This is a genomic window from Streptomyces sp. NBC_00523 (assembly GCF_036346615.1).
In the GTDB taxonomy this organism is placed as follows: domain Bacteria; phylum Actinomycetota; class Actinomycetes; order Streptomycetales; family Streptomycetaceae; genus Streptomyces.
This window is the reverse complement of the sequence record NZ_CP107836.1, coordinates 3,472,749-3,528,044: the sequence shown is the minus strand read 5'-3', so window position 1 is coordinate 3,528,044 and position 55,296 is coordinate 3,472,749. Positions and strand designations below refer to the sequence as shown.

Here is a 55,296-nt window from a genome sequence, read left to right as displayed (position 1 = left end):
GCCCGTACCGCCTCCTCCGCGTCCACGATCACCACCGCCACCGGCAGGTCCTCGCTCAGGGACAGCAGCCGCTGGGTGTGGATCATCGAGTGGGCGCCGAAGCCCTCGATGCCCCGGAAGACGCTGGCGCCGGACAGCCCGGCGGCATGCGCCCGGTGCACGATCTCCGTGTAGACGGGCCGGTGGTGCCAGCTGTCGGACTCGCCGACCAGCACGGTCAGCCGCAGGCCCGGTTCGGTCATGGATGTCGTCATGCCTGCCTCCACGCCAGTGCGCGGCGCGTCAGCCACACCGCGCTCCACACCGCCGCGAGGGCCGCGAGCAGTGTTACTCCGAGATAGACCAGTCCGGTGCCGGCCCGGTCCTTGGACACGAGCTGTTCGATGTCGACCGCGTACGTCGAGAAGGTGGTGAACCCGCCGAGGACCCCGGTCCCGAAGAACGGTCTCACCAGCCGGTGCGCCGCCCACACCTCGCTGATCACCACCATGAACACGCCGATGACCGCGCAGCCGACGACGTTGACCACGAGGGTCGTCCAGGGGAAGCCGCCGGCCGCGGTGGGCCAAAGGAGCCCGGCGCCGTAGCGGGCGCAGGCGCCGGTCGCGCCGCCGAGCGCGACCACGGCGACGACGGCGGTCTGCGGGTTCTTCGTGAGGGTGCCGGGCATACGTCTCCTACCTGCCGGGGCGCCCGCAAGGTTACGGGCGCGCGTCTGCGCAAGTAGGGACCGTTGGCGGCGCATGAGCGCTCGCGGTTCGGGTACGGCGGGCCCCACCGCCGCGCGGCGGCCGTCACCGGCCCGCTGCTGCCCCCAGGATATCGCCGCCCGGCGGGTGCCCGGACGCGGCCCGGAGGTATTCCCCGTCCGGGGCGATTTCACCCGATCGGCCACCTCATCTGCGGGCCCGGCGGGATAGCCGCAGGGTGGAGCCATGTGGCCCCACCGAATATGGCTGGGTGCCGCGGTCCTCCCGCTGGCTCTGCTGGTGCCGCGGGACGCCCCGGTGCCCCACATCCTGGCCGAGCCGCCCGCCGCCCCCCGTAGTACCCGGGCGGTGGCCGCGGCGCAGCCCGTGATCGTCAGCCGGACGGCCTGGCACGCGGACGAGTCCATCGTCCGGGAACGCGCCGCCTACACGGGCGCCGTCCGCGCGGTCTTCGTCCACCACACGGGCGAGACCAACGACTACGACTGCGCCGAGGCGCCCGAGCTGATCCGGAACGTCGAGGAGGCCCACATCAAGGGCCGGGGCTGGGACGACATCGGCTACAACTTCCTGGTCGACCGGTGCGGCACGATCTACGAGGGCCGGGCCGGAGGCATCACGCGCTCGGTGCGCGGCGCCCACACCACCGGCTTCAACGCGGACAGCGTGGGCATCGCGGTGCTGGGCGACTACCGCGACGGCGAGAAGGTCCCGGCCCCGGTCGTGCGGGCCCTGGCGACCCTCGCGGCGTGGAAGCTGCGCCCCGGCGAGGACCCGCGCGGCAAGGTGAGGCTGCGCTCGACCAACGACGCGAGCCGCTACCCCAAGGGCGACGTGGCCGTGCTGAACGTCATCTCCGGCCACCGCGACACCTACCAGACGAGCTGCCCCGGCCAGGCGCTGTACGACGAGCTGCCCGAGATCCGGTCGATGGCGGCGGCCATGCGCGCGGCGGCCGGGCGCGAGGGTGAGGCGGACACGGAGGATGCGGGAAATACGCACTAGTGCATAAGTAGTTTGCCGCTAGTACGTACGAGGGTAGGGTGGCGGGTATGGCCGCCACGCACCCCCTCCCCGTGACCCTGACCGGTCGCCATGTCCGCGTCGAACCGCTCGCCCCGGCCCACCTGGACGACCTCTTCGCCGCGGGCGGGGGCGACGAGGAGGTCTGGCGCTGGCTCGGCGGCCCGGTGCCCCGCACCCGGGAGGACATGGAGGCCGCGCTCGCCGCGATGCTCGCCAACACCTCGTACGTCCCCTTCGCCGTCGTCCACCTGGCCACCGGACGGGCCATCGGCTGGACGTCCTTCCTGGACATCGACGCGGCGCACGAGCGCCTGGAGATCGGCTCGACCTGGTACGGCCGCGCGTACTGGCGCTCCGCGGTGAACACGGAGACCAAGCTGCTCCTGCTCGGCCACGCCTTCGAGGATCTGGGCATGGGCCGCGTCCAGTTGAAGACCGACCACCTCAACGAGCGCTCCCAGAAGGCGATCGCCCGCCTCGGCGCCCGCCATGAGGGCGTCCTGCGCCGCCACCGCCGCCGCCCGGACGGGAGTTGGCGCGACACGGTGTACTTCTCGCTGCTCGCGGACGAGTGGCCGGAGGCGAAGGCCCGCCTCGCGGCGCGGCTCTGACGGGTCAGGCGGGCCGCGGCGCCGGGGCCGGGCGCGCCCGGCCGGTCTCGCGCAGCGTCAGCAGTCCGGTGACCGCGATGAACGCGCTGGTCAGACCGTGGATGCCGAACGCGGCGGAGAGCGGTCCGTCATGGGCCAGCACGTTGACCATGTCGCCGAACGGGGCGACGGCCTCCATCAGCAGCACCAGGCCCAGGGCGCGGCGGTGGCCCGTGACCAGCAGGACACCGATAACCAGGCCCATGGCCCGTGGCCATCGACCCCGGACTGCCCGGCCTGCCCCTCGAACCGCACGACGAGATCGGCCGCACGCTGGTGCGCCACTTCCTCACCCTCTGGGAGGAGAACGGAGAGCTCACCGCACTGCTGCGGGTCGGCTCCACCGATCCGGCCGCCGCCGACCGCATGCAGACCGTGCTGCGCGACCAGCTCATCCCGCTGGCCCGCCGCCTGGGCCACGCAGCCGAACAGGCGTCGACGCGGGCGGCGTTCTGCGCCTCGGCGGTGCTGGGCCTCGCGCTGACGCGTTACGTACTGCGCTTCCCGGCGAGCGTGGCGCTCGACCCGGAGGAGATCGTGGACTGGCTCGGGGCCACCGTTCAGCGGTATCTCACCGCGCCTGAGCCGTAGTTCGTGTCCACCGACCGGTGGACCCCCGGTTCCACCGGTCGAGGCTGCCGGGCGCACCCCCCTCCGCAACAGCATGGAGGGCATGAGACTTCGACCCGTACACCTGGCCCGGTGGAGCGCCCGGCACCCCTGGCGCGCGATCACCGGATGGTTCCTCTTCGTCCTCCTCTGCCTCGGGACCGGCATCGCGGCGGGCTCCCACGCGGCCACCACCGAGGACTTCTGGGTCGGCGAGGCCGGTCGCGCCGAGTCGACGGCCACCGACGCCGGCCTCCAGCGCCGCCCCACCGAACACATCCTGATCCGGTCCGCCTCCGGCCCCCTGGACACCGCACGGGCGCAGGCGGCCGCCCGCGAACTCACCTCCCGCATGCGGGCCTTGGACGAGGTGCGGGACGTGGAGGCGCCGGTCCCCTCGGCGGACGGCACCGCCCTGCGGGTGAGCGTCGTCATGGAGGGCGCCGAGCTGGACGGCCGGAAGAACGTCGTCCCGCTCCTCGCCGAGACCGCAGGGGTGGCCGCTGCCCACCCGGAGCTCGTCGTCGAGGAGACCGGCTCACCGGCCATCAGCAAGGGCGTCAACGACCAGCGCGGCGACGACCTCGCGCTCTCCGAACGGCTCTCCCTGCCGGTCACCCTCGTCATCCTGCTGGCCGTGTTCGGCTCGGTGGTCATGGCCGGGGTGCCGCTGCTGCTCGCGCTCTCCTCCATCGCCGCGACGATGGGCCTGTCGATGCTGGCCTCGCACCTGCTGCCCGACCCGGGCGTCGGCACCAACATGATCCTGCTCATGGGCCTCGCGGTCGGCGTCGACTACACGCTCTTCTACCTGAAGCGCGAACGCGAGGAGCGAGCCCGCGCGGGCGGCCGGCTCACCCCCGAGGCGCTGGTGGAGCTCGCGGCGGCCACGGCCGGCCGGGCCGTCGTGGTCTCCGGCCTCGCGGTGATCGTCTGCACCGCGACCCTCTACCTCTCCACGGACGTCATCTTCTCCTCGCTGGCCACCGGCACCATCCTCGTCGTCGCCGTGGCCGTGCTCAGCTCGCTCACCGTGCTCCCCGCCCTGCTGGTCAAGCTGGGCCACCGCGCCGAGCGGCGCGCCGCTCGGAAGTCCGCACGGAAGGCCGCCCGGCGGTCCGGCCGCGGGGCACCGGCCGCCGCGAAGCCCGAGAACGGCCGGATCTTCACCGCCCTCCTGCGCCCCGCGCAGCGCCACCCCGTGGCCACCCTGTGCGCCTCGGTCCTGGTCATGCTCGCCGTCGCCGCGCCCGCCCTCGGCCTCAAGCTCGTCGACCCCGGCAAGGACACCTTCTCCCGCTCGATCCCGGCCATGCGGGTGTACGACCGGCTGACCGCGGCCTACCCCGAACTCCTCGTAAAACACGAGGTGGTGACCCGTACGAGCCCCGGCCGCGCGCCCGAGACCAGGGCGGCGCTGACCGAACTCGGGCGGCGCGCCCAGGCCGACCCGCTCTTCGCCCGCACCGGGAAGCCCGTCCTGCGCACCTCCGCCGACGGCCGGGTCACCGTGCTCGAACTGGCCGTCCCGCACCCCGCGCCCTCGGACGAGGCCATCGCGTCCCTGGAGCACCTCCGCGACCGCTACATCCCGGCCACGGTCGGCAAGTTGCCCGGCACCGACACGGCGGTCAGCGGTGACGTGGCACGCGGGCAGGACTACGTGCACCACGAGCGCGGCAAACTGCCGCTGGTGATCGGCTTCCTGCTGCTGTTCACCTTCGTGACGACCGCGGTCGCCTTCCGCTCGGCCGTCATCGGCCTGATCGGCGTCGTGCTCAACCTGCTCTCGGCGGCCGCCGCGCTCGGCGCGCTCGTCCTGGTCTTCCAGGGCACCTGGGCCGAAGGACTGCTCGACTTCGACTCGCTCGGCGCCATCGCCTCGCGCGTACCGCTCTTCCTCTTCGTGCTGCTCTTCGGCCTCTCGATGGACTACCAGGTCTTCGTCGTCAGCCGGATCAAGGAGGCCATGGACCACGGCATGACGGCCCGGGAGGCCGTCCTCGAAGGCATCGCCCGCTCGGCGAAGGTCGTCACGAGCGCCGCCCTCGTCATGGTCACGATCTTCGCGGCCTTCGTCTTCCTGCACCTCACGGAGATGAAGCAGATGGGCTTCTGCCTCGCGGTCGCGGTCCTGCTGGACGCCGTGGTGATCCGGATGATGATCCTGCCGTCGCTCCTGCTGCTCCTCGGCGAGCGCGCCTGGCCCGGTAAGCGCCCGGCCCCGGCTGCCGCCGAACCCCTCCCCACAGGGGGTGTCTCGTCGGCCAGGGCCGGGTCCGCGGCGCCTGGCACGGCACCTCGCCGCGTTGCCGGAACGCCCGAATGGCTCCGCCATGAGGACGTCCCGGCGCCTTGCGATGCACCGCACCAGACGCCACGGCCTATCCGACCCTGACCGACGAGACACCCCCTAGGCTGACCGGCATGCTTCAACGGCCCCGGCGCGGCGACCCGCTCTGGATCTGGGTGCTCCACGGCTGGGAGGCCCTGTCCTGGGGCATCGTCGCCCTGGTCACCCTGATCACGATGGCGGGCGGGACCCCCGGGGCCCGGAAGCTCGGCATCCTCGGCCTGACGGCCGTCATCGCCGCCTGCTACGCGCGGGTGCGGCTGCGCCCCGGAAGCCGGGTGCCGGGACCGTACGGCTATCTGTCGGTGCTCACCGCGGGGCTCGGGCTCCTCGCCTACCTGGGCGACGGGTTCGGCGCCCTCTACACCGTGATGCTCGCCCAGTTCATCGTCTTCGTGGACGGCCCCCGGGGCGCCGTCCTCTTCACGGGGCTCGGGGCGGTGGGCATCACGGTCGGCGGGAGCCTGCGGGAGGGCGGGGCGCCGGAGGTCTTCCTCCACAACACCCTCTCCTCGCTCCCCGTCTGGGCGGTCGCCGCCCTGATGGCCGTGCTCACCCCCAGGGCCCTGGCCCAGCGCGACGAACGGGCCGCCCTGCGAGCCGAGTTGCAGAGCACCCAGCTCGAACTGGCCGAGAGCCAGCGGCGCCAGGGCGCGGCCGAGGAGCGCGAACGCCTCGCCCGGGAGATCCACGACACCCTCGCCCAGGGCTTCGCGTCGATCATCGTGCTCGCCGAAGCGGCGAGGTCCCAGCTCGCCGCGGATCCGGCGCGCAGTGCCCAGCAGTTGCAGTCCATCGAGCAGACGGCCCGGGAGAACCTGGCCGAGGCGCGGGTCCTGGTCGGGTCCGCCCCCAGCAGCGGGGTCGCCGCGGGCTCCGTCGCCGCGACGCTCCGCCGCACCCTGGACCGCTTCACCGAGGACACCGGCCTCACGGTCACCGCCGAACTGGCGGACCTCGACTGCGACCAGCCGACCCGGGTCGCCCTGCTCCGCTGCACCCAGGAGTCCCTGGCCAACATACGCAAGCACGCCGCCGCGACCACCGTGGGCGTCGTCCTCACCGCACACCCCGGCGGCGCCGAGCTGGAGATCACCGACGACGGGCGCGGCTTCGTCGTGGCGGACTCCCGTGGCTTCGGCCTGGACGGCATGCGCAGGCGCCTCGCGGAGTTCGGCGGCGGGCTCACCGTCACCAGCTCGCTCGGCGACGGCACCCGCGTCCTCGCCACCATCCCGCTGCCCGAGAGGCCCCAGGTGCCATGACGCCCACCCCCGCACCCCTGCGCATCGTCCTCGCCGACGACCACACCGTGATGCGCGCCGGACTGGTCGCCCTGCTCGGCTCCGAGCCGACGCTCGACATCGTCGGCGAGGCGAGCAACGGCCGCGAGGCGGTCGCCCTGGTCGAACGCCTCCGCCCGGACGTCGCCCTGCTCGACCTGCGCATGCCCGTCCTCGACGGCGTCGGCGCCACCACGGAGATCGTCGCGGGCCCCGCCCCGACCCGGGTGCTGATCCTCACCACGTACGACACCGACGCGGACATCGAACGCGGCGTGGAGGCGGGCGCCACCGGCTATCTGCTCAAGGACGCCACCCGCGAGCAGCTGGTGGACGCCATCCACGCGGCTTCACGCGGCGAGACGGTCCTGGCCCCGCGCGTCGCCCAGCGCCTGGTGGCGAAGATGCGGCGCCCGGACCCGGTCGCCCTGACCGCCCGCGAGTCGGACGTGCTCGAAGCGGTCGCGGACGGCCTGTCGAACGCGGAGATCGGCCGCAGGCTGTTCATCGGCGAGGCCACGGTGAAGACCCATCTCCTGCGCATCTTCGCCAAGCTGGACGTCAACGACCGCACGCGCGCGGTGGTGGTGGCGCTGGACACGGGCCTGCTGAAGCGCTGTTGAGGACCTGGAGGGCTTGGAGGGCGAGGGCTCAGAGGGCGTCCGGCCCCCGCTCGCCCGTGCGGACCCGGATCACCGTCTCGACGTGCTGGACCCACACCTTGCCGTCGCCGATGCGGTCCGTCCGGGCGGCCCGGACGACCGCGTCGAGGGCCGTCTCCTCGTCCGCGTCGTCCACGACCGCCTCGATGCGGATCTTGGGCACCAGGTCGACGCGGTACTCGGCGCCCCGGTACACCTCGGTGTGCCCGTGCTGGCGGCCGTAGCCACCGGCCTCGGTGACGGTCAGCCCCTGGACGCCGACCTCCCGGAGCGCGGTCTTCACCTCGTCCAGGCGGTGCGGGCGTATGACGGCGGTGATGAGCTTCATGGAGCGGTCTTCCTGTCCCTCGGGAGCGCCGACTGCGGGGCCGCGTGACCCAGCGCGCCGTGATCGTAGGCGCTCTCCGCGTGCAGCGTCTGGTCGAGCCCCGTGACCTCCTCCTCCGAGGAGGCGCGCAGGCCCATCAGCCGGTCGATCGCCTTGCCGATCCCGTACGTCACGAGGAAGGTGTACGCCGCCACCGCGACCACGGCCACCGCCTGCTTCAGGAGCAGGGCCGCCCCGCCCCCGTAGAACAGGCCCTCCGCGCCGCCGGTCATCGCGGTGGTCGCGAACAGGCCGATGAGCAGGGTGCCGACGACGCCCCCGACGAAGTGCACCCCGACGACGTCGAGCGCGTCGTCGTAGCCGAAGCGGAACTTCCACGCGACCGCGTACGAGCAGACGACACCGGCCGCGAGCCCGACGGCGGCGCCGCCCAGGATTCCGACCGTGCCGCACGCCGGGGTGATCGCGACCAGCCCGGCGACCGCGCCCGAGGCCGCGCCGAAGGTCGTGGGGTGACCGTCGCGCCGCTGCTCCACGAAGAGCCAGCCGAGCAGTCCGGTGCAGCCCGCGACGACGGTGTTGAGCATCGAGGCGGCGGCGATCCCGTTCGCGGCGAGCGCGGAGCCGCCGTTGAAGCCGAGCCAGCCGAACCAGAGGAGCCCCGCGCCGAGCATCACCATCGGCAGGTTGTGCGGGCGCATCGCGTCCTTCCGGAATCCGATGCGCGGCCCCACCACGAGCGCCAGCGCCAGCCCCGACGCACCGCACGCGATCTCCACCACGAGCCCGCCCGCGAAGTCCAGCGCCCCCAGCGAGTCCTTGATCCAGCCGCCGGGCCCCCAGACCCAGTGCGCGACGGGCACGTATACGAGCAGCGTCCACACCGGTACGAAGACGAGCCACGCGGCGAACTTCGTACGGTCCGCCACCGCACCGCTGATCAGCGCCGCAGTGATGATCGCGAAGGTGAGCTGGAAGGTGGTGAACAGCAGGGTCGGCACCCCGCCGGTCAGCGCGTCCGGCCCGATGTCCGCCAGGCCCAGGTGCTCCAGGCCGCCGACGAGCCCGCCGAACGCGTCGTCGCCGAAGACCAGCGAGTAGCCCGCGACCAGCCAGACCACGGTGACCAGGGCGATCGAGACGAAGCTCATCATCAGCATGTTGAGAACGCTCTTCGTGCGGACCATGCCGCCGTAGAACAGCGCGAGCCCGGGCGTCATCAGCAGAACGAGGGCGGTGGCGGCGAGCAGCCAGGCGGTGTCGCCGCTGTCCAGGCCGGGCGCGGCCACGGTCACGGGGGTCACGGGGGGTCCCTCCTCGGGGCGGGGAGCGGTGGGAGCGACTGCGAGCGTGACCGGCTCGCGTTTCGGCGAGGGACCCCGTGTGTTTCCGCCGTATTTCATTGCCCGGGTGTTGCCGGGATCTCACCGGCCCGGCGCGGGGCGCGGGCTCAGCAGCCGTGCGCCGTGAAGCGGCGGGGCCCGCTCTCAGCAGCCCTTCGCGAAGCGGCCGAGCCCGTACGCCGAGTCCAGCCGGTACGTCCCCGGCTTCCGCACGGTCAGCCGCGTCCACTCGCCGTCCTGCCGCAGACAGGCCCCGGCGGGCCCGTGCACGCGGAGCCAGGGGGAGTGGGCGACCCGTACGGTCACCGATCCGGCCCGCTCCACGCGCAGGACCAGCTCCGCGTCGCCGCCACCGGCGACCGTGGCGGGCGGGGGCGCGAGCGGGGTCGCCTCCCGGACCCGGTAGACCGTCCAGCCGTCGTCCTCCCACACCTCGTCCAGCCACGGCAACCCGCCCCCGACCAGGGCCGCTTCGGCCTCGGCGGGCCCGTCGGGCCGCCCGTGGTGCAGGACGACGAGGCCCACGGCCCAGCGGTCGAGCCAGGCGCGGTAGCGGTCCGGGGTGAGCTCGCCCTCGTAGAAGAGGCGCCCGCGCTCGACGTCCAGCTGGCGGTTCCAGCCCCGGGCCATGTTCACGTGCGGGGCGAGGACGGCGGCCTCGCGGTGGTTGCGCGCGGGGACGACCTCGACGCGGACCCGGTCGGCGCCCAGCCGGTCGAGCGCGGCGACGACCCCCTCGGTGCGGGACGCCCAGGCCGGCACGGGGGTGGAGACGCGCAGGTCGTCCACGGTCTTGTCGACGAGCCAGTACCCGGAGAGCACGAGGACGGCGGCCAGGAACCCCGTACGCACCCGCGCCCCGGCCCGGACCGTGTCGAGGAGCGCCGCGCACAGCACGGGCACGGCGACCAGACCGAGCAGCCGCTCGACGTTCGTGCCGATGGGGGACGCGACGAGGAACGTCAGCACCACGCCGACCGCGTACACCACGGCCCCGTACCGCGTCAGCCGCCACTCCCGCGTCCGGGGCGCCGCCGCCGCGAGCACCGCGCAGACCAGCACCGGCATCCACACCCGGTCCGCGTGCATCGGCTGCTCGCCCCGGAAGGGGAACAGCAGCGTCGTCGCGCCGACGACCACGAAGAACGGGACCATCAGGACCGCGCCCGTGCGCCACCGCCGGTCGAGCAGGTACGCGGCGCCCACGACGACCAGGAAGAGCCCGGCCACCGGGCTGGCCATGGTCGCCAGCGCCCCGGCGACGACGGCCACCACGGCCCGGTGGGTGTACCGGCAGGCGACGAGCCCGACGGCCACGCCGAGCGCGAAGGTCGTACGCCCCGACGCGACGTTGCACCACAGCGCGAAGGCGCCGAGCAGCGCGGGCGGGAGCGGGCGGCGCATCCCCGTACGCACGAAGAGGCGGGCCAGCAGCCAGGTGGCGGCGAGCCCGGAGACCACGGACACCGTGCGGACGCCGACGAGGGCCATCACGTACGAGGAGAAGACGCTGTAGCTCGCGGTGTGCATCCCCCCGTACCAGGACAGGTTGTACGCCGATCCCGGGTGGCGCGCGGTGAACCCGGACCAGGCGAGCTGCGCCGCGAGATCACCGCCGCCGGTGGCCAGGACGGCCGCCCACACGACGTACAGCGGCAGCGCTATCGCGACGGAGACCAGCGGGACACGGTGGACCCGCCACCACGGCTCGCACACCGACTCGCTTGCGCCCGCCCGTACTTCTTCACCGACCACCACGTGTCAAACCCTAGAGGCTGATCAGCGCCCTCACCGACCCGAAACTTTCGAAATGACGGCCATTCGGTTCGAGGGGAGAGGCCACTTCCTCTCCAATTCCGCACCGCTCGCTGACGCATAGATGGCAGCTGAGCTGCGCAATCCCCCAACTCCCTTACTGAGAAGGGCATTCGAAGGTTTCGCAACTCATGCCGAAAGTATTGACACCCCCAGGGGCCGGTCCAACACTGAGCGCCGTCGGCAGGCCCCCTTGCCGACGTCTACCTGCTCACGGGACGAGGAGGACTTCCCCCCCATGTACGCAACCCCCGCACATCCGACGAGCCGCCCCAGACCGGTGAACGCCCTACGGCTGTTCATCCGCAGCGCCTTCGCCCTGGTGATCGCCGTCGTCGCGGCGATCACCCTGCCCGGCACGGCCACCGCCGACACGACCGTCACCTCGAACCAGACGGGGACCAACAACGGCTACTACTACTCGTTCTGGACGGACAGCCCCGGCACCGTCTCCATGAACCTCGGCTCCGGCGGCAGTTACGGAACCTCCTGGAGCAACACCGGCAACTTCGTCGCGGGCAAGGGCTGGAGCACGGGCGGCCGCCGCAGCGTGACCTACTCCGGCTCCTTCAACCCCTCGGGCAACGCCTATCTGGCCCTCTACGGCTGGTCGCAGAACCCGCTGGTGGAGTACTACATCGTGGACAACTGGGGTACGTACCGGCCCACCGGGACCTTCAAGGGCACGGTCACCAGTGACGGCGGCACGTACGACATCTACGAGACGACCCGGACCAACGCCCCCTCGATCGAAGGCAACAAGACCTTCAAGCAGTACTGGAGCGTCCGCCAGTCCAAGCGGACCGGGGGCACCATCACCACCGGCAACCACTTCGACGCCTGGGCCCAGCACGGGATGAACCTCGGCAGCTTCAACTACATGATCATGGCCACCGAGGGCTACCAGAGCAGCGGCAGCTCCAGCATCACGCTGGGCAGCACGTCCGGCGGCGGTGACAACGGGGGCGGCAACACCGGCGGCGGCAACAACGGCTGCACCGCCACCCTCTCCGCAGGCGAGAAGTGGGGCGACCGCTACAACCTCAACGTCGCGGTCTCCGGCTCCAGCAACTGGACCGTGACCATGAACGTCCCGTCCCCGGAGAAGGTCCTCTCCACCTGGAACATCAGCGCCAGTTACCCCAGCGCCCAGGTGCTGACCGCCAAGCCCAACGGCAGCGGCAACAACTTCGGCGTCACCATCCAGTCCAACGGAAGCTGGACCTGGCCGACGGTCTCCTGCGCCACGGGCTGACCGTCCGGCGTGCTCCGGAACGGCGGCGGCCACCCCGGAGCACGCCCCAGTCGTCCAACTGCCTCACAGCACCGGCGACGCTGCCCCTGGGCTCCCGGGCTCCCGGGGTTCCCGGGGCACCCGGGCGGCGCCCGCCCGGCCGGGTCCGGAGCACCCGGGCGGCGCCCGCCCGGAGCACCCCTTCAGCCGCGCACCCGCCTCACAGCACCGGCGGCCGTCCCAGCCGGGTCATCCGCCACACCGTCCGCCAATTCATCGGCGCCCGCTCCCCGGCCGGTGTCCTGATCCCCTCGGCGAACCCGCCCCACCACGCCTTGAGCCCCGTGACCGAGCGCATCCGCAGCATGGCCAGCGTGATCCACACACCCAGGTAGACCGGGATCAGCGGCACCGGAAGCCGCCTGCGCGCCAGCCACACCCGGTTCCGCGCGGTGAACCGGTAGTAGACGGCATGCCGGGCCGGAGACGTCCGAGGGTGCTGGAGGACGAGCGTCGGCACGTAACGGATCTCCCACCCGCCGTCCAGCGCCCGCCACGCCAGGTCCGACTCCTCGTGCCCGAAGAAGAACTCCCCCGGCCACAGACCGATCTGCCGGAGCATCGGCATCGAGAAGGCGTGCCCGCCACCCAGGAACGCGGTCACCGGCCCCCCGCGCATCGGATCGCCCGCCCGCAGCCTCGGCACCCAGCGCCGTTCGGTCCGCCCCTGCTCGTCGGCGACCCGGAATCCGATGATCCCCAGCCTCGGATCCTCCGCGAACTGCCGCCGCACCTCGCGGAACACGTCCGTCGCGATGAGCAGCCCGTCGTCGTCCAACTCGACCACGACATCGACCTCTTCCCCGCCGGCCCCGCCCCCGTCCCGCAGCAGCTCAAGCCCCACGTTCCGGCCGCCGGGGCACCCCAGATTCTCCGTGAGCGGCACCTTGGTCACCTCGGTCGCACCGGGGGTGCCCGCCGCGCCGAGCACATCGGTCGAGACGTCGTCCAGCGAGGTCGCGTTGCCCACCAGCACCACGCGGGCGGCCGGCACATCCTGCTTGGCCACGGACGCGAGCAGCGCCTCCAGCTCCCGGGGCCGGGTCCCCATCGTCACGATGACAACCCCGATACGCGGCGACAAGGTCATGGCGGCTCACTCCAGTGATCGGTGGGGCCCCGATGCTAGGCCGTATCCCCGGGCCGCCGGGCCGCCCTCCGCCCTCCGCCCTCCGCCCTCCGTCCTCCGTCCTCCGCCCTTCGTTCTCCGTCCTTCGTCCGCCCCTTCGTCCGCCGCCCTCTGCCCGTCCCCCTCAGGCCGCCGCCCCGCTGTCGATGACCAGGTCCGTGCCGACGACCGCTCCGGCGGCGGGCGAGGCGAGGTACAACACCGCGGCCGCCACCTCCTCGGCCTGCGCGAGCCTCCCGAGCGGGTTCTGCGACTTCACCCGTTCCGCCCGGTCGGCCTCGGTCTCGCCCGGGCGGAGGGACATGGGCGCCTCGGAGGCTCCCGGGCTGACGGCGTTGATACGGATGCCCTCCTGGATGTGGTCGAGCGCCGCGGCCCGGCTCAGCGCGGAGACGGCCGCCTTCGACGTGATGTAGGCGGCGGCGTTCGGTATCCGCAGGTGGGCCCCGAGGTTGGAGGCGATGTTGACGATGACGCCGCCCCCATGGGCCCGCATGTGGGCGATCTCGTGCTTCATCGCCAGCCAGACACCGGTGACGTTGGTCCGGAGCACCGCGTCCCAGTCCTCTTCGCTCACGTCCGCCGCCGGGCCGGAACCTCGGAGTATCCCGGCGTTGTTGACCGCGATGTGGAGCCCGCCGAAGCGGTCCGCGCTCTCTCCGACCAGGCGGCGGACCTGCTCCGAGTCGGTGACGTCGGCGACGACTGCGGCGGCCGTGCCCCCGCTCACCTCGATGAGCCGCACCGTCTCGTCCAGGGGTGCCCGGGTGCGCCCCGCGACCACCACCGACGCGCCTTCGGCGGCGAAGGCGAGCGCGGTGGCACGGCCGAGGCCGGAGCCGGCGCCCGTGACGAGGACAGACCTGCCGATGAAGCGGTTCACTTCCACAACTCCTCTGTAGGGGTTCGCCGGGCCGCCGGCGAACCCACTAAATGGACCGATCGTTCCATTATTTAGTCGTGCGAGATTGCGTCCGGCCCACCCCGGCCGGCCGGAGTGCCAGGCCGTTCGGGGGAGAGGCCGGGGGCGGGGGCCGGTCCAGTCGGCGGCCGGGGTCAGTCGAGCAGCGACAGGGCCTGCTCGGCGGCCTCCCGCACGCGGGAGGGATCGCTGGACGCCTTGCCGACGACCCGTATGCCTTGGAGCAGGACGAGCAGCAGGCGGGCCAGTGCGCGCGGGTCGCGGTCCTCCGGCAACTCGCCCTGGGCCTGGGCCCGTACGAGCGCGGAGTGCAGCGGGGTTTCGAGATGCTCCCAGCTGATCTCGACCCGGCGGGCCGCCGCCGTGTCATGCGGTGCCAGCTCGGAGGCGGTGTTGGTGATGAGGCACCCGTGCAGCCGCGCCTCCAGCGAGGTGGCCTCTTCGGCGAAGCGGCGCACCACGGTCCGGACTGCGGGCAGGGCCGGCCCCGGCTGGGACAGTTCCGCGAGAAGGAGCGGATCGCGCCCCTCCGCGTAACGGTCCAATGCCTTCAGGAACAGCTCGTGCTTGTTGCCGAAGGTGGCGTAGATGCTGGCCCGGCCGATGCCGAGATGTTCGACGAGGTCGGCCATCGACGTCGCTTCGTAGCCGCGCTGCCAGAACAGCTCAAGGGCCGCCTGCAGTGCGGCCTCGGGATCGAATTCCTTGGTCCTGGCCACATCGAAGAGCGTAGGCGATTCTGGAACGATCGGTCAATTACCTCGTTCGGGTGATCGCCGACCCGCGCCGACCCCGCCTTCACGATTCTCCGTCTCTCCATCACGGATTCATCACTTACGGAGGATCTGACTCCCCTTGCCCTGGAGCGCACGGATACGGTCATGCCTCCACTAATCGCACCTTGGGGGGACGAATGAACTGGAACAACAACACCCAACAACCCTGGGGCCCGGCCCCGCAGAAGCCGTCCGGAGCGGCTCCGGGCCTGCCGGCCTGGGCGCGCAAACGCGTCGTCGTTCCGGCGGCGGTCGGCCTGTTCGTCGCCGGAGCCGTCGCGGGGAGCGCCGGCGGCAGCTCCGCGGAGAACGTCAACAGCGCGGCGCCCGCGCCCGTCGCGACGGTCACCGTGACGGCGTCGCCGAAGGCCGGTGCGCCGGCCGACGCCGAGCCGCCCGCGCCGAAGGGCACGACCCGGCCGGCCGACGACGGGGCCGAAGCGGAGGTCTCCGTACCGGACTTCGTCGGCATGGGCCTCCAGTCCGCGCAGGACGCGGCCCAGGCCAAGGGCTTCTCCACCCTGACCTCGCACGACAGCGCGGGCCGGGACCGGATGCAGGTGTTCGACCGGAACTGGAAGGTCTGCTCCCAGAACGTGGCGGCGGGCAAGTCGGTCGCCACGACGACCGAGTTGGACTTCGGCGCCGTGAAGACCGAGGAGAGCTGCCCGGCCAAGGACAAGAAGCCGCCGAAGGTGGTGGCCGGCCGGATGCCCGACCTCGCGGGCAAGTCCGTGAACACCGCGCGCGACGCGCTCGACTCCGGGACCTCGCTCACGGTGAAGGACGCCGCGGAGGACCGCATGGTGCTGCTGGAGAGCAACTGGAAGGTCTGCACCCAGGTGCCGGCGGCGGGCGCGAAGCTGAACGGGCAGCCGGTCGAGATCACGGCGGTCAAGTTCGAGGAGAGCTGCCCCTAGCTTGCCCGCAGGGGCGCGGGCCGCCCGGCTCCGTCAGGTGCGGCCGATGCCGAGCACGAGTGAGGGGTCATCAACTCGACGCCTCCAGCGCATCGGCCCGTTCCGTGAGCCCGGCGGCCACGTCGTCCCAGTCGGGGCCGTGCAGCCAGAGGTTCTGAGCGGCCTCCCGCAGGAGCGCCGGTTCGTCCGGCAGCTGCAACAGCACCAGCCGGTATGCCAGGTTGCGTACCCACACGGGCAGATAGCCGTCCACGATGTTCGGGGCCAGCGCACGCAGCATGGCGAGGATGGCGCCCGCGTCGGCGAACGTCAGCTCCTCGATGAAGTAATGCTCGCGGTGGTCAAGCCCGCATACGGGGGTGGGCCCGTACTCGTCCCCGTACAGGCATCGCGCATGTGCCGTCAGGCTGCTGTGCATGGACGCGAGGGTACGGCGCGCACCGCGCCCGCCCTCAGTCCCCGCCCCCGTCGCCGCCGTCGCCGTCGAAGATCCAGCTCAGCGGATTCCAGCCCGGGCCCGTGCTCTCGGGCAGCGACTCGCCGCCGCGTGTCCGCCCCGGCGTGCCCTCCCGCTCGCGGATCAGTTCCCGTACGGTCCGCGCTATGGGGTCCCGTCCGGCGGAGGCCGTCACCTCGCTGCGCGGCTGGAACAACTCGTCCCCCGGCAGTACGTGTCCGGCCAGCCCGGTCGCCCCGACGAGCGCGGCGAGCAGCCGGGCGCGCTCGTCGCCGGTCGCCCCGTTCCCCACGGCGGACACCCGCTCGCGTGCGGGCGACGTCCGGTCGTCCGCCCCCACGAGGTGGCGGCGCTGCGCGATGACCCCCAGGGTCCGGGTGCGCTCCTCACGCAGGGCCCCGCGCGCGACGAGCCGGTGGCGCCACACCTCGTCCGTCCTGCCCGCACTGGTCTTCACGCCCGCGGTATCGCGTACCCACCGCTGAAGCTTGTGCCCCTTGCGACGCCCGGCGACCCCGGCCAGCGCCGCATCGAGAAACGAGTCCCCGGTCCCCGGCGCACCGGACGCGACGATCTTCCCGTCCCGCACCTCGACCCGCCCTGCCAGCACCAACTCGGCGGCAACGGCCCCCGCGATCCCGATCCGCAGCGCGTACGTCCGGCACACGACCCGCCCCTCGACGGGATCGTGCGCAAGCAGCGACAACTCCTCGGGAAGCGTGAAGTGCGGTACGAACACGACGACATGACCCCCAGCCCACTACGAACAACGGGGCCATGTTCGCACGCACTCGCGAATCGAAGTGAGCGGAGCGCCCGCGCGGCCCGGCGTCGCCTCAGTCCTCGCGCGGCGGCTCCGCCGACTCCCTCGCGCGGCGGTACTCGGCGTTGATGCGCTGCGCCTCTTCCAGCTGGTCTTCCAGTACGACGATGCGGCAGGCGGCCTCGATGGGCGTGCCCTGGTCGACCAGTTCGCGGGCGCGGGCGGCGATGCGCAGTTGGTAGCGGGAGTAGCGGCGGTGACCGCCCTCCGAACGCAGGGGGGTGATCAGACGGGCTTCACCGATGGCGCGGAGGAAGCCTTGGCTCGTGCCGAGCATCTCGGCGGCCCGGCCCATCGTGTAGGCGGGGTAGTCGTCATCGTCAAGACGGCCGTACGAGTCGTCTGCTGTCACTTGCACCTCTCTTGTGGAACGCACGGAACGCGTTGAGGGGCCTTGGCGCCGAACGGCACCAAGGCCCCGAAGGAACTACTACACCACCTGCCGGTCCAGACACGGCACCGGCCTTCTGTATCCGCGGCTCCGACCTGGCTGCTGTCGGGGACGCGGGGATCGCGGTTGCTTGACCGGAGACCACCTCACTATCGATGTCCTGCGGTACCCGGGCCGGCCAAAGGCTCAACCCCGGGCGATCCTGATGGCGCGGGCTCCTCCGTTCTTTCTTGCGGTGATCGACTGTCTATCAGCGGGTACTGCGTACTGCTTTCACGGGCGCCGTGACTGTCGTGTCTGCGGTCCCGCTCGGCGGCCCCTCGCTGCGGGCCACCCGGTCCGGCCGTCAGTCCCGTCGCCGTCACAACAACCCTGGCTTCGAAACTCCACCGCCGCACCGTCCTGCGACTACGTCCAACCACCGGCAGTTCGTCTCTGCCGGGTATCACTGCCTCTCTGGGTTACGAGAGAAACCCTAGCCACGCCAGTGCGCAATGTCTACTGCGGCCACCGTAGATTTTCGGGTTCACTCCAAGGAGGTAAACCACCGCGCCCGAGGCGCCGGCCGCCCCGTGGCCGACCACCTTGTGCGAGGGGCCAGGGGACGACGGGGCGACACGTGCATAAGATTCGCTCTCATGTCGAAGCCTGACGAGCTGCTCGTTGACGTCGCCACGCTGGTGGAGTCCGGGCACAGCAACCAGATGTCCCTGACCGTGGTCGCCGGTGGTGCCGTCATCACCGGCCGCCTGGCGCCCGAAGCCGTGTGGCGGCAGCGGGTGTCGGAGGTCCTGACGGACTCGGCCCGCCTGGGCGAGTTCTCCGCCATGTTCACCACCGCGGCCGGGAGGGAGGGACCGCCCGCGTATCTGCACTTCCACATGGCGCGGATCCTGCAGGGCACGGTGGGGATCCCGGAGACGGGCGGGATGTACCGCGTCGCGATCGAGGACGTCAGCGCCTGGACCATGGGCGACTTCACGTACTCCGAACACTGACGAAACCACGGGTACGCGAAAGGGCCCGACCGGTGTGTACCGGTCGGGCCCTTCCGACTGCTCAGATTCCGGCTCGCGCCTTCCGTCGGGCGACGGCGAGCAGCCGCGCGCCCGGCTGGACGGCCGGGCCTCATACAGGGTCAGACGGCCACCGGGGTGCCCAGCATCGCCGAGGCGTGCTGGAGCGGGCTGAGGGCCGGGGCGGGCACGGCCTCCCGGGCAGCGCTGCGGCAGGTGAAGCCGAGCTTGGTCATCGCCCGGAGGACCTCGTCGGCGCTGAAGTCGCGGCGGTCCTGGCGGGTGACGACCTCACCGACCTGCTTGACGGGGTAGGCGCGGCGGCCGATGGTGACGGAATCTCCGACGATCTCCTCGGGCTTGACGCCCTTCATGGAGTCCAGGACACCGCTCTTGGTGAGCTCGAACGGGAAGCGGGCGATGACACAGCGCACGATGCCTCACAGGGAGAGAAAGGGCGGATGATTCCGCAGGGGGAGACGCTTCGGAGCGCCGGGGCGGACGCTTCAGAGCGCCTGGGCGAGGGCGGAGGGCCGCCGGTGGATGGCCTGCTCGGCCGCCGGAGCACACGGCCCCCGGTCCCCGAGGATGTCGCGCAGCCGGACCCGGTCCGAGTAGCCGGGGCCGTCGCGGACGACGGTGAGCTGGGCCCGGGTCACCAGCCCGGTGCACAGGCTGTCGTTGTCGCAGACCCTCAGCCGACCGGTCCTGGCACTGGCCATGACGGACAGGGCCACCTCCACGGTCATGTCGTCGTAGACCTGGGGCCCGGCCGCGTCCATGGCGTCGAGCGTCGCCGCGGACGCGGGGTCGGTGTTCGCCGGGCCGGGCTGATTCTGAACCGTTGTCACCATGTGCCTCCTGCGGAGATGGGCCGTCATTCGGATCACGTGGTGCTCAGGCCGCCGCGTTCATGGCGGACTGCCGCCCGCCTCCGCGCCGGGCCGCCGCCCCCGGGTTGCGCCGCCCGGCGGCGGACGCGCCGCGCCTGCGCCGCTCGGGGGCCGGTGCCGTGATCGTCACGGGGACGCCGGAGGGGGTCCGGGCGCCGGTGATCCGGCTGAGCGCCGCCTCGCCGGAGCGGACCTCGGTGGTACGGGGGACGATGCCGGCCGCCGCCATGAGGCGGGTCATCTCGCGGCGCTGGCCGCTGGTGACCAGGGTGACGACGCTGCCGGACTCGCCGGCCCGCGCGGTGCGGCCGCCCCGGTGCAGGTAGTCCTTGTGGTCGGTCGGCGGATCCACGTTGACGACGAGGTCGAGGTGGTCGACGTGAATCCCGCGCGCCGCGACGTTCGTCGCCACCAGCACCGTGACGTGCCCGGTCTTGAACTGGGCCAGCGTGCGCGTGCGCTGCGGCTGCGACTTCCCGCCGTGCAGAGCGGCGGCACGGACCCCGCTGGCCAGGAAGTGCTGGGTGAGGCGGTCCACCGCGTGCTTGGTGTCCAGGAACATGATCACCCGGCCCTCGCGCGCCGCGATCTCCGTCGTCAGCCGGTGCTTGTCGGCACCGTGCACGTGCAGGACGTGGTGCTCCATGGTGGTGACCGCGCCCTGGGAGGGGTCCACGGAGTGGACGACGGGGTCCGCGAGGTACCGCCGGACCAGCAGGTCGACATTACGGTCCAGAGTCGCGGAGAACAGCATGCGCTGGCCCCCGGGGCGGACCTGGTCCAGAAGCGCGGTGACCTGCGGCATGAACCCCATGTCGGCCATCTGGTCGGCCTCGTCCAGGACGGTGATCGCGACCCGGTCCAGCCGGCAGTCGCCGCGTTCGATCAGGTCCTTGAGGCGGCCGGGGGTGGCCACGACGACCTCCGTACCGCCCCGCAGCGCACTCGCCTGCCGGCCGATCGACATCCCGCCGACGACGGTGGCCAGCCGCAGCTGCGCGGCCCGGGCGTACGGGGTGAGGGCGTCGGTGACCTGCTGCGCGAGCTCCCGGGTGGGAACGAGGACCAGGGCCAGCGGCTGACGGGGCTCGGCGCGCTGACCGGCGGTGCGGGCCAGCAGGGCCAGGCCGAAGGCGAGCGTCTTGCCGGAGCCGGTCCGGCCGCGGCCCAGGACGTCACGGCCCGCCAGGGAGTTCGGCAGCGTCGCGCCCTGGATCGGGAACGGCGTGGTCAGCCCCTGCGCGGTGAGCGCGCCCAGCAGGCTCGTCGGCAGGTCGAGGTCGCTGAACACCTTGACCGCGGGCAGCGCCGGGGTGACCGTCCTGGGCACGGCGAATTCTCCCCGCATCGGGGCGGGCCGCCGGCCACTCGAACGGCTCGGGACGGAAGCGCCGGAGCGTCGGCCTCGAACCGGGCCGGACCGGCTGTTTGTGCGCGTGGGGTTCATGTTGAACCTTCCTTGATACGGCACGCATCAAGGAATTCCGCAGCGAAAGAGCGGCGCGGGGAATCACAGGCACGGACCGAATGAAATGCGAACGCGGCCGGTGGGAATTCCGTACCGACAGCGGAGAAAAAACAAGTAGCTGGGGCCCGCACCCCGGAGGATGCGGGCCCCAGCTACTGATTGCGCGTGGCGTCAGGCCGTGACGATGTTCTCGGCCGTCGGGCCCTTCTGGCCCTGCGCGATGTCGAAGGAAACCTTCTGGCCCTCCTGGAGCTCGCGGAAGCCCTGGGCGGCGATGTTCGAGTAGTGGGCGAACACGTCAGCGCCGCCACCGTCCTGCTCGATGAAGCCGAAACCCTTTTCCGCGTTGAACCACTTCACGGTGCCAGTAGCCATGTCAATCTCCTTTGGGCAGTACAGCAGAATCCGCACTTTACGGACCCCGTGTCGCCGCGATGATGCCCTGCCCGGAAATGACCGGAAATACTAAGCGCCTCTCTTCGGCTTTCGGCCGGCCTGAGGTGCCTGAAGTTTTTTTGGGTACCACAACTGCAACTGCCTCCGACCGTAGCACGCCGAGAAGGGTTTATGTGCACCCGACATTTTCCCGCGCACGCCGCAATAGAAACCCTTCCGGTGCGGACCGCTAAATTCTGAGACGGCCGACAGAGGTATTCAGCGACCCCGGGCAGAGCGTTTCCGCCCGGCGGCACCGGCATCTCGGACCAGCCGATCGCCGGCGGACGCCGGGGCGCCGAAGGCGCGGCGTGCGGGGCCGACAGGACCGGGTAACGTCCTCGGCACGTTCTTCCAGGCGCCGATTCACGGCTGAGAGCGTGACGGGCCCCGCTGACGTCTTCCGTAACAGCCTCCCGTCCCCCACCGTGGATCCCTTCATGACACCACCGGGAGAACCCGTGACCGACAGCAAGAACATCAACAACCCCGTGGGCCAGGGCGGCGGCCAGCGCAAGAAGCTGTCCCGCGCCGAACGGCAGAACAACGGTCCGCACCGCAACCTCGACCGCCAGGGTGCCGCCGACCGCAAGGCGGAGCTGGTGCGCAAGATGCGGGAGAAGACTCATGCGGCCGGGAACACGGGGCAGGCGGACGACGCCGCCCAGGCCTGACGTACCGCGCACGCCGTGGCACAGGCAGCGCCCGAGGACCGCACCCCGCAAAAGAGTGCGGTCCTCGGCGCATGCGGTTACGCGGGCCGGCCGCCGTACGGCACGGTGATGAGCTCCATGGCGTGACCCGGCTGCCCCGCCCGCGGCGACGAGAGACCATCGGCGTCGAAGCCGACCGGCTGTCCCCGTACCCGTGCGGGCAACAACACCCCTCCGTCCCGGAGACATCGCTCACCTGGAAGCGCTCTGGCAGCGGGCGCACATGAGCAACGACGGCCTGCCGAAACCGAACGCCGAGATATTGCTTCAGGGCCTTCATCCGCTCTTATCCGCCGCCAAGAGCGCGGTCTCGGCACGAGGGGCTGGGTGGGTCTCGGGTCCGCCCGGCCGGCGTCTCCGGGTCCGCCACTCTCGGCCAACCAACTCAGTGCGGCGAGCGGTGCCGGTCCAGGATTCCCTCGACGACTTTCATCAGGCGGTCTCCCGTCTGATCGATGCTTCCGTTCTGTGCGCTGACCTGGGCCCCTTCGAGTGCGAAGGTGATCTCGGCCGCGGCCTGGCCGGGGTCGCGCATCTGCGCTTCGGCGCACATGCCGATCAGCCTGCGGGTCTGGCGGGCCTTGTGGTCCTCGATCACTCGCCGTGCCGGATGAAGGCGGTCGGGAAGCTCGGCGAGGGAGTTGATGAACGGGCAACCCCTGTATGAGATCGCCGACAGCCCCTCGGCGATGAATCGGGCGAGGCCCAGAATCTGCTCCTCGGGCCGGTCGGGATATTCGGCTTCCACCCGGTCGAAGGCCGCCTGATAGTCCGCGGCGACGATCCGCAGCCATTCCGCGACCAGCGCGTCCTTGGTCTCGAAGTGCCGGTAGATCGCCATCTTGGTGGTCTCGGCCTTGTCGGCGATCGCCTGGACCCCCACCAGCCGGATCCCTTCTCTCTGGAAGAGCTCTTCGGCGGCGTCGAGAATGCGCTCACGCGGCGGCAACTTCGCCACTCTGCTCGGCCTGCTGAGGGTCGATGCCATGACTACTCCGGTCGATCGTGCGGTTCACACCCTCGCCACGGTACCAGTCGGACCCACCCGATACCGTTGGGTATCGTTCGGCACTCAACGGTATTTTTCTTGGTGGGAGTGACAGTGAAAGCTTCTGAGTACGTGGGTTTCGACGCGGTCGGGCTGGCGGAGCTGGTGGCCGAGGGTGAGGTACTGCCCGCCGAGTTGGAGGCAGTCGCACGCCAAGCCGTGCAGGTAGTTGATCCGCAGATCAACGCCGTCGTGGAGACCTGGCTGACCGACGACGAACCTGCCCCTGGCAGCACACCTCTGGCCGGCGTCCCCTTTCTGATCAAAGACATCGCGGTGGCCATGGCCGGGAGGCGGATGGAGCTGGGAAGCCGCCTGGCGGCCGGTAACGTCGTCGGCGCCGACTCCTCGCTGATGCAGCGCTTCCGGCGTGCGGGCCTCGTGACGTTCGGGCGTACCGCGACACCGGAGATGGCTTATGGCATCTCGACGGAATCCGCGTTGTACGGCGTGACCCGTAACCCGTGGGATCTGGAGCGCAGTGCAGGCGGGTCCAGTGGAGGCGCTGCCGCCGCTGTCGCCGCCGGGGTGGTTCCGGTCGCCCATGGCACCGATGCCGCCGGATCGCTCCGTATCCCCGCCGCCTACAACGGCCTCTTCGGGATCAAGCCGACCCGTGGCCGGGTGTCCATGGGGCCTGACGTCGACGAGGTCTTCAGCGGCCTGGCCGTCCACGGCAGCGTCAGCCGCACCGTACGCGACAGTGCGGTACTGCTCGACCAGGTACGCGGCCCGGAATCGGGCGACCCCTACTTCGCCCCGCAGCCGTCACGGCCGTACGCGGAGGAAGTCACCCGTCATCCGGGGTCGTTGCGCATCGGTGTTCTCGCCCAGGCGTGGGGCGGACGCCGCACCACCGCACCGGTGACCGACGCCCTCTTCCGCACCGTGCGGTTGCTTGAATTCCTTGGTCATCAGGTAACGGAGGTCGAGGTCGGCCTCGGCGTCGGCTGGGAGGAATTCGTCCTGGCCAACGCCCGACTCATGACGGTGAACCTCGCCACCCTGGTCGACGGCCTGGCCGCCGCCTTCGGCCGCCCCATCGACTCCTCGACCCTTGAACCGGCGACCCTCGCCGGCTACCACTACGGGCATCGGGTCGCCGGCGCGCAATTCCACACCGCTCTCGCGATGCGGAACCGGGTGGCCCGAAGCCTGGCGCGGTACTTCGACGAGTACGACATCCTCCTCACGCCAACCCTGCCGGAGCCTCCCGTGTCTCTCGGCACTCACACGGAGGGGGCGGAGGCACTGGACGGCCTCGGCTGGATCGAGCGCATCCATGACCTGTCGCCATTCACCTTGCCGTTCAACGTGGCAGGCACACCCGCCATGTCCGTACCCGTGACGGCCGATGCCGGGACGGGGCTCCCGGTCGGCATGCAGTTCGCCGCCGGATACGGCCTCGAAGGCCGACTCTTCCGCCTCGCCGGACAACTCGAACAGGCAAGTCCGTGGTCAGGCCGAATCCCCACGGTATGGGCAGGGAACCATCCAGCCCGCTGAAGAACGCTCCCATCACGTACGCCGACTTGGGTCGCGCAGAGGCCACGCGGCCACACGGCGTCCAGGAAACGACAAACCCCCAGGCCGTTGACCTGAGGGTTTGTGGGAAGAGCGGGTGACGAGAATCGAACTCGCGCTCTGAGCTTGGGAATCAGCGGTTCTTACGCTGCTGGAGGGGCTCTGACCTGTGATTTCGGATTGGTCAGGTGGATGGTTCCCGGTCTCTGGGAACCGTCTGACCGCTGTTGTCCGCTCTGCTGGGCACGGACGGGGCACGAGAGCCGGCAGTGCGACGCGTGATCCGGCCGGGCCGGCTGGTCAGAGAGGGATGATGCGAACCTGGCTGCCGCAGAGCTTGATCATGTCATCGCTGTCGGACGTCAGCAGGGCGACGGGCTTCGGCTGACGGAGTGCGACCTCGGCGACGGTGGCATCGATGGCGTACTTGTGCCCGTGCAGTCCGGCACCTTTGAGGAGTTCCGCTGCTGCTTTCGCCGCCGCTTCGGTGACGGGCTCCACCTTGACGCGGGAGAGAGTCCAGTTCAGGCGAGGCATGTTGGTGCGGGAGTGGCTGACTTCCACGATGGTGTTGGCCCCGATGACCAGGTCGGCTCCCATGTCGTGGAAGACCTGAAGCATCGCGAGGAGCTTGCGGTCCTGCGCGATCCAGGCGGAGAGCCCTTCCGAGTCCAGGACGACGGTTTCGATACGCTCACTCACGCGGCATCTGCGCTCGTGGAGGAGCCGGCGGAGCCGAAGATCTTCGCGCGAGCCTCGGCGAGCTCCTCGTCGCTGAAGGCTCCGTGCTCTTCCTCATGACGGCGGAGGTCGTCGCCCAGGAGCTGGTGCCGGATCTGCCGGGCTACGGCTTCCGCTACGTAGCCGGAGACGTTGTCCGTGAGCTTGCGGAGTTCCGCCACCTGGTCGCTGGGGAGCGTGACGGTGATGCGAGTCGTTGAGGACATAAGGTCAAGCATACTTGGGTATGCACGCACTGGCTCGGGTTTCTGGTTCCCAGCCTTGACGTCTGCGGTCGCAAGTTCCGGGTGACATGGGCGCGATCACTCACAGGCTGTCCCTGGCGAGTGACGCTCCGAGCTGATGCCGTTGGGCGGCAAGGAAAAGGCCCGAGTCATTGACCGGGGCCTTCGTCGTGGAGCGGGCGACGAGAATCGGACTCGCGCTCTGAGCTTGGGGAATCACCCGGCCTTCGATCATTGGCATGGGCTCCGACCTGCTGAAACGTGCTCCGATGGTGAGGTCCTGACTGGTGTCGGATCCTTTGGTGACCGCTGTTTACCGCTCCTCCTGGCACGTTCTGGCACGGCTTCCTGCGAGGTGGCAGGGGGTGTGCGTTGCCCAGGGGCACGGCAGTTGCTCAGGTGGAGGCAGAGAGCACCTTGATCGCAAAGGGCCGATAGTCGTCATCGCTTGGCTCCGCGACGTACCCAAGTGCCCCCAGCGTGCGGAGGATCGTCGATGCCATCCGCTCGTTTATGCGGCCCGCGGAGGCGATCACCGGGTCATCGAACCGTTGCCCCCGGAGAGCCTCGCTCGTCGCCTTCCGGAGGGAAGGGTGTACCTCCCAGTGGAGCCAGATGCCGCCTGCGGCGTCGTCGAATTCAACCACTTCGACTCTCAGGCCGCCGGCCGAATTCTCCCGGTACTGACTCTGCTGGCCGGATATGACGAGCCCGGATCGGGCCAGGTCCGCCGCAACTGCTGCGGCGAGCCCCCGGAGGCGGTTCACCTCGCTTGGCCCGAGTGGCCGCAGCCCCCATTCGTTCTCCTCCGCCATGGCGGACACGGTACAGCCGAGGTGGGTGGGGCCGCGGAGCCGGACCCCTCAGCCGGGTGTCGGCCGTTTTGCCCTGGTTGGTGCGTGCCGAGCGCGTCCGACGGCCGGGCTAAGCGGGGCGGAGGCAGGGCCCTCTGGTGCCGGACCCCTGAACTGGTCCGGACGGCAGAAAGCCCCGGGCCGATGGCCTGGGGCTTTCATGTGGAGCGGGTGACGAGAATCGAACTCGCGCTCTGAGCTTGGGAAGCTCATGTTCTACCATTAAACTACACCCGCGAAATGGGATGCCGCGTATCCAGCGGCGCATCCTCGCACACTGTACCCCATCGCGATCCCCTCGCGGCGACGTCCCGGATCGGCTGTGTGTGTGGCGGGAGTTGGGGGCGTAGCGTGGGTGTCGGAGTGCCGCGTGGAGGGGGGCCCCGTTCATCCCCTAATGTGGCGGTCTCGTCCACGGCTTGATGGGGAAGGGACTTGATGGACTCCATGGAGCGCACCGTCGTCCGCTGTGCCGAAGGGCACGTTTTCGCTACCAGCTCGTTTCCGATGCAGCAGCTCGGGGCAGGGCGGATCGGGCCCGGGCGGCTCATCCGGTGTCCCCGGTGCGCGCGGTTGCGGCATGCCGTTCCCGTGGTGTTCGAGCGGCGGTAGCGGCGGCGGGTGACGGAGGACAGGCGCGCGGGCGGCCCGATGAGGGCGGACCCGCGCGTTCTGCGTATCCTCGGTGGGTGCTTCTCTCAGACAAGGACATCCGCGCCGAGATCGACGCCGGACGCGTACGCATTGATCCATTCGACGCGTCGATGGTGCAGCCGTCGAGTATCGACGTGCGGCTCGACCGCTATTTCCGGGTGTTCGAGAACCACCGCTACCCGCACATCGACCCCGCCGTCGAGCAGGTGGACCTGACCCGCACCGTCGAACCGGAGGGGGACGACGCGTTCATCCTGCACCCCGGGGAGTTCGTGCTGGCGTCGACGTACGAGGTCATCTCGCTGCCCGACGATCTCGCGTCGCGGCTGGAGGGGAAGAGCTCGCTCGGCCGGCTCGGGCTGGTCACGCATTCCACGGCCGGCTTCATCGACCCGGGCTTCTCCGGGCACGTGACCCTGGAACTGTCGAATCTCGCGACGCTGCCGATAAAGCTCTGGCCCGGTATGAAGATCGGCCAGCTGTGCATGTTCCGGCTGAGTTCTCCTTCCGAGTTCCCTTACGGCTCCGAGCGGTACGGATCGCGCTATCAGGGGCAGCGCGGTCCCACCGCTTCGCGCTCCTTCATGAATTTCCACCGGACGCAGGTGTGAGGGCCCGATGACCGACGATGTACGGGAGAACCTGACGTACGACGGCTTCGGCCACGCCGTACGCGAGCTGGCGCAGGCCGTGGCCGACGACGGGTACCAGCCCGACGTGGTGCTGAGCATCGCGCGTGGCGGGGTGTTCGTCGCGGGCGGTCTGGCGTACGCGCTGGACTGCAAGAACATCCACCTGGTGAACGTGGAGTTCTACACGGGCGTGGGCACCACCCTGGAGATGCCGGTCATGCTGGCGCCCGTGCCCAACGTGATCGACTTCTCGGACAAGAAGGTCCTGATCGCCGACGACGTCGCCGACACCGGCAAGACGCTGAAGCTGGTGCGCGACTTCTGCATCGACCACGTCGCCGAGGTGCGGTCCGCGGTCATCTACGAGAAGTCCCACTCGCTCGTGCAGTGCGAGTACGTGTGGAAGAAGACCGACCGCTGGATCAACTTCCCGTGGAGTGTGGAGAAGCCCGTCGTGCGGCGTAGTGGGCAGGTTCTCGACGCGTAGTAAGAGCCTTATCGCGCGAAAGGGCCCCGGTCACCCCGGGGCCCTTTTCCGTACGCGCGGCGCAGCCGTCAGATCGTGCCCAGCTTGAGGATCGAGACCAGCGCCAGCAGCTGGATCGCCGACGCGCCCAGCGCCTTCGGCCACGGCAGGTCGTGCGACTTGCTGACCATCGAGGTGAGCAGCGCCGCCGCGGCCAGCCAGGTGACCCAGCCGAGGATGACGACCAGCGCGTTCTCGCCGCCCAGGAACATCGCGAAGACCAGGCGCGGGACGTCCGTGATCGACATGATCAGCATGGACAGGCCCACCGTCGGCTGCCACGCGCCGTCGCCGCCGAGCTGGCGGGCCAGCGTGTGGGTGACCGCGCCAAGGACCAGGCCGCCGAGCACGAAGCAGACGCCCGTGAGGATGACGTAGGGCACCGCGCTGGAGACCGGGGAGTGGATCGCGTCGTCGCGGGCCTGGTCGAAGCCGAAGAGCGCCAGGAGGCCGTAGAGGAACGTCACGGTCAGGGCGGGGCCCCAGACCGCGTAGTCGCGCATCTGCCAGAACGTCGGGCCGGGGCGCGTCACGATGCCGCTCAGCAGCTGCTTCCAGTGCAGGCGCGGGCCCATGGGAGCCGCGGGCGCGTGTCCGGCGCGGTAGGCGTTGCCGTCGCTGTACGGCTCCTCGTCCACGCGGAACGCCTGCGTGTGGCCCGGATTGTTCGCGTACGGGTCGCCGGGGTTGGGGCCCTGGGGATACGGGTACGGCGTCGGGTCGGTGAAGTACTCCGGCTCGTCCGGGCCGGCGCCGGTGTAGCCGCCGCCCGGGTGGCCACCGCCCCCCTGGTGCCCGCCGTGGTAGCCCGGTGCGGCGTGGTGCGGGGCGCCCTGTCCTCCCGACGGCGGCCATTGCTGCTGCCCGTACGGCGGCGGCGATGCCTGATTGCCGTACGGCTGCTGCCGCGGTTGCTGTTGCCCTTGCTGCGGGGTGCGGTTGTCCCGGCCGCGTCCGATCCTGAATCCAGCCACGTCATCGAACGTACCCGCTCCGCCGGTTACGGGGGCCCGGGGCCGGGGAAGTGCCGCCCTTTGACGCGTAGATGTGACATCCCCTAAGGGGACCCCCGGGGGTTATCCCCAGCATCCGCCGGGGGAACGCGGAAGCGGCCGGTCCTGCCCCCGAGGCAGGTCCGACCGCTTCACCGCGCCGTGACGCGGGCCCGGCTACTTCGCCGGTTCCGGCTCCGGTTCGTCCGCCGACTCCTGCTCGCCCGCCGGGTCGGCCGGGGTCTTCACGGAGTCGAGCAGCAGCTGGGAGACGTCCACGACCTGGACGGACTCCTTCGCCTTGCCGTCGTTCTTCTTGCCGTTGACCGAGTCGGTCAGCATGACCAGGCAGAACGGGCAGGCCGTCGAGACGATGTCCGGGTTGAGGGAGAGGGCCTCGTCCACGCGCTCGTTGTTGATGCGCTTGCCGATCCGCTCCTCCATCCACATCCGGGCACCACCGGCGCCGCAGCAGAAGCCGCGCTCCTTGTGGCGGTGCATCTCCTCGTTCCGGAGGCCCGGCACCTTCGCGATGATCTCGCGCGGGGGCGTGTAGATCTTGTTGTGACGGCCCAGGTAGCAGGGGTCGTGGTACGTGATCAGGCCCTCGACAGGGGTCACCGGGATCAGCTTGCCCTCGTCGATGAGGTGCTGGAGCAGCTGCGTGTGGTGGATGACCTCGTACTCGCCGCCGAGCTGCGGGTACTCGTTCGCGATCGTGTTGAAGCAGTGCGGGCAGGTCGCGACGATCTTCTTGGAGGCCTTGGCCTTCTTGGTCGAGTCGTCCTCGTCGTCCTCGCCGAACGCCATGTTCAGCATCGCCACGTTCTCCGCGCCGAGCTGCTGGAACAGCGGCTCGTTGCCGAGACGGCGGGCCGAGTCACCGGTGCACTTCTCGTCGCCGCCCATGATCGCGAACTTGACGCCCGCGATGTGCAGCAGCTCCGCGAAGGCCTTGGTGGTCTTCTTGGCGCGGTCCTCCAGGGCACCGGCGCAGCCGACCCAGTAGAGGTAGTCGACCTCGGTGAGGTCCTCGACGTCCTTGCCGACGATCGGGACCTCGAAGTCGACCTCCTTGGTCCACTCGACGCGCTGCTTCTTGGCGAGCCCCCAGGGGTTGCCCTTCTTCTCCAGGTTCTTGAGCATGGTCCCCGCCTCGGACGGGAACGCGGACTCGATCATCACCTGGTAGCGGCGCATGTCCACGATGTGGTCGACGTGCTCGATGTCGACCGGGCACTGCTCCACGCACGCACCGCAGGTGGTGCAGGACCAGAGGACGTCCGGGTCGATGACGCCGTTCTCCTCGACCGTGCCGATCAGCGGGCGCTCGGCCTCCGCGAGGGCGGCCGCGGGAACGTCCTTCAGCTGCTCCTCGGTGGCCTTCTCCTCGCCCTCCATGTCCTTGCCGCCGCCGGCCAGCAGGTAGGGGGCCTTGGCGTGCGCGTGGTCGCGCAGGGACATGATCAGGAGCTTCGGCGAGAGCGGCTTGCCGGTGTTCCAGGCGGGGCACTGCGACTGGCAGCGGCCGCACTCGGTGCAGGTGGAGAAGTCGAGGATGCCCTTCCAGGAGAACTGCTCGACCTGGGAGACACCGAACACGGCGTCGTCGGCCGGGTCCTCCCAGTCGATCTCCTTGCCGCCGGTCGTCATCGGCTGGAGGGCGCCCAGCGCCACCGCGCCGTCGGCGTTCCGCTTGAACCAGATGTTCGGGAACGCCAGGAAGCGGTGCCAGGCGACACCCATGTTGGTGTTGAGGCCGACGGTGATCGCCCAGGTCATGGTGACGCCGAGCTTGATCATGGCGGTGAGGTAGACGAGGTTCTGGAGCGTGCCGAGGCTGAGCCCCTTGAACGCCGCGACCAGCGGGTACGAGGCGAAGTACGCGGCCTCGTAGCCGTCCACGTGGTGCAGCGCGCCCTCGAGGCCGCGAAGCGTCATGATCGCGAGACCGATGACGAGGATGACGGCCTCGACGAAGTACGCCTGGCCCATCTTCGAACCCGCGAAACGCGACTTGCGGCCGGCCCGGGAGGGCAGGTTCAGCTGGCGGATCGCGATGAGGACGAGGATGCCCACGGTGGTCGCGAGCGCGATGAACTCCGTGTACACCTCGTACGGCAGCCAGCCGCCGAGGACGGGCAGGACCCAGTCGGCCTTGAACAGCTGACCGTACGCCGTGACGATGGTCAGGCCCAGGGTCAGGAAGCCGACGGCGACGAACCAGTGGGCGATGCCGATGATGCCCCATCGGTTCATCCTGGTGTGGCCGACGAACTCCTTGGCCAGCGTGATCGTGCGCTGTTTCACGGAGTCGGTGCGGCTGCCGGCCGGAACCGGCTGTCCGAGCGTGACGAACCGGTAGATCTGCGCGACGGCTCGGGCGATGAGCGCAACGCCGACCACGGTCAGCACCAGCGACACGATGATCGCGGCGAGTTGCATTGGGGGCTCCTCGGGCCTGCGGCGAGGGTGGGATCGATCCAGCGTCCACTAGCGGGTACTGCGTCTTCCAGTGACCACTGGGACTACGAGTATCGCTACTACTAAGCAGTAACTTAATCAGTCTGTGCCGACACTACCCACTTATTCCGCCGTGCTGTAGCCGGGCAGGCGGTGATCTGTGTCGCTCAGGTGTGCCTTGCCGGGCCACGGCAGGGTGTGGGCCGCCTCGCGCAGGGGTACGCGGACGGCCTCGGCGAGCACCGCGAGGTCCAGCCGCAGCCCCTGGTGCTGGGCATAGTGCTGGTCCAGGAGGTCCGCCTCGTCCCAGGGCATCGCCGACCGGTGCCGCACCTGGGCCAGGCCGGTCAGCCCGGGCTTCAGCTCCTGCCGCCAGTGCCGGGCGCCCCCGGTGCCGTTCCGTGCGTCGCCCGGGGCGAGCGGCGCGGGCCCGACGAGGGAGAGCTCACCGCGCACCACGTGGTGCAGGCGCGAGATCACGTCCAGCTTCAGCCACCGGGTGTCCAGGTAGTACAGGACGAAAGGGCTGCCGTGCAGGCCGGTGCGCGGGGAGCGGCGCGTCACGCGGCGGCCCTGTGCGGCCAGTGCCAGGGCGGCGGCCGCAAGTAAAGGGGACGTGAGGAGCAGCAGGGCCGAACCGAGGAACAGATCGAGGGTGCGTTTGGCGCTCGGGCGGGGGAGCCGGGGCGGCCGCCGGAGGCGCGGCCGGGGCGCGCCTCCCCACTGTTTCTGCGTACGCATCGTTCGCACCTGCCTGCACTCGGCGGATCGAATGCCGCTTTTGTGCTGCTCACGGCATTTTGTGACAGAACGATCCCATGCGGCCATGATGGGGGAGGGCTGTGCGGCGCATGAGGCGCCAGGTGTCGCCGATGGCGCGCAGGGGGAGCACCTAAGTTGAGCCGAGCCGACTCAGGTCTGTTGACTCCGAGAGGGGAGTCGTGCATCCTTGAGTCAGATCCACTCAAGTAGTCAGTTGGAGGAATCGAAATGGCACGTGCGGTCGGCATCGACCTGGGCACGACTAACTCCGTCGTCAGCGTTCTCGAAGGCGGCGAGCCCACCGTCATCACCAACGCAGAGGGCGCCAGGACCACGCCGTCCGTCGTCGCCTTCGCGAAGAACGGCGAGGTGCTGGTCGGCGAGGTCGCCAAGCGCCAGGCTGTGACCAACGTCGACAGGACCATCCGCTCCGTCAAGCGCCACATGGGCACTGACTGGAAGATCGACCTGGACGGCAAGAGCTTCAACCCGCAGCAGATGAGCGCCTTCATCCTGCAGAAGCTGAAGCGCGACGCGGAGTCCTACCTGGGCGAGAAGGTCACCGACGCGGTGATCACCGTCCCGGCGTACTTCAACGACTCCGAGCGCCAGGCGACCAAGGAGGCCGGCGAGATCGCGGGTCTGAACGTCCTGCGCATCGTCAACGAGCCGACCGCCGCCGCGCTGGCGTACGGGCTCGACAAGGACGACCAGACGATCCTCGTCTTCGACCTCGGTGGCGGCACCTTCGACGTGTCGCTCCTGGAGATCGGCGACGGCGTGGTCGAGGTCAAGGCCACCAACGGTGACAACCACCTCGGTGGTGACGACTGGGACCAGCGCGTCGTCGACTACCTGGTGAAGCAGTTCGCCAACGGCCACGGCGTGGACCTGTCCAAGGACAAGATGGCTCTCCAGCGTCTCCGCGAGGCCGCGGAGAAGGCGAAGATCGAGCTGTCCTCCTCGACGGAGACCACGATCAACCTGCCGTACATCACGGCGTCGGCCGAGGGCCCGCTGCACCTGGACGAGAAGCTCACGCGCTCGCAGTTCCAGCAGCTCACCGCGGACCTCCTGGACCGCTGCAAGACCCCGTTCCACAACGTCATCAAGGACGCGGGCATCCAGCTCTCCGAGATCGACCACGTCGTTCTCGTCGGTGGCTCCACCCGCATGCCGGCCGTCGCCGAGCTCGTCAAGGAGCTGACCGGCGGCCAGGAGGCCAACAAGGGTGTGAACCCGGACGAGGTCGTCGCCATCGGCGCCTCGCTCCAGGCCGGTGTCCTCAAGGGCGAGGTCAAGGACGTCCTGCTCCTCGACGTCACCCCGCTGTCCCTCGGTATCGAGACCAAGGGCGGCATCATGACCAAGCTCATCGAGCGGAACACCACGATCCCGACCAAGCGGTCCGAGATCTTCACGACGGCCGAGGACAACCAGCCGTCCGTGCAGATCCAGGTCTACCAGGGCGAGCGCGAGATCGCGGCGTACAACAAGAAGCTCGGGATGTTCGAGCTGACCGGTCTGCCGCCGGCCCCGCGCGGTGTCCCGCAGATCGAGGTCTCCTTCGACATCGACGCCAACGGCATCATGCACGTGACGGCCAAGGACCTCGGCACCGGCAAGGAGCAGAAGATGACCGTCACCGGCGGCTCCTCGCTGCCGAAGGACGAGGTCAACCGGATGCGTGAGGAGGCCGAGAAGTACGCGGAGGAGGACCACGCCCGCCGCGAGGCCGCCGAGTCGCGCAACCAGGGCGAGCAGCTCGTCTACCAGACCGAGAAGTTCCTCAAGGACAACGAGGACAAGGTCCCGGCCGACGTGAAGACGGAGGTGGAGACCGCGGTCACCGAGCTGAAGGAGAAGCTCAAGGGCGAGGACTCCGCCGAGATCCGCACGGCCACCGAGAAGGTCGCGGCCGTCTCCCAGAAGCTGGGCCAGGCGATGTACGCCAACGCCCAGGCCGAGGGTGGCCCGCAGGCCGACGCGCAGCCGGGTGCCGAGCAGGCCCAGGGCGACGCCCAGGACGATGTCGTCGACGCCGAGATCGTGGACGACGAGAAGGACTCCAAGGGCGGTGCGGCGTGACCGAGGAGACTCCGGGCTTCGAGGAGAAGCCCGACGTCCCCTCCGGCGCCACCTCTGACGACGCCGAGCCGAAGGCCGCCACCCCCTCCGAGGAGGAGGCGGCGGCCCCGGCCGGGGACGCGAACGAGAACACGGCCCTGACCGCGCAGCTGGACCAGGTCCGCACGGCGCTCAGCGAGCGCACCGGGGACCTCCAGCGGCTTCAGGCCGAGTACCAGAACTACCGCCGCCGTGTGGAGCGGGACCGGGTCACGGTCAAGGAGATCGCCGTCGCGAACCTCCTGTCCGAGCTGCTGCCCGTCCTGGACGACGTCGGCCGGGCCCGGGAGCACGGCGAGCTCGTGGGCGGGTTCAAGTCGGTGGCCGAATCGCTGGAGACGGTCGTCGCGAAGCTGGGCCTCCAGCAGTTCGGCAAGGAGGGCGAGCCCTTCGACCCGACGGTCCACGAGGCCCTGATGCACAGCTACGCGCCGGACGTCACGGAGACGACCTGCGTGGCGATCCTGCAGCCCGGCTACCGGATCGGCGAGCGCACCATCCGCCCCGCGCGGGTCGCGGTCGCCGAACCCCAGCCGGGGGCGGCTCCCGCGGCCGCGAAGGAAGAGAAGGCAGACGACCAGGAGAGCGGTGGCGGCGAGGAGGTCTGACATCCTGTCCGATCACCTGGCAGCACACCGCCTGGCCACCAGGGCCTCCCGTCCGGTCGGTGCCAGGGCCTGCGGGCCCGGCGCCGCCCGGACGGGAGGCTCCCGGCCGGTCGTCCGGAAGGAGGGACGTCGATGAGTACGAAGGACTTCGTCGAGAAGGACTACTACAAGGTTCTCGGCGTCCCCAAGGACGCCACCGACGCCGAGATCAAGAAGGCGTACCGGAAGCTCGCCCGCGAGTTCCACCCGGACGCCAACAAGGGCGACGACAAGGCGGAGGAGCGCTTCAAGGAGATCTCCGAGGCGAATGACGTCCTCGGTGACGCCAAGAGGCGCAAGGAGTACGACGAGGCGCGCGCCCTCTTCGGCAACGGCGGCTTCCGCGCCGGGCCCGGTGGCGCCCAGGGCAACTTCAACTTCGACCTGGGGGACCTCTTCGGAGGCGCCCAGGGAGGCAGCCAGGGCGGCGCCGGCGGTTTCGGCGGCGGCGGCCTCGGCGACGTGTTCGGCGGCCTCTTCAACCGTGGCGGCGGCGCCGGTACGAGGGTGCAGCCGCGGCGCGGCCAGGACATCGAGTCCGAGGTGACGCTCAGCTTCACCGAGGCGGTCGACGGGGCCACGGTCCCGCTCCGGATGTCCAGCCAGGCGCCCTGCAAGGCGTGCTCCGGCACCGGCGACAAGAACGGCACCCCCAGGGTCTGCCCGACCTGTGTCGGCACCGGCCAGGTCTCGCGCGGCAGCGGCGGCGGCTTCTCGCTCACCGACCCGTGCGTGGACTGCAAGGGCCGCGGCCTCATCGCCCAGGACCCCTGCGACGTCTGCAAGGGCAGTGGCCGGGCCAGGTCCTCGAAGACCATGCAGGTACGCATCCCGGCGGGCGTCTCGGACGGGCAGCGCATCCGGCTGCGTGGCAAGGGCGCCCCGGGCGAGCGCGGCGGGCCGGCCGGCGATCTGTACGTCGTGGTCCACGTCGACGCCCACCCGGTCTTCGGCCGCAAGGGCGACAACCTCACCGTCACGGTGCCCGTCACCTTCACGGAGGCGGCGCTCGGCGGCGAGGTGAAGGTCCCGACGCTCGGCGGACCCTCCGTGACCCTCAAGCTACCGGCCGGTACGCCGAATGGGCGTACGATGCGGGCCCGCGGCAAGGGCGCGGTCCGCAAGGACGGCACCCGGGGCGACCTCCTGGTCACCGTCGAGGTGACCGTGCCCACCGACCTCGGCACCGAGGCCAGGGACGCGCTGGAGGCATACCGCAAGGCGACTGCGGGGCATGACCCGAGGGCGGAGCTGTTCCAGGCGGCGAAGGGAGCTTGAGGTGGACGGCCGACGGCGTAATCCTTACGAACTGACCGACGAGTCCCCGGTGTACGTGATCTCGATCGCGGCCCAGCTCTCGGGCCTGCATCCGCAGACACTGCGCCAGTACGACCGCCTCGGCCTGGTCTCGCCCGACCGTACGGCCGGACGCGGCCGGCGCTACTCGGCCCGCGACATCGAGCTGCTGCGTACGGTGCAGCAGCTGTCGCAGGACGAGGGCATCAACCTCGCCGGCATCAAGCGCATCATCGAGCTGGAGAACCAGGTCGCGGCGCTCCAGCAGCGTGTCGCCGAACTCTCGGCGGCCGTGGACGGAGCCGCGGCGGCCATGCAGCAGCGCGAGGCCCAGGTCCACGCGTCGTACCGGCGCGACCTGGTCCCCTACCAGGACGTGCAGCAGACCAGCGCCCTGGTGGTCTGGCGCCCCAAGCGCCCCAAGGACTGACCCCGCGCCCAGAGGCGGCCCGTCATCCCGGATTTCCGGGCGTGGCGGGCCGTTTCGCGTATCCCGGCGGTACGGGACCGGCGGGGCCCTCCGCGAGGCCGGAGCGGATGAGGAGGGCGCCGAGGTGGGTGCGGCTGGTGGCGTTGAGGGTGTGCATGAGTTTGGCGATGTGGGCGCGGCAGGTGCGGACGCTGATGCCGAGTTTTTCGGCGGCGGCCTGGTCGGTGCAGCCGTCGATGAGGAGGCGGGCGATGCTCTGTTGGACTGCGGTGACGGGGGCGCCGGGGAGTGCGGTGGGGAGGTGTTCGGTGAAGGGGGTGGCTCCGGCCCAGAGGGTTTCGTAGATGTCGGTCAGGTAGCGGACGAGGGCGGGGTGGCGGATCTCCAGCGCGGCGTTGCCGTCGGGGTCGGCGGGGAGGTAGGCGACGGCCCGGTCGAAGATGATGAGACGGTCGATGGCCCGCTCCACGGTGCGGACCTCCAGGAGCCCGCTGGGCAGTTGGGCCACGTACGCCCTGAGGTCGGTGCTGTAGCGCGCGGAGTGCTGGTAGATGTGCCGGACCCGGACGCCCCGCGCGGCGGTGGGCAGCGTCCCCGTGAGCGCTATCCGGAGCTTTTCGCGCGGACGGGTGCTGCCGGGCTGGATGGTCAGGATCTCGTCCCGTACCTCGCGGGCCGAGCCGTTGATGGACGCCTGGATGGTCGATCGCCCGTGGAGCGTGGCGAGGGAGATGGGCTCCTGGTCCGACGAGGTGAGGGGGACGAGAAACTTCGCCAGCAGGTCGATCGCGCGTACCTGGTCGAGGACTTGGCGGGCCAGCGGATGCAGCAGGTGCGCCAGCCCGGCGGTGGGCGGTACGGGGCGCAGCCGGCGGCTGTCGTGGGGGTCGGGGACGAGCAGGGCGCCGTCGGCGACGCAGGGGACGTGCGCGGCGGCGGACCGGGCGATGCTGCCCTGGGTGAGCGCCTGCGTGTAGAGGCCGACCGCTGCGTCGCACAGCTCGCCTTCGCCGTGGCGGTGTTCGGTGGACAGGGTCATCGGGTGGGCTCCGCGAGGCGGGACTGGACGAGCAGGGCGCCGAGGTGGGTGCGGCTGGTGGCGCCGAGGGCGTGCATGAGTTTGGCGATGTGGGCGCGGCAGGTGCGGACGCTGATGGCCAGTTTGCGGGCCACGATCTGGTCGGTGTTCCCCTCGACGAGGAGGCGCGCGACGCTCAGCTGGGTGGCGGTGATCGGGGTGTCGTGCGCGGGCGCCTGGAGGGGAGAGGTCAGCGGCTTGGCCTGGGCCCACAGCACCTCGTACACCTGGATCAGGTAGCGCACGAGGGCGGGGTGGCGGATCTCCAGGGCGGTGTCGCGCCGTGCGCTGGCGGGGATGAAGGCGACGGTGCTGTCGAAGACGAAGAGACGTTCGACCGTCTGCTCGATGGTGCGCACCTGGATGTGGCCCGGCGGCACGTCGTCCAGGTACGCCTTGATGGCCGGGCTGTAGCGGGCGGGGTGCTGGTAGATGTGACGCAGCGTCACACCGCGCTCCGACATGTCGAGTGCACGCGCCAGCGCCTTCTTCAGCTGTTCCACGGGCCGGTTGCCGCTGGGCTGCAGGGTCAGGACCTCGTGCTGCGCGCCGTCCGTGGCGTTCTGGATGGCGGCCTCGATCAGCGGGAGGCCTTCGAGGACGGTGATGGCGAGGTTGGGGTCGGTGCTGGCGACGGAGGCCAGGGGTGCCAGGGAGTCGGCCAGGGCCGCGGAGAGCCGGATGCGCTCGTGGATCTCCCGGGTGACGGGCTGGAGCAGATGGGCGAGCGCCGCGGACGGCGGCACCGGCCGGATCCAGCCATCATCCTGAGGATCGGGATGGACGAGAGCCAACTCGATCAGGCACGGGGCGGGTCCGAGAGCGGAGCGGGGCAGCCGGCCGGCTCGGAGCGCTTCGGTGTAGGTCCTGACGCCGGCATCGCACAGTTCTAGATCACCGTGCGACTGGTGCGGTATGCCCTCGTCCTTGCTCATTTGGGACCCCCCACTTTTGGCAGTGCAGCAAGATGACGGTGGTGCCAGCCTAGTTCCCGGGCCAGTGTGGAGATGTCGGGGGAGCCGGGAACTCCCCCGGCTGATCTAGGGCGTGGCCATGCTCTCCCCCATTGCGTGGCACGCCCGTCCGGCCCGGGGGGTGGGGATCTTTGGGGCCGGCCGGTCAGGAATCCTGGTCCAGGATTCCTGACCGGGCGATCAGATAGCCGAGTTGGGCGCGACTGGTGCTGCCGAGAACGGCGGAAAGTTTCGCCACGTGGGCCCGGCAGGTACGCACATTCATGCCGAGACGGCGGGCTATGGCTTCATCGACGTGGCCCTCCACGAGGAGTTGGGCGATGGAGCGCTGAACGCCCGTGATGCCGTCGCGCGCCGGATCGTAGGGCGCGGCCTCGTTCAGCGGGACGGCCCTGCTCCAGAGCTGTTCGAATACCTTCGTCAGGTACGCGACCAGTCCGGGGTGCCGCAGTTCCAGGGCGATGGGTGGATCGTCCCTGGCCGGAATGAACGCCACGGTGTCATCGCAGATGATGAGGCGCTCGATGAGTTCTTCCAGCGTCCGGATCTCCATGCGTGCGCCGGCCATGAGGTCCACGTACGCGTAGGTGCGCTGGCTGTGCCTTACGGTGTGCTGGTAGAGCGTGCGTACGCTGATCCCGGAGTCGATGAGAGGCTTGCTGCGTGCCAGGGCCTCGCTCAGAACCTCCTCGCTGCGCTTGCCGCCGGGCTGGACGGTCAGCACTTCCGTCCGGCTCTCGGAGATGGCCAGATCCAGAGCCCCGTTGATCCGGTCGATGCCTTCCAGCACCGTGATCGCGTGGGTGGCCGCAGGCCGCTGGGCGCTGATCGCCATGAACGGTTCGAACGCGTCGGTCAGCTCCACCGACGTTCGCCTGCGGTCCTGGATCTCGCGTTCCAGGGGGTGGAGCCGCTGGGCGAGGGCGGCGGACGGCGCCACCGGCCGGAGCCAGGAATCATCGTCGGGGTCGGGCAGCAAAAGGCCGAATTCGAGCAGGCAAGGAGCCGGTTCCACCTCGGTTCGGGCGATGCGCCCGACGCCCAGCGCGGCCGAGTACAGCCGGACTCCATCGGTGCATAGATTCGCGACCGAGTGAGTATGTGCCGGTTTGGCGTCGATTGCGGGCAAAGCTCCACCCCCCAGGGTCCTGAACATTCAGGAACATGATGCATCGGTTCTGTGGCTTTGACGTGTCCGAATGAGCCATCGTCTTCAAGTGGAGCGGGGGAGACGATTCCATCAGGTGAGGACGAAGCCGGCTATGTACAAGAGATTGCTTCGCTCAGTGCTTGGCACTGTCGTTGCGGCTGCTGCGCTACTGCTCATGGCGCAGGTCTCTCCGTCAGACCTCGTGTGGGGCCGCGACTCTGCAGCCGTCGGTAATGTGCCGCAGGCTGATGTGGGGTGGGGTTACTCGATTCCGCAGGACAAAGCATGACCACCCCTCCGGACGACCGGACCTTCCGGCGTGAGATGGCGACCGCCTACCGGTCAGGGTGGCATTTCATCGATCTCGTCACGGCACTGCCCCACCGTGGCGACTCGTTGATGGTCACTCTGTTCGGCGACCCGGTCGTCGTCGCCCGCGAGGACGACGGTGAAGTCCGCGCCTACCGGTGCCTCCGCAAGCCGCGGGGCGCGCCGCAGCCGGTGCGGTGTGCCATCCGGTACGACATGATCTTCGTGAATCTCGCACAGCGTGACCATCAGCTGTTCGAACCAGAAACCATTGCCGCCACCCCCCACAGTGCCTGAGCGATCCCCCGTCGTTCCACGTCGCTCAGTCACTTCCCCCACACAACGGCGCCACCGTGACCTGAACACGGTGGCGCCGTTGTGCTTTCCCCGGGGGCGGCCCGCTCAGCCGCGGCCGAGCGCCCGGTCCAGGGTGATCTCGATGACGACCCGGTCCGGGTTGGGCGAGGGCACCCGGTCGTAGCGCTCCGTGTGGCGGCGTACGGCCTCCGCGACCCGCTCCGGGTCCGTGCTGATCCGGGCGACGCCCTCCAGGGTCGCCCAGCGGCGCCGGTGCACCTGGCACGCCGCGACCCGGGCGCCGTCCGGGCCCGCGGCCAGGATGTTGGCCACCTTGCGGCTGTGCTTGTTGGTGATGACCCGGGCGAGGCCGGCCTCGGGGTCGTACGTCACGCACACCGGGACCACGTGCGGCGTGCCGTCGGGGCGGGGCGTGGTGAGCGTGCACACGTGGCTCTCGCGCCAGAACGCGAGGTACTCGGGGCTCGGCTGGTGTACGTCGACTGCCATGGGCCCCAGCGTATGCGGGCGGGAACGGCCTGCGGTGGCGGGTGCCCGCGACGGCCGGTTCACTCGGAGGTGAGGCGTGGCCGCATTTCGCCTTGAGTGGAATGCGCTCAACTTTCGGCGCGCACAACCTTGAGTGGAATAGACTCAACTTTGTACACGTTGACCGTGTCAGTAGTGGGGAACGGACCAGTCGTCGCAAGGAGGAGACAGCGCACGTGGACGCCGAGCTGACCAACAGGAGCAGGGACGCCATCAACGCGGCCACCAGCAGGGCCGTGAAGGACGGGCATCCCGATCTGACCCCGGGGCATCTGCTGCTCGCGCTGCTCTCGGGCGAGGACAACGAGAATCTGGTCGATCTGCTGGCCGCCGTCGAGGCCGACCAGATCGCCGTACGCACCGAGACGGAACGGCTCCTGGCCGCGCAGCCCAGCGTGACCGGGTCGACCGTCGCACCGCCCCAGCCCAACCGTGAGCTGCTCGCCGTCATCGCGGACGCCGCGCAGCGCGCCCAGGAGCTGGGCGACGACTTCGTCTCCACCGAGCACCTGCTGATCGGGATCGCCGCGAAGGGCGGCCGTGCCGGTGAGATCCTCGACGGGCAGGGGGCCAGCGCGAAGAAGCTGCTGGACGCGTTCGAGAAGAGCAGGGGAGGGCGCCGGGTGACCACTCCCGACCCGGAGGGCCAGTACAAGGCCCTGGAGAAATTCGGCACGGACTTCACCGCCGCCGCGCGCGAGGGCAAGCTCGACCCGGTCATCGGCCGGGACCAGGAGATCCGCCGCGTCGTCCAGGTGCTCTCGCGGCGCACCAAGAACAACCCGGTGCTCATCGGTGAGCCGGGCGTCGGCAAGACCGCCGTGGTCGAAGGGCTCGCCCAGCGCATCGTGAAGGGCGACGTTCCCGAATCCCTCAAGGACAAACGGCTCGTCTCGCTCGACCTGGGCGCCATGGTCGCGGGCGCGAAGTACCGCGGCGAGTTCGAGGAGCGCCTGAAGACCGTCCTCTCCGAGATCAAGGAGAGCGACGGCCAGATCATCACGTTCATCGACGAGCTGCACACCGTCGTGGGCGCGGGCGCCGGCGGCGACTCCGCGATGGACGCGGGCAACATGCTCAAGCCGATGCTGGCCCGCGGCGAGCTGCGGATGGTCGGCGCGACCACGCTGGACGAGTACCGCGAGCGGATCGAGAAGGACCCCGCCCTGGAGCGCCGCTTCCAGCAGGTGCTGGTCGCCGAGCCGTCCGTCGAGGACACCATCGCGATCCTCCGCGGCCTCAAGGGGCGTTACGAGGCCCACCACAAGGTCCAGATCGCCGACGCGTCCCTGGTCGCCGCCGCCACCCTGTCCGACCGCTACATCACCTCCCGCTTCCTGCCCGACAAGGCCATCGACCTCGTGGACGAGGCGGCCTCCCGGCTGCGCATGGAGATCGACTCCTCGCCCGTCGAGATCGATGAGCTCCAGCGCTCCGTCGACCGGCTGCACATGGAGGAGCTGGCCCTCAGGAACGAGACCGACGCCGCCTCCAAACAGCGCTTGGAGAAGCTGCGCCGCGACCTCGCCGACAAGGAGGAGGAGCTGCGCGGCCTCAACGCCCGCTGGGAGAAGGAGAAGCAGGGCCTCAACCGGGTCGGTGAGCTGAAGGAACGCCTGGACGACCTGCGCGGCCAGGCCGAACGCGCCCAGCGCGACGGCGACTTCGACACCGCGTCGAAGCTGCTGTACGGGGAGATCCCCGGCCTGGAACGCGAGCTGGCCGAGGCCGACGAGGCCGAGCAGGAGGCCGCCCGCGAGCCCAAGGAGACCCTGGTCAAGGAGGAGGTCGGGCCGGACGACATCGCCGATGTCGTGGGCGCCTGGACCGGCATCCCGGCCGGCCGCCTCCTGGAGGGCGAGACGCAGAAGCTGCTGCGCATGGAGTCGGAGCTGGGCAAGCGCCTGATCGGGCAGACCGAGGCCGTGCAGGCCGTCTCGGACGCGGTACGCCGCACCCGCGCCGGCATCGCCGACCCCGACCGCCCCACCGGCTCGTTCCTGTTCCTCGGCCCGACCGGGGTCGGCAAGACCGAGCTGGCGAAGGCCCTCGCGGACTTCCTCTTCGACGACGAGCGGGCCATGGTCCGCATCGACATGAGCGAGTACAGCGAGAAGCACAGCGTCGCCCGGCTGGTCGGCGCCCCGCCCGGTTACGTCGGTTACGAGGAGGGCGGCCAGCTCACGGAGGCGGTCCGCCGCCGCCCGTACACCGTTGTCCTGCTGGACGAGGTCGAGAAGGCCCACCCCGAGGTCTTCGACATCCTGCTCCAGGTCCTGGACGACGGCCGGCTCACCGACGGACAGGGCCGGACGGTGGACTTCCGGAACACCATCCTGATCCTGACGTCCAACCTCGGCAGCCAGTACCTGACCGATCCGCTGACCAAACCGGAAGAGAAGAAGCGCCAGGTTCTGGAGGTCGTCCGGGCGTCCTTCAAGCCGGAGTTCCTGAACCGGCTGGACGACCTGGTGGTCTTCTCCGCCCTGTCCGGCGACGAGCTGGCGCACATCGCGGGCCTCCAGATCGACCGGCTCGCCAAGCGCCTGGCCGACCGGCGGCTCACCCTGGAGGTCACCCCGGAGGCCTTGGCCTGGCTGGCCGAGGAGGGCAACGACCCGGCGTACGGCGCCCGGCCGCTGCGCCGCCTCATCCAGACGGCGATCGGCGACCGCCTCGCGAAGGAGATCCTGGCGGGCGAGATCAGGGACGGCGACACGGTCCGCGTGGACCGCTTCGAGGACGGCCTGATCGTCGGAGCGGCGAGCTGAGCGCGGCCGCCGACGCGATAAGCGGAATCCGTACGGCGTCATCGGAACGCCCCGGCCCCGTTCCCCACCGGCTGAATATCAGCTTGTGGCGGATCGGGGCCTTCCGGGCTTGCCATGCCCCGCCCGGCATAAGAGAGGATGGCAGCCAACCGCACGAAGGGAAATAACGGTGAGCATCGATCCGTCCTCGATTCCTAACTTCGGGGCTCAGCCCGAACCGCAGGCGGCAGGACCGGAGGGCCCCGTCGTCCCTGACCAGGACCTCGTCAAGCAGCTGCTGGACCAGATGGAGCTGAAGTACGTCGTCGACGACGAGGGCGACCTCGCCGCGCCGTGGGAGGAATTCCGCACGTACTTCATGTTCCGCGGCGAGGGCGAGCAGCAGGTCTTCTCGGTCCGTACGTTCTACGACCGCCCGCACGCCACGGACCAGCGCCCGGTCCTCCTCGACGCGATCGACGACTGGAACCGCCGCACCCTGTGGCCCAAGGTCTACACGCACACCCACGAGCCCGAGGAGGGCGAGGAGGGCGGCCCCTCGGTCCGCCTGATCGGTGAGGCGCAGATGCTCATCGGCACCGGCGTCTCCCTGGAGCACTTCGTCTCCTCGACGGTCAGCTGGGTGCGCGCCTCCATCGAGTTCGACAAGTGGCTGCTGGAGCGCCTGGGCCTGGCCCCGGCCGAGCAGAAGGCCGAGGACGGCACGGAGGCTCCGGACGCCTGAGTCCGCTCCGCACGCATGAAGAGGCCCGGCCGGGGGAACCCGCGCCGGGCCTCTTCATGCGTCAGAGCTGCTTCAGCCGGGAAACGGCCTCCTGGAGCACGTCCGTACGTTTGCAGAACGTGAAGCGGACGAAGGGGGCTCCCTGGTCGCGGTGGTCGTAGAAGACGGCGTTGGGAACGGCCACCACGCCGCAGCGTTCCGGCAGGGCCCGGCAGAACGCGATGCCGTCGCCGGTCGCGTCGAGCGGGCGGATGTCGGTGGTGACGAAGTACGTGCCGGCCGGGCGGTAGACCGCGAAACCGGCCTCGGCGAGGCCCGCGCAGAGCAGGTCCCGCTTGGCGTACAGGTCCGCGCGCAGCTCCTCGTAGAAGCTGTCGGGCAGCCGCAGCGCCTCGGCGACGGCGTACTGGAGGGGGCCGCCGGAGACGTACGTCAGGTACTGCTTCGCCGAGCGCACCGCCGTCACCAGCTCGGCGCTGCCGGTGACCCAGCCGATCTTCCAGCCGGTGTACGAGAACGTCTTGCCGGCAGAGGAGATGGTGACCGTGCGCTCGCGCATGCCGGGGAAGCCCGCCAGCGGCAGGTGCTCGCCCTCGAACACCAGGTGCTCGTAGACCTCGTCGGTGACCACGAGCAGATCGTGCTCGCAGGCCAGTTCCGCGATGGCGCCCAGTTCCTCGCGGCTCAGCACCGTGCCGGTCGGGTTGTGCGGGGTGTTGATCAGCAGCAGCCGGGTACGGCGTGTGACCGCCGCGCGCAGTTCGTCGAGGTCCAGCCGATAGGTGCCGGCGGAGGTGTCGGGGCGCAGCGTGACGGGAACGCGCGTCGCGCCCGCCATCGCGATGCAGGCGGCGTACGAGTCGTAGTACGGCTCCAGCGCGATGACCTCGTCGCCGGGCTCCAGGAGCGCCAGGAGCGAGGCGGCGATGGCCTCGGTGGCGCCCGCGGTGACCAGCACCTCCGTGTCGGGGTCGTACGCCAGGCCGTAGCGCCGCTGCTGGTGGCCGGTGATCGCGGTGCGCAGCTCGGGGACGCCGGGGCCGGGCGGGTACTGGTTTCCCTGCCCGGCGCGCAGGGCACGCACCGCGGCCTCGCGGATCTCCTCGGGGCCGTCGGTGTCGGGGAAGCCCTGGCCGAGATTGATGGCTCCGGTGCGGATGGCCAGCGCGGACATCTCCGCGAAGATCGTCGTGCCGAACTCGGCGAGGCGGCGGTTGAGCAGCGGTCGTCCGTGTGTCATGGCCGCCATCCTGCGCGCAAGCTCTGGACTTGCTCAAGTCTGCTTTGGGCCTGCGGCGGCAGGGGCATCTCCCCTGCACGCCGGAAGGGCGCGGAGCGGGGGGCCTCGCTTCGGGGGAAGGAAGGACGTGAGGTCATGGTCGGTGTGCTGGTCGGCGTGATTCTGGTCGTGCTGGTCCTGGTCCTCGCCGCGAAGGCAGCGCGGCCCGGCGGACGGGGGCGTGCGCCGGCGCGCAGCAGGCGGCGCGGTACGGCGGGCGGCTCGGCCGCCGGGGGCAGCTGGTGGGCCGGGGACAGCGGCGGCGGACACTCCGGCGGGCATTCCGGTGGGCACTCGTGCGGCGGTGGGCACTCGGGCGGCCACTCCTGCGGCGGCGGGTCCTCGTGCGGCGGGGGTTCCTCCTGCGGCGGGGGAGGCGGATGCGGCGGAGGCAGCTGACACGGGGCAGTTGGTCCGCGAAGGTATGTCAGCGGACACGCTTCGGGGCCCGGCGGGAGGCGCGACGCACGCGCCAAGTCCCGCCGGGCTCCTTTTTGTTGGGGTCTCTCATGGGTCTGCGGTGAACAGGTGAGCGGAAGGCCCCCCGAGGGGGATGGAAACCCCGGCAAGTTGGGCAAAAACGCTGTGAGTGCGGCGTAGTTCGTGATTCCCTCGTTGGAGAGAACATTCAGCCCTCGGACCCCAGTTGGACCTGATCGGGCGCTTCCCACCTCCCACGCGCACGACGCGGGGGCGTCCCCTGTCCATGTGTCCATGCGTGTTTGCGGAGCCGACCCATGCTCACGACCCTTCATACGGCCTATTCCGATACCCGTGCCGCCGATCTGGCCTGGGCGCTGGGGCGCGAGCCGCTCCCCGCGCTGGCCGTCCTCGACCTCGAACTCGCCGGCGCCACCCTGCAGCTGCGGTTGCTCGGCGCCTCCCACCAGGTGCTTCTGGAGGAGGAGCAGGGCAGCTGCTCCGAGACCGTCGCCTGCATGCCCGGCAGCAGCACCCCGCTGCCGCTGGGCGTCGCCAAGCGGATCGGTGGCTGGGAGTACGAGTTCGCGGCCCGCGTCGAGACGCTGAGCGCGGGCTCCTTCGCCGGACGCGCGCAGGAGCTGCTGGCCCTCGTCTCCGATCACCCGCACGGTCTGGCCGGAACGTTTCCGGGCAGCCCGCACGCCTTCACGGCCATGCTCGCCCAGCGGACCGAGGGGCAGGTGCGGTGGCGCACCTGGCACGCGTACCCGCAGGAGGGCCAGCTCGTCGTGACGCGGACCCGGGTGGGCGTGCGGGTACCCGCGGTGGCGCTGTGACGCACACCCGCCGCGCCTCGGATGCGCCAGTTACACCCTTGTGGGTGACAAGCGGCAAGCGATCGGTGACGTAGCGTTCGCGGCATGATCGACCAGCAGGTGTCGCTGCGAGGGGGCGCGGCGCGGCTTCCCGTCCGACCGAGGACCGGTCGGTATCTCGTGCTGGCGGCCGTCTTCGTCTGTGCCGCCTGCGGTCTGGTGTACGAGCTCGAACTGGTGGCGCTCGCGTCCTACTTGATCGGCGACTCGGTCACCCAGGCGTCCGTCGTGCTCTCCGTGATGGTGTTCGCGATGGGGATCGGCTCGCTGCTCGCGAAACGTTTACGCAACCGGGCCGCGGTGGGCTTCGGGCTGATCGAGGCGGCCCTCGCCCTGGTGGGCGGCTTCTCGGCGCTGGTGCTCTACGCGTCGTTCGCCTGGTTCGGCGAATCGCGGTACGCGCTGGTCGGCTTCTCGCTGACGATCGGCATCCTGATCGGCGCGGAGATCCCCCTGCTGATGACGCTGATCCAGCGGGTGGACCGGCAGGACGCGGGCGGGGCCGTCGCCGATCTGTTCGCGGCGGACTACGTGGGCGCGCTCGTCGGCGGCCTCGCCTTCCCGTTCCTGCTGCTGCCGATGCTCGGCCAGCTCACCGGCGCGCTGCTGACCGGCGCGGTGAACGCGGCGGCGGGCGGGGCGCTGGTGCTGTGGGTGTTCCGGCGGGACGTGACCCGCCGGGCGCGGTGGCTGCTGATCGCCGCCAACGTCACGGTGATCGCGGTGCTGGCCACGGCCGCACTGCTGGCCGACGACTTCGAGCGGGCGGCGCGGCGCGCGGTGTACGGGGACCAGGTGCGGGTCGCCGTGCAGACCGATGTGCAGGAGGTCGTGCTGACCGGGGCCGGCCGCAGCTCCCTGGACCTCTATCTGGACGGGCGGCTGCGGGTCAGCTCCCGCGACGAGTACCGCTACCACGAGGCGCTGGTGCACCCCGCGATGAACGGGACGCGCGCCCGGGTGCTGATCCTGGGCGGCGGGGACGGGCTGGCGGCGCGGGAGGTGCTGCGCTACCCGGACGTGCGGAGCCTGACCCTGGTCGAGCTGGACCCGGCCGTCACCCGACTGGCCCGTACGGACCACGCGCTCTCCGCGCTGAACGCGCACGCGCTGGACGATCCCCGCGTGACGACGGTGACCGGCGACGCGTTCACCTGGCTGCGGACCGCCCGCGGCCGCTACGACGTGGTGATCTCCGACCTCCCCGACCCAGGGATCTCCGCCAGTACGAAGCTCTACTCGGCGGAGTTCTACGGCCTGGTCGCCGAGGCCCTCGCCCCGGACGGACGGCTCGCGGTGCACGCGGGGCCGGCCGTCGTCCGGCCGCGCACCTTCTGGACGGTCGAGGCCTCCATGCGGGCCGCCGGGCTGTGTCCGCGCCCCTATCGGATCAGCGGGCGCCAGTCGGGCTTCGCGGCCGGCCCCGACCGGGCCGAGGGCGGCACGGACGGAACCGGCGGCTGGGGGTTTCTGCTGGCCGGGAGGGCGGCGACGCCCACGCTCGGCCTGGCCCCGGACGCGCCCGCGCTGCGCTCGCTGAGCGTGCCGGGGCTGCTGGACGCGGGGCGCAGGGCGGAGGCCGGGCGGCTGTCCGGCCTCGCGCCCTCGACGCTGGTGCACCCGCGCTACTGGGAGGAGCGGTGAGGGGGGCGTGCGGGCTGTCGCGGGTGAACGCGGCGCCGGGGTGCGGGGGCGGTCGCGGACGCGGAAGCGCTGACGGGAGGGCCGGGGCTGAGTAGGCTCGTTCACCATGGAGCATGAGGTGTTCGTTCCGGTTCCGGTCCCGGCCCTGCGGCGGACGCTGGGTGACCCCGTCCGGGTCGCCCGCTGTGTACCGGGGTTCCAGCAGGACGCCGACGCGTCGGCGGGTCCCCTGGCGGGCCGGCTCAGAATCCGGGCGGGCGGCCACACCATCACGTACCGGGGCGCCCTGCGCCTCACGCCGTTGCCGGGCGACCCGGACGTGGACTCCGTGCACGCCGTCCTGGTGGAGGGCGAGGGCGCGGAGGCCCGGGGCGGCGGCTCGGCGAAGCTGTCCCTGACCCTCCGGCTGACGGAGGGCGACGAGGGCACGTCGATCTCCTTCGAGGGCGGGGCGAGCGGTGACGGCCGCCTGCGGGACCTGGAGCCGGCGGCGGCGTTGTCGACGGCCCACCGCCTGCTGGACCGGTTCGCCCAGCAGCTCGTGACGGAGTCGCTGGCCGCCCAGGGCGAGGGCGCGGCCGACGAGGCGTGGGGCGGCGGGGCAGCGGGCGACGGGGCGGTGGCCGGCGGGGCTTCCGCCGACGGGTCCTCCATCGACGGTGCTTCCGCCGGTACGCCGGAGGCGCCGGGCGCTGCCGAGGTCACCGCCGATGAGCTGGCCGTCGGGGAAGCCGTGGAGAAGGCGCTCGAAGAGGCCGCCGAGGAGGCGGACCAGACCGGCCCCGAGCCCTCGGCCGGCTCCCCGCTCAGCGCCTCCGGACCCCGGAGCGACGCCGACGAGTCGCTGCCGACGCACGAGGCCGCCCCCGACGAGGCGCCGGGCGCGGAGCAGCCGGGGGAGCGGGGCGCGGAGCAGGGCGGGAAACAGGACGGGGAGCCGGACGCGGAGCCGTCGCAGGAGGGGGAGTCGCTGTTCGACGCGCCGATCCCGCCGTCGTCGCTGGACCCGGTCGCCGGGATCGAGTTCACCGTGCCGGACGGGCCTCCGGCCGAGGCCGCGCACGCCCGGCGCACCATGATCGGGCGGAGCGCGGAGGAGGTCGACCACGCCCCGCCGCGCGGCCGGTACGCCCCCGTGCCCACGCCGGAATCGGGCGGGGCGGGCGCGACGCTGCGCTGGGTCGCCCCGGCGGCCGCGCTGGCCCTCGCCTCGGCGGTGGTCGTCAGCCGGGCGTTGCGGCGCCGGAGGTAGCGGCGCCAGTAGGGTCGTCCCGTGAGCAGTAGCGAGAAGGACGTCCGGCTCTCCGTCGGCGACACAGAGTTGACCGTGAACCCCGCCAACGGCTGCCGGATCAGCAGCCTGCGGATCGGCGGTACCGAACTGCTGCGGCAGGGGGAGCGGTACGGCTGCTTCCCGATGGTGCCGTGGTGCGGGCGGACCGAGAACGGGCAGTTCCGCGACGGTGGCGTCCTCCACCAGCTGCCGCTGACCGCCCCGCCGCACGCCATCCACGGCACCGGCCGCGACACGGCGTGGCACACCGCCCTGGAGAGCGGGACCCAGGCGTCGTTCTACTACGACCTGGCCGACCCCTGGCCGTATCCGGGCCGGGTGACCCAGACCTTCGAACTGGCCGAGGACTCCCTCACGTTGGCCTTCGGCATCGAGACGTACGGGGACTCCTTCCCGGCCCAGGCGGGCTGGCACCCGTGGTTCCGCCGCCGCCTCGACACCGGCGAGGGGGTCCGTATCGACTTCGACGCCGACTGGCAGGAGGAGCGCGGCGAGAACCACCTGCCGACCGGCCGCCGGATTCCGCCCCTGCCCGGCCCGTGGGACGACTGCTTCGGGATGCCGGACGGCGTCGATGTCACCCTCACCTGGCCGGAACGGCTGGAGCTGACGGTGAAGAGCCGGACCGAGTGGGTCGTGATCTACGACGAGCAGGACGAGGCGGTCTGTGTGGAGCCGCAGTCGGGCCCGCCGAACGGGCTGAACACCGACCCGCGCTATGTCACCCCGATCGAGCCGCTGGAGATCGCCACCACCTGGAGCTGGCGCCGGCTCTGAGCGCGGGGCGCCTGCCGGTCGGGGGACGGGCCCCCTGCCCTGGGCGGGCCGCCGCGGAATGCGCGCGCCTTATCCTCGTAGCCATGACTGACGTACGTGCTGAGCTGCTCCAGCAGATCAAGGACAAGGCCGTGGTCCACGGCAAGGTGACGCTCTCCTCCGGCCTGGAGGCCGACTGGTACATCGATCTGCGCCGCATCACGCTGGACGGCAAGGCCGCCCCGATGGTCGGTCAGGTCATGCTCGACGCGACGGCCGAGCTGGACTACGACTGCGTGGGCGGGCTGACGCTCGGCGCCGACCCGGTCGCCACGTCGATGCTGCACGCCTCCGCGGCCCGTGGCCAGGAGCTGGACGCCTTCGTCGTCCGCAAGGCGCAGAAGGCCCACGGGATGCAGCGCCGGATCGAGGGCGCGGACGTGAAGGGCCGTCGCTGCCTCGTCGTCGAGGACACCTCGACCACCGGCGGCTCGCCGCTGACCGCCGTCGAGGCCGTGCGCGAGGCCGGTGGCGAGGTCGTGGCCGTGGCCGTGATCGTGGAGCGCGGCGCCGCTCCGGCCATCGCCGAGGCGGGCCTTCCGTACGTCCACGTGTACACGGTCCCGGACCTCGACCTCGCCTGACCTGACGGTTTGCCCGGAGGCGGTCGGTTTCACGTGAAACCGACCGCCTTCGTCGTACGCCGGACAGCAGGGACCCTCCGGGCTCGGAGGCACCGCCGGGTGGAGCCGGAACCAGAGTCTGGGAAGATGGGGGCGACGATGACGTCGCCCCCAGGTCAGGGACCCAGCACGCACACCCGCACATCCCAAGGAGCGGACAGATGCCCATCGCAACCCCCGAGGCATACGCCGAGATGCTCGACCGGGCGAAGGCAGGCAAGTTCGCCTACCCGGCCATCAACGTGACGTCGACCCAGACCCTGCACGCCGCCCTGCGCGGCTTCGCGGAGGCCGAGAGCGACGGCATCGTGCAGATCTCGACCGGCGGCGCGGAGTTCCTGGGCGGCCAGTACAACAAGGACATGGTCACGGGCGCCGTCGCCCTCGCCGAGTTCGCGCACATCGTCGCCGCCAAGTACGACATCACCGTCGCGCTGCACACCGACCACTGCCCCAAGGACAAGCTGGACACGTACGTCCGTCCGCTGATCGACGTCTCCGCGGAGCGCGTCGCCAAGGGGCTGAACCCGCTGTTCCAGTCGCACATGTGGGACGGCTCGGCCGAGACCCTGGCCGACAACCTGGCCATCGGCCAGGAGCTGCTGGCCAAGGCCGCCGCCGCCAAGATCATCCTTGAGGTCGAGATCACCCCGACCGGTGGCGAGGAGGACGGCGTCACCCACGAGATCAACGATGAGCTCTACACGACCGTGGACGACGCGCTGCGCACCGCCGAGGCGCTGGGTCTGGGCGAGAAGGGCCGCTACCTGCTGGCCGCCTCGTTCGGCAACGTGCACGGCGTCTACAAGCCGGGCAACGTCGTCCTGCGCCCGGAGCTCCTCAAGGACCTCCAGGAGGGCGTCGGCGCCAAGTACGGCAAGACGTCGCCGTTCGACTTCGTCTTCCACGGCGGCTCCGGCTCCACCGCCGAGGAGATCGCCACCGCGCTGGAGAACGGCGTCGTGAAGATGAACCTCGACACCGACACCCAGTACGCCTTCACCCGCCCGATCGTGGACCACATGTTCCGCAACTACGACGGCGTGCTGAAGGTCGACGGCGAGGTCGGCAACAAGAAGGTCTACGACCCGCGCAGCTGGGGCAAGTCCGCCGAGGGCGGCATGGCCAAGCGCGTCACGGAGGCGTGCGCCAACCTGCGCTCCACCGGCACCAAGCTGAAGTAATCCGGTACGGATGTGTGGCGTGGGCCCGTCACCCCTCGGGGTGCCGGGCCCACGGCATGTCCGGACCCGTCACGCACGACCCGAGGGAACAGCTGTGAGTACGTCCTACGACTTCGACACCGAGATCGACCGCCGCGGAACCTCGTGCGTCCAGTGGGACGGCGTCGCGGACCGCTTCGGGGTGGACGGGCTGCTGCCGTTCACCATCTCCGACATGGACTTCGAGACCGCCCCCGAGGTGCTGGCCGCCTTGCGGACCCGGCTCGAACACGGCGTGCTCGGCTACACGGACTGGCGGCTGGGCGACTTCCGGCCGGCCATCGCCCACTGGTACGCGACGCGGTACGGCACGGAGATCGATACCGGCAGCCTGGTGTACGGGCCGTCCGTGCTCAGCCAGCTCTCGCAGCTGCTCCAGATGTGGACGGCCGAGGGCGACGGCGTGGTCCTGCACACGCCCACGTACGACGGCTTCCGCAAGGCGATCCACGGACTCGGGCGCGAGCTGCGGGGCGTGCCGCTGGGGGACACGGACGCGCTGGAGCGGGAGCTCGCACGGCCGGACAGCAAGGTCCTGCTGGTCTGCTCCCCGCACAACCCGTCCGGGCGGGTGTGGACGGAGGCGGAGCTCGCCGGGATGGCCGAGCTCGCCGCGCGCCACGGTGTCGCTGTGATCAGCGACGAGATCCACGCGGACTTCGTGCACGACGGGCTCCCGCACGTGCCGTGGAGCCGGGTGGGCGGCGATGCGCGCTGGGCGGTCATCACCTCGGCCTCGAAGTCGTTCAACTTCCCGGCGCTGACCGGTTCGTACGGCCTCATCGGGCGGCCGGAGGACCGGACCGAGTATCTGCGCCGGATGGAGACGGCGGAGGGCCTCGCCTCACCGGCGGTGCTCTCGCTGACCGCGCACATCGCCGCGTACCGGGAGGGCGGGCCGTGGCTGGACGCCGTACGCGCGTACGTCGTGGAGAACCTGGCCCTGGTTGCCGAGCGGCTGAACACCGCGTTCCCCGCCCTGGAGTGGGAGCCGCCGCAGGCCGGCTACCTGGCCTGGATCGATCTGCGGCGCGCGGGCGTCCAGGACGACGAGGCGTTGCAGCGGGTGCTGATCGAGCGGGAGCGCGTCGCGGTGATGCCCGGCAGCACGTACGGGGCCGAGGGCTTCGTGCGGCTGAACGTGGGCTGCGCGCGGAGCAAGGTCGAGGCGGGGCTCGACGCGCTGATCCGGGGCATCGAGGCGGTACGGGTCACCGGCTGAGGGCTCCCGGTGGCCCTTCGGCCGGTGGCCGACGATGCTGAGGCCATGGAGAAGAGCGAGGCGGACGGGCCCGCGATCCGGGTGGCCTCCGCCGCCGGGCGCTGGGTCGTCCTGACGACGGTGCTCGGGTCGAGCATGGCCATGCTCGACTCCACCGTCATCAACGTCGCCCTGCCCCGCATCGGCGACGACCTGGGCACCGACCTGGCCGCGCTCCAGTGGACCGTCAACGCCTACATGCTGACCCTCGCGGGGCTGATCCTGCTCGGCGGGGCGCTCGGCGACCGCTACGGGCGCAGGCGGGTCTTCGTAGTCGGCGTCATCTGGTTCGCCGCCGCCTCGCTGATCTGCGGGCTCGCGCCGAACGCCCCCGTGCTCATCGCCGCCCGCGCCCTCCAAGGGGTCGGCGGCGCGCTGCTGACGCCCGGTTCGCTGGCCCTGATCCAGGCGAGCTTCCATCCTGACGACCGGGCCCGCGCGGTCGGGCTGTGGTCCGGGTTCGGCGGGGTCGGCGCCGCCGTGGGGCCGTTCCTGGGCGGCTGGCTGGTCGACGGGCCGGGCTGGCGCTGGGTGTTCCTGCTCAACCTGCCGCTCGCCGCCGTCTGCGTGCCCGTCGCGCTGCGCCACGTACCGGAGTCCCGCGACCCGAACGCCGAGGGGCGCTTCGACGTCGCCGGGGCGGCCCTCGGTGCCCTCGCGCTCGCACTGGTGACGTACGCGCTGATCGGTGCGCCGGGGGAGGGCGCGTCCCCGGCCGTGATCGGGTCGGCGGTGGGCGGGGTGCTCCTCGGGGCCGCCTTCGTCCAGCTGGAGCGGCGGCGGGCCCATCCGATGCTGCCGCCGTCGGTGTTCGCGTCCCGGCAGTTCACCGCCGTCAATGTCGTCACCCTGTGCGTGTACGCGGCGCTGGGCGGATACTTCTTCCTCTCCGCGATCCAGCTCCAGGTCGTCGCCGGCTACTCGGCGCTGGGTGCCGGCACCGCGCTGCTGCCGACCACCCTCCTGATGCTGCTGTTCTCGGCCGCTTCGGGCGAGCTGGGCCAGCGCATCGGCCCGCGCATCCCGCTCACCGCCGGGCCGCTGACGGCCGCCGCCGGCATGCTGCTGAT

Annotated in this window: 55 protein-coding genes, 1 tRNA gene and 1 pseudogene (2 of these 57 running past the window's edge); 28 read left to right on the top strand and 29 right to left on the bottom strand. The window is 70.8% G+C overall.

What is annotated here, in order from left to right; translation table 11 throughout:
• Both OHS17_RS15940 and crcB read right to left on the bottom strand, forming a co-directional pair.
• Positions 1-254, bottom strand: the 5' portion of a protein-coding gene (locus OHS17_RS15940; protein WP_330312711.1) for a DUF190 domain-containing protein. It extends 100 nt beyond the left edge of the window; 254 of the gene's 354 nt are visible here — the first part of the coding sequence; the start codon lies at positions 252-254; its stop codon lies off the left edge, out of view.
• Positions 251-670, bottom strand: a complete 420-nt coding sequence (gene crcB, locus OHS17_RS15935; RefSeq protein ID WP_330312710.1) for a fluoride efflux transporter CrcB — start codon at positions 668-670, stop codon at positions 251-253. The genes OHS17_RS15940 and crcB overlap by 4 nt, the downstream gene beginning before the upstream one ends.
• A 265-nt stretch (positions 671-935) precedes the next feature.
• On the opposite strand from crcB, the gene OHS17_RS15930 reads away from it, so the two are divergent.
• Both OHS17_RS15930 and OHS17_RS15925 read left to right on the top strand, forming a co-directional pair.
• Complete coding sequence (locus OHS17_RS15930) at positions 936-1,715, top strand: peptidoglycan recognition protein family protein (RefSeq protein ID WP_330312709.1); 780 nt, start codon at positions 936-938, stop codon at positions 1,713-1,715.
• Positions 1,716-1,762: 47 nt separating this feature from the next.
• Positions 1,763-2,347 (top strand): GNAT family N-acetyltransferase, encoded by a 585-nt coding sequence (locus OHS17_RS15925; protein WP_330312708.1) that lies wholly within the window; start codon positions 1,763-1,765, stop codon positions 2,345-2,347.
• 4 nt (positions 2,348-2,351) lie between these two features.
• Here the strand turns inward: OHS17_RS15925 and OHS17_RS15920 are convergent, their stop codons facing one another.
• A complete protein-coding gene (locus tag OHS17_RS15920) occupies positions 2,352-2,591 on the bottom strand; it encodes a DUF4267 domain-containing protein (protein WP_330312707.1) in 240 nt (79 codons plus the stop codon).
• A gap of 5 nt (positions 2,592-2,596) precedes the next feature.
• Between OHS17_RS15920 and OHS17_RS15915 the strand changes: the two are divergent.
• The 4 genes and pseudogenes from OHS17_RS15915 to OHS17_RS15900 form a co-directional block, all read left to right on the top strand.
• Positions 2,597-2,977: pseudogene (locus tag OHS17_RS15915) on the top strand (TetR/AcrR family transcriptional regulator); the annotation flags it as partial.
• An 82-nt stretch (positions 2,978-3,059) separates the two neighbouring features.
• Positions 3,060-5,393 (top strand): MMPL family transporter, encoded by a 2,334-nt coding sequence (locus OHS17_RS15910; RefSeq protein ID WP_330312706.1) that lies wholly within the window; start codon positions 3,060-3,062, stop codon positions 5,391-5,393.
• 29 nt (positions 5,394-5,422) lie between these two features.
• Entirely contained in the window at positions 5,423-6,613 is a 1,191-nt protein-coding gene (locus OHS17_RS15905) for a sensor histidine kinase (RefSeq protein ID WP_330312705.1), read from the top strand.
• Positions 6,610-7,254, top strand: coding sequence for a response regulator transcription factor (locus OHS17_RS15900; protein ID WP_330312704.1), 645 nt, complete (start codon positions 6,610-6,612; stop codon positions 7,252-7,254). The genes OHS17_RS15905 and OHS17_RS15900 overlap by 4 nt, the downstream gene beginning before the upstream one ends.
• A 28-nt stretch (positions 7,255-7,282) precedes the next feature.
• On the opposite strand, the gene OHS17_RS15895 is transcribed toward OHS17_RS15900, so the two are convergent.
• The 3 genes from OHS17_RS15895 to OHS17_RS15885 form a co-directional block, all read right to left on the bottom strand.
• Positions 7,283-7,621 carry a P-II family nitrogen regulator gene (locus OHS17_RS15895; RefSeq protein WP_018102045.1) on the bottom strand — a complete coding sequence of 113 codons (339 nt, stop codon included), beginning with the start codon at positions 7,619-7,621 and terminating at the stop codon, positions 7,283-7,285.
• Positions 7,618-8,925, bottom strand: coding sequence for an ammonium transporter (locus tag OHS17_RS15890; RefSeq protein WP_330312703.1), 1,308 nt, complete (start codon positions 8,923-8,925; stop codon positions 7,618-7,620). Before OHS17_RS15890 ends, OHS17_RS15895 begins: the two co-directional genes overlap by 4 nt.
• A 183-nt stretch (positions 8,926-9,108) precedes the next feature.
• A complete protein-coding gene (locus OHS17_RS15885; RefSeq protein WP_330315271.1) occupies positions 9,109-10,680 on the bottom strand; it encodes a hypothetical protein in 1,572 nt (523 codons plus the stop codon).
• A gap of 337 nt (positions 10,681-11,017) precedes the next feature.
• Between OHS17_RS15885 and OHS17_RS15880 the strand changes: the two genes are divergently transcribed.
• On the top strand, positions 11,018-12,034 hold the full coding sequence (locus OHS17_RS15880) for a glycoside hydrolase family 11 protein (protein WP_330312702.1): 1,017 nt from the start codon (positions 11,018-11,020) through the stop codon (positions 12,032-12,034).
• Between the two features lie 199 nt (positions 12,035-12,233).
• Here the strand turns inward: OHS17_RS15880 and OHS17_RS15875 are convergent, their stop codons facing one another.
• From OHS17_RS15875 to OHS17_RS15865, 3 genes are all read right to left on the bottom strand, one after another.
• Complete coding sequence (locus OHS17_RS15875) at positions 12,234-13,163, bottom strand: glycosyltransferase family 2 protein (RefSeq protein WP_330312701.1); 930 nt, start codon at positions 13,161-13,163, stop codon at positions 12,234-12,236.
• A gap of 163 nt (positions 13,164-13,326) precedes the next feature.
• Entirely contained in the window at positions 13,327-14,085 is a 759-nt protein-coding gene (locus OHS17_RS15870) for an SDR family NAD(P)-dependent oxidoreductase (protein ID WP_330312700.1), read from the bottom strand.
• Positions 14,086-14,258: 173 nt separating this feature from the next.
• Entirely contained in the window at positions 14,259-14,843 is a 585-nt protein-coding gene (locus tag OHS17_RS15865; protein WP_018102051.1) for a TetR/AcrR family transcriptional regulator, read from the bottom strand.
• Positions 14,844-15,037: 194 nt separating this feature from the next.
• Between OHS17_RS15865 and OHS17_RS15860 the strand changes: the two genes are divergently transcribed.
• Positions 15,038-15,820 (top strand): hypothetical protein, encoded by a 783-nt coding sequence (locus tag OHS17_RS15860; RefSeq protein WP_330312699.1) that lies wholly within the window; start codon positions 15,038-15,040, stop codon positions 15,818-15,820.
• 70 nt (positions 15,821-15,890) lie between these two features.
• Here OHS17_RS15860 and OHS17_RS15855 read toward each other — a convergent pair whose 3' ends face one another.
• The 3 genes from OHS17_RS15855 to OHS17_RS15845 all read right to left on the bottom strand — a co-directional run bounded on the left by OHS17_RS15855 (position 15,891) and on the right by OHS17_RS15845 (position 17,452).
• A complete protein-coding gene (locus OHS17_RS15855; protein WP_330312698.1) occupies positions 15,891-16,238 on the bottom strand; it encodes a hypothetical protein in 348 nt (115 codons plus the stop codon).
• 34 nt (positions 16,239-16,272) lie between these two features.
• A complete protein-coding gene (locus OHS17_RS15850) occupies positions 16,273-17,016 on the bottom strand; it encodes a GOLPH3/VPS74 family protein (protein WP_330312697.1) in 744 nt (247 codons plus the stop codon).
• A 97-nt stretch (positions 17,017-17,113) separates the two neighbouring features.
• A complete protein-coding gene (locus OHS17_RS15845) occupies positions 17,114-17,452 on the bottom strand; it encodes a MerR family transcriptional regulator (RefSeq protein WP_026171381.1) in 339 nt (112 codons plus the stop codon).
• Positions 17,453-18,129: 677 nt separating this feature from the next.
• On the opposite strand from OHS17_RS15845, the gene OHS17_RS15840 reads away from it, so the two are divergent.
• Complete coding sequence (locus OHS17_RS15840; protein ID WP_018102062.1) at positions 18,130-18,489, top strand: hypothetical protein; 360 nt, start codon at positions 18,130-18,132, stop codon at positions 18,487-18,489.
• 140 nt (positions 18,490-18,629) lie between these two features.
• Here OHS17_RS15840 and OHS17_RS15835 read toward each other — a convergent pair whose 3' ends face one another.
• The 4 genes from OHS17_RS15835 to OHS17_RS15820 all read right to left on the bottom strand — a co-directional run bounded on the left by OHS17_RS15835 (position 18,630) and on the right by OHS17_RS15820 (position 21,243).
• Entirely contained in the window at positions 18,630-18,941 is a 312-nt protein-coding gene (locus OHS17_RS15835; protein WP_330312696.1) for an SCO5918 family protein, read from the bottom strand.
• A 72-nt stretch (positions 18,942-19,013) separates the two neighbouring features.
• Positions 19,014-19,358, bottom strand: a complete 345-nt coding sequence (locus OHS17_RS15830) for a CBS domain-containing protein (RefSeq protein ID WP_443066172.1) — start codon at positions 19,356-19,358, stop codon at positions 19,014-19,016.
• A gap of 46 nt (positions 19,359-19,404) precedes the next feature.
• Positions 19,405-20,847, bottom strand: a complete 1,443-nt coding sequence (locus tag OHS17_RS15825; protein ID WP_330312695.1) for a DEAD/DEAH box helicase — start codon at positions 20,845-20,847, stop codon at positions 19,405-19,407.
• 192 nt (positions 20,848-21,039) lie between these two features.
• Positions 21,040-21,243 carry a cold-shock protein gene (locus OHS17_RS15820; protein ID WP_018102064.1) on the bottom strand — a complete coding sequence of 68 codons (204 nt, stop codon included), beginning with the start codon at positions 21,241-21,243 and terminating at the stop codon, positions 21,040-21,042.
• A gap of 521 nt (positions 21,244-21,764) precedes the next feature.
• Here OHS17_RS15820 and OHS17_RS15815 point away from each other — a divergent pair.
• A complete protein-coding gene (locus OHS17_RS15815; protein ID WP_330312694.1) occupies positions 21,765-21,977 on the top strand; it encodes a DUF6243 family protein in 213 nt (70 codons plus the stop codon).
• A gap of 424 nt (positions 21,978-22,401) precedes the next feature.
• On the opposite strand, the gene OHS17_RS15810 is transcribed toward OHS17_RS15815, so the two are convergent.
• On the bottom strand, positions 22,402-23,004 hold the full coding sequence (locus OHS17_RS15810) for a TetR/AcrR family transcriptional regulator (RefSeq protein WP_330312693.1): 603 nt from the start codon (positions 23,002-23,004) through the stop codon (positions 22,402-22,404).
• A gap of 114 nt (positions 23,005-23,118) precedes the next feature.
• Here OHS17_RS15810 and OHS17_RS15805 point away from each other — a divergent pair, with 114 nt between their 5' ends.
• Entirely contained in the window at positions 23,119-24,570 is a 1,452-nt protein-coding gene (locus OHS17_RS15805; RefSeq protein WP_330315269.1) for an amidase, read from the top strand.
• Between the two features lie 318 nt (positions 24,571-24,888).
• Here OHS17_RS15805 and OHS17_RS15800 read toward each other — a convergent pair whose 3' ends face one another.
• From OHS17_RS15800 to OHS17_RS15785, 4 genes are all read right to left on the bottom strand, one after another.
• Complete coding sequence (locus OHS17_RS15800; protein ID WP_330312692.1) at positions 24,889-25,290, bottom strand: DNA-binding protein; 402 nt, start codon at positions 25,288-25,290, stop codon at positions 24,889-24,891.
• Positions 25,287-25,535 (bottom strand): type II toxin-antitoxin system CcdA family antitoxin, encoded by a 249-nt coding sequence (locus tag OHS17_RS15795; protein ID WP_330312691.1) that lies wholly within the window; start codon positions 25,533-25,535, stop codon positions 25,287-25,289. Before OHS17_RS15795 ends, OHS17_RS15800 begins: the two co-directional genes overlap by 4 nt.
• A 413-nt stretch (positions 25,536-25,948) precedes the next feature.
• Positions 25,949-26,368, bottom strand: a complete 420-nt coding sequence (locus tag OHS17_RS15790; RefSeq protein WP_330312690.1) for a hypothetical protein — start codon at positions 26,366-26,368, stop codon at positions 25,949-25,951.
• Positions 26,369-26,570: 202 nt separating this feature from the next.
• Positions 26,571-26,644, bottom strand: a tRNA-Gly gene (locus tag OHS17_RS15785).
• A 452-nt stretch (positions 26,645-27,096) separates the two neighbouring features.
• Here OHS17_RS15785 and dcd point away from each other — a divergent pair.
• Positions 27,097-27,672 (top strand): dCTP deaminase, encoded by a 576-nt coding sequence (gene dcd / locus OHS17_RS15780; RefSeq protein WP_018102070.1) that lies wholly within the window; start codon positions 27,097-27,099, stop codon positions 27,670-27,672.
• Between the two features lie 7 nt (positions 27,673-27,679).
• Positions 27,680-28,180: a phosphoribosyltransferase gene (locus tag OHS17_RS15775; protein ID WP_330312689.1), complete on the top strand. Its 501-nt coding sequence runs from the start codon at positions 27,680-27,682 to the stop codon at positions 28,178-28,180.
• A gap of 68 nt (positions 28,181-28,248) precedes the next feature.
• Here the strand turns inward: OHS17_RS15775 and OHS17_RS15770 are convergent, their stop codons facing one another.
• From OHS17_RS15770 to OHS17_RS15760, 3 genes are all read right to left on the bottom strand, one after another.
• A complete protein-coding gene (locus tag OHS17_RS15770) occupies positions 28,249-29,193 on the bottom strand; it encodes a Yip1 family protein (protein WP_330312688.1) in 945 nt (314 codons plus the stop codon).
• 195 nt (positions 29,194-29,388) lie between these two features.
• Complete coding sequence (locus OHS17_RS15765; RefSeq protein ID WP_330312687.1) at positions 29,389-31,656, bottom strand: (Fe-S)-binding protein; 2,268 nt, start codon at positions 31,654-31,656, stop codon at positions 29,389-29,391.
• Positions 31,657-31,797: 141 nt separating this feature from the next.
• A complete protein-coding gene (locus OHS17_RS15760; protein ID WP_330312686.1) occupies positions 31,798-32,415 on the bottom strand; it encodes a sugar transferase in 618 nt (205 codons plus the stop codon).
• 249 nt (positions 32,416-32,664) lie between these two features.
• Here OHS17_RS15760 and dnaK point away from each other — a divergent pair, with 249 nt between their 5' ends.
• The 4 genes from dnaK (at position 32,665) to OHS17_RS15740 (ending at position 36,936) form a co-directional block, all read left to right on the top strand.
• Complete coding sequence (gene dnaK / locus OHS17_RS15755) at positions 32,665-34,524, top strand: molecular chaperone DnaK (protein WP_018102075.1); 1,860 nt, start codon at positions 32,665-32,667, stop codon at positions 34,522-34,524.
• On the top strand, positions 34,521-35,171 hold the full coding sequence (grpE, locus tag OHS17_RS15750) for a nucleotide exchange factor GrpE (RefSeq protein WP_330312685.1): 651 nt from the start codon (positions 34,521-34,523) through the stop codon (positions 35,169-35,171). Before dnaK ends, grpE begins: the two co-directional genes overlap by 4 nt.
• 132 nt (positions 35,172-35,303) lie before the next feature.
• The gene (dnaJ, locus tag OHS17_RS15745) at positions 35,304-36,488 is read left to right on the top strand and encodes a molecular chaperone DnaJ (RefSeq protein ID WP_018102077.1); all 1,185 of its coding nucleotides are present in this window, start codon (positions 35,304-35,306) and stop codon (positions 36,486-36,488) included.
• Between the two features lies 1 nt (position 36,489).
• Positions 36,490-36,936, top strand: a complete 447-nt coding sequence (locus OHS17_RS15740) for a heat shock protein transcriptional repressor HspR (RefSeq protein WP_018522258.1) — start codon at positions 36,490-36,492, stop codon at positions 36,934-36,936.
• Between the two features lie 22 nt (positions 36,937-36,958).
• Here OHS17_RS15740 and OHS17_RS15735 read toward each other — a convergent pair whose 3' ends face one another.
• From OHS17_RS15735 to OHS17_RS15725, 3 genes are all read right to left on the bottom strand, one after another.
• A complete protein-coding gene (locus tag OHS17_RS15735) occupies positions 36,959-37,975 on the bottom strand; it encodes a helix-turn-helix transcriptional regulator (protein ID WP_330312684.1) in 1,017 nt (338 codons plus the stop codon).
• Positions 37,972-38,949, bottom strand: coding sequence for a LuxR C-terminal-related transcriptional regulator (locus tag OHS17_RS15730; protein WP_330312683.1), 978 nt, complete (start codon positions 38,947-38,949; stop codon positions 37,972-37,974). Before OHS17_RS15730 ends, OHS17_RS15735 begins: the two co-directional genes overlap by 4 nt.
• 184 nt (positions 38,950-39,133) lie before the next feature.
• Complete coding sequence (locus OHS17_RS15725; protein ID WP_330312682.1) at positions 39,134-40,144, bottom strand: helix-turn-helix transcriptional regulator; 1,011 nt, start codon at positions 40,142-40,144, stop codon at positions 39,134-39,136.
• A gap of 279 nt (positions 40,145-40,423) precedes the next feature.
• Between OHS17_RS15725 and OHS17_RS15720 the strand changes: the two genes are divergently transcribed.
• Positions 40,424-40,744, top strand: a complete 321-nt coding sequence (locus OHS17_RS15720; RefSeq protein WP_018102083.1) for a hypothetical protein — start codon at positions 40,424-40,426, stop codon at positions 40,742-40,744.
• 105 nt (positions 40,745-40,849) lie between these two features.
• On the opposite strand, the gene OHS17_RS15715 is transcribed toward OHS17_RS15720, so the two are convergent.
• Positions 40,850-41,254 carry a pyridoxamine 5'-phosphate oxidase family protein gene (locus OHS17_RS15715; RefSeq protein ID WP_018102084.1) on the bottom strand — a complete coding sequence of 135 codons (405 nt, stop codon included), beginning with the start codon at positions 41,252-41,254 and terminating at the stop codon, positions 40,850-40,852.
• 215 nt (positions 41,255-41,469) lie between these two features.
• Here OHS17_RS15715 and clpB point away from each other — a divergent pair, with 215 nt between their 5' ends.
• Both clpB and OHS17_RS15705 read left to right on the top strand, forming a co-directional pair.
• Positions 41,470-44,064 (top strand): ATP-dependent chaperone ClpB, encoded by a 2,595-nt coding sequence (clpB, locus tag OHS17_RS15710; RefSeq protein ID WP_018102085.1) that lies wholly within the window; start codon positions 41,470-41,472, stop codon positions 44,062-44,064.
• A gap of 169 nt (positions 44,065-44,233) precedes the next feature.
• On the top strand, positions 44,234-44,788 hold the full coding sequence (locus OHS17_RS15705; RefSeq protein WP_018102086.1) for a YbjN domain-containing protein: 555 nt from the start codon (positions 44,234-44,236) through the stop codon (positions 44,786-44,788).
• A gap of 61 nt (positions 44,789-44,849) precedes the next feature.
• Here the strand turns inward: OHS17_RS15705 and OHS17_RS15700 are convergent, their stop codons facing one another.
• On the bottom strand, positions 44,850-46,028 hold the full coding sequence (locus tag OHS17_RS15700) for a pyridoxal phosphate-dependent aminotransferase (protein WP_330312681.1): 1,179 nt from the start codon (positions 46,026-46,028) through the stop codon (positions 44,850-44,852).
• Between the two features lie 776 nt (positions 46,029-46,804).
• Here OHS17_RS15700 and OHS17_RS15695 point away from each other — a divergent pair.
• The 8 genes from OHS17_RS15695 to OHS17_RS15660 all read left to right on the top strand — a co-directional run.
• On the top strand, positions 46,805-47,326 hold the full coding sequence (locus OHS17_RS15695) for a DUF2617 family protein (protein ID WP_018102088.1): 522 nt from the start codon (positions 46,805-46,807) through the stop codon (positions 47,324-47,326).
• Positions 47,327-47,410: 84 nt separating this feature from the next.
• Positions 47,411-49,009, top strand: coding sequence for a polyamine aminopropyltransferase (locus OHS17_RS15690; RefSeq protein ID WP_330312680.1), 1,599 nt, complete (start codon positions 47,411-47,413; stop codon positions 49,007-49,009).
• A 118-nt stretch (positions 49,010-49,127) separates the two neighbouring features.
• Positions 49,128-50,261 carry an SRPBCC domain-containing protein gene (locus OHS17_RS15685; protein ID WP_330315268.1) on the top strand — a complete coding sequence of 378 codons (1,134 nt, stop codon included), beginning with the start codon at positions 49,128-49,130 and terminating at the stop codon, positions 50,259-50,261.
• A 21-nt stretch (positions 50,262-50,282) separates the two neighbouring features.
• Complete coding sequence (locus OHS17_RS15680) at positions 50,283-51,080, top strand: aldose epimerase family protein (RefSeq protein WP_330312679.1); 798 nt, start codon at positions 50,283-50,285, stop codon at positions 51,078-51,080.
• Positions 51,081-51,163: 83 nt separating this feature from the next.
• On the top strand, positions 51,164-51,703 hold the full coding sequence (gene pyrE / locus OHS17_RS15675) for an orotate phosphoribosyltransferase (protein WP_018102092.1): 540 nt from the start codon (positions 51,164-51,166) through the stop codon (positions 51,701-51,703).
• Positions 51,704-51,903: 200 nt separating this feature from the next.
• On the top strand, positions 51,904-52,926 hold the full coding sequence (fbaA, locus tag OHS17_RS15670) for a class II fructose-bisphosphate aldolase (RefSeq protein WP_018102093.1): 1,023 nt from the start codon (positions 51,904-51,906) through the stop codon (positions 52,924-52,926).
• Positions 52,927-53,020: 94 nt separating this feature from the next.
• Positions 53,021-54,187, top strand: coding sequence for a MalY/PatB family protein (locus OHS17_RS15665; protein ID WP_330312678.1), 1,167 nt, complete (start codon positions 53,021-53,023; stop codon positions 54,185-54,187).
• Between the two features lie 45 nt (positions 54,188-54,232).
• On the top strand, positions 54,233-55,296 hold the 5' portion of the coding sequence (locus tag OHS17_RS15660; RefSeq protein ID WP_330312677.1) for an MFS transporter. 457 nt of this gene lie beyond the right edge of the window; 1,064 of the gene's 1,521 nt are visible here — the first part of the coding sequence; it begins with the start codon at positions 54,233-54,235; the stop codon falls past the right edge of the window.

What these genes read in the sequence shown, in the direction of transcription:
- crcB (WP_330312710.1), bottom strand. Translation starts at nt 670, where the DNA reads ATGCCCGGCACCCTCACGAAGAACCCGCAGACCGCCGTCGTCGCCGTG.
- OHS17_RS15930 (WP_330312709.1), top strand. Translation starts at nt 936, where the DNA reads ATGTGGCCCCACCGAATATGGCTGGGTGCCGCGGTCCTCCCGCTGGCT.
- OHS17_RS15925 (WP_330312708.1), top strand. Translation starts at nt 1,763, where the DNA reads ATGGCCGCCACGCACCCCCTCCCCGTGACCCTGACCGGTCGCCATGTC.
- OHS17_RS15920 (WP_330312707.1), bottom strand. Translation starts at nt 2,591, where the DNA reads ATGGGCCTGGTTATCGGTGTCCTGCTGGTCACGGGCCACCGCCGCGCC.
- OHS17_RS15910 (WP_330312706.1), top strand. Translation starts at nt 3,060, where the DNA reads ATGAGACTTCGACCCGTACACCTGGCCCGGTGGAGCGCCCGGCACCCC.
- OHS17_RS15905 (WP_330312705.1), top strand. Translation starts at nt 5,423, where the DNA reads ATGCTTCAACGGCCCCGGCGCGGCGACCCGCTCTGGATCTGGGTGCTC.
- OHS17_RS15900 (WP_330312704.1), top strand. Translation starts at nt 6,610, where the DNA reads ATGACGCCCACCCCCGCACCCCTGCGCATCGTCCTCGCCGACGACCAC.
- OHS17_RS15895 (WP_018102045.1), bottom strand. Translation starts at nt 7,621, where the DNA reads ATGAAGCTCATCACCGCCGTCATACGCCCGCACCGCCTGGACGAGGTG.
- OHS17_RS15880 (WP_330312702.1), top strand. Translation starts at nt 11,018, where the DNA reads ATGTACGCAACCCCCGCACATCCGACGAGCCGCCCCAGACCGGTGAAC.
- OHS17_RS15875 (WP_330312701.1), bottom strand. Translation starts at nt 13,163, where the DNA reads ATGACCTTGTCGCCGCGTATCGGGGTTGTCATCGTGACGATGGGGACC.
- OHS17_RS15860 (WP_330312699.1), top strand. Translation starts at nt 15,038, where the DNA reads ATGAACTGGAACAACAACACCCAACAACCCTGGGGCCCGGCCCCGCAG.
- OHS17_RS15855 (WP_330312698.1), bottom strand. Translation starts at nt 16,238, where the DNA reads ATGCACAGCAGCCTGACGGCACATGCGCGATGCCTGTACGGGGACGAG.
- OHS17_RS15840 (WP_018102062.1), top strand. Translation starts at nt 18,130, where the DNA reads ATGTCGAAGCCTGACGAGCTGCTCGTTGACGTCGCCACGCTGGTGGAG.
- OHS17_RS15825 (WP_330312695.1), bottom strand. Translation starts at nt 20,847, where the DNA reads ATGAACCCCACGCGCACAAACAGCCGGTCCGGCCCGGTTCGAGGCCGA.
- OHS17_RS15820 (WP_018102064.1), bottom strand. Translation starts at nt 21,243, where the DNA reads ATGGCTACTGGCACCGTGAAGTGGTTCAACGCGGAAAAGGGTTTCGGC.
- OHS17_RS15810 (WP_330312693.1), bottom strand. Translation starts at nt 23,004, where the DNA reads ATGGCATCGACCCTCAGCAGGCCGAGCAGAGTGGCGAAGTTGCCGCCG.
- OHS17_RS15795 (WP_330312691.1), bottom strand. Translation starts at nt 25,535, where the DNA reads ATGTCCTCAACGACTCGCATCACCGTCACGCTCCCCAGCGACCAGGTG.
- OHS17_RS15790 (WP_330312690.1), bottom strand. Translation starts at nt 26,368, where the DNA reads ATGGCGGAGGAGAACGAATGGGGGCTGCGGCCACTCGGGCCAAGCGAG.
- OHS17_RS15775 (WP_330312689.1), top strand. Translation starts at nt 27,680, where the DNA reads ATGACCGACGATGTACGGGAGAACCTGACGTACGACGGCTTCGGCCAC.
- OHS17_RS15765 (WP_330312687.1), bottom strand. Translation starts at nt 31,656, where the DNA reads ATGCAACTCGCCGCGATCATCGTGTCGCTGGTGCTGACCGTGGTCGGC.
- OHS17_RS15760 (WP_330312686.1), bottom strand. Translation starts at nt 32,415, where the DNA reads ATGCGTACGCAGAAACAGTGGGGAGGCGCGCCCCGGCCGCGCCTCCGG.
- dnaK (WP_018102075.1), top strand. Translation starts at nt 32,665, where the DNA reads ATGGCACGTGCGGTCGGCATCGACCTGGGCACGACTAACTCCGTCGTC.
- dnaJ (WP_018102077.1), top strand. Translation starts at nt 35,304, where the DNA reads ATGAGTACGAAGGACTTCGTCGAGAAGGACTACTACAAGGTTCTCGGC.
- OHS17_RS15735 (WP_330312684.1), bottom strand. Translation starts at nt 37,975, where the DNA reads ATGACCCTGTCCACCGAACACCGCCACGGCGAAGGCGAGCTGTGCGAC.
- OHS17_RS15730 (WP_330312683.1), bottom strand. Translation starts at nt 38,949, where the DNA reads ATGAGCAAGGACGAGGGCATACCGCACCAGTCGCACGGTGATCTAGAA.
- OHS17_RS15725 (WP_330312682.1), bottom strand. Translation starts at nt 40,144, where the DNA reads ATGTTCAGGACCCTGGGGGGTGGAGCTTTGCCCGCAATCGACGCCAAA.
- OHS17_RS15720 (WP_018102083.1), top strand. Translation starts at nt 40,424, where the DNA reads ATGACCACCCCTCCGGACGACCGGACCTTCCGGCGTGAGATGGCGACC.
- OHS17_RS15715 (WP_018102084.1), bottom strand. Translation starts at nt 41,254, where the DNA reads ATGGCAGTCGACGTACACCAGCCGAGCCCCGAGTACCTCGCGTTCTGG.
- OHS17_RS15700 (WP_330312681.1), bottom strand. Translation starts at nt 46,028, where the DNA reads ATGACACACGGACGACCGCTGCTCAACCGCCGCCTCGCCGAGTTCGGC.
- OHS17_RS15695 (WP_018102088.1), top strand. Translation starts at nt 46,805, where the DNA reads ATGCTCACGACCCTTCATACGGCCTATTCCGATACCCGTGCCGCCGAT.
- OHS17_RS15690 (WP_330312680.1), top strand. Translation starts at nt 47,411, where the DNA reads ATGATCGACCAGCAGGTGTCGCTGCGAGGGGGCGCGGCGCGGCTTCCC.
- pyrE (WP_018102092.1), top strand. Translation starts at nt 51,164, where the DNA reads ATGACTGACGTACGTGCTGAGCTGCTCCAGCAGATCAAGGACAAGGCC.
- fbaA (WP_018102093.1), top strand. Translation starts at nt 51,904, where the DNA reads ATGCCCATCGCAACCCCCGAGGCATACGCCGAGATGCTCGACCGGGCG.